This window comes from Chryseobacterium sp. CS3K3.1 (genome assembly GCF_059515165.1).
This window is the reverse complement of the sequence record NZ_JCAKRV010000031.1, coordinates 1-42,530: the sequence shown is the minus strand read 5'-3', so window position 1 is coordinate 42,530 and position 42,530 is coordinate 1. Positions and strand designations below refer to the sequence as shown.

Annotated in this window: 38 protein-coding genes; 30 read left to right on the top strand and 8 right to left on the bottom strand. The window is 37.3% G+C overall.

Annotated features, from left to right (window positions below; translation table 11 throughout):
• Window positions 1–465: 465 nt before the first annotated feature.
• The 23 genes from AC5YGI_RS21510 (at window position 466) to AC5YGI_RS21400 (ending at window position 27,516) form a co-directional block, all read left to right on the top strand.
• Window positions 466–1,086: a hypothetical protein gene (locus AC5YGI_RS21510; protein WP_330743515.1), complete on the top strand. Its 621-nt coding sequence runs from the start codon at window positions 466–468 to the stop codon at window positions 1,084–1,086.
• Between the two features lie 11 nt (window positions 1,087–1,097).
• Window positions 1,098–1,745, top strand: a complete 648-nt coding sequence (locus AC5YGI_RS21505; protein WP_137905186.1) for a hypothetical protein — start codon at window positions 1,098–1,100, stop codon at window positions 1,743–1,745.
• Between the two features lie 7 nt (window positions 1,746–1,752).
• Window positions 1,753–2,421 (top strand): hypothetical protein, encoded by a 669-nt coding sequence (locus AC5YGI_RS21500; RefSeq protein WP_330743512.1) that lies wholly within the window; start codon window positions 1,753–1,755, stop codon window positions 2,419–2,421.
• 270 nt (window positions 2,422–2,691) lie between these two features.
• Window positions 2,692–3,135 (top strand): 50S ribosomal protein L11, encoded by a 444-nt coding sequence (gene rplK / locus AC5YGI_RS21495; RefSeq protein WP_047435399.1) that lies wholly within the window; start codon window positions 2,692–2,694, stop codon window positions 3,133–3,135.
• Between the two features lie 11 nt (window positions 3,136–3,146).
• Window positions 3,147–3,839 (top strand): 50S ribosomal protein L1, encoded by a 693-nt coding sequence (gene rplA, locus AC5YGI_RS21490; protein WP_002976422.1) that lies wholly within the window; start codon window positions 3,147–3,149, stop codon window positions 3,837–3,839.
• A 17-nt stretch (window positions 3,840–3,856) separates the two neighbouring features.
• Complete coding sequence (gene rplJ / locus AC5YGI_RS21485; RefSeq protein ID WP_110008215.1) at window positions 3,857–4,444, top strand: 50S ribosomal protein L10; 588 nt, start codon at window positions 3,857–3,859, stop codon at window positions 4,442–4,444.
• Between the two features lie 46 nt (window positions 4,445–4,490).
• Window positions 4,491–4,859: a 50S ribosomal protein L7/L12 gene (rplL, locus tag AC5YGI_RS21480; protein ID WP_062675820.1), complete on the top strand. Its 369-nt coding sequence runs from the start codon at window positions 4,491–4,493 to the stop codon at window positions 4,857–4,859.
• Window positions 4,860–5,126: 267 nt separating this feature from the next.
• A complete protein-coding gene (locus tag AC5YGI_RS21475; protein ID WP_330743498.1) occupies window positions 5,127–5,540 on the top strand; it encodes a hypothetical protein in 414 nt (137 codons plus the stop codon).
• A gap of 641 nt (window positions 5,541–6,181) precedes the next feature.
• Window positions 6,182–10,003, top strand: a complete 3,822-nt coding sequence (rpoB, locus tag AC5YGI_RS21470; RefSeq protein ID WP_137905183.1) for a DNA-directed RNA polymerase subunit beta — start codon at window positions 6,182–6,184, stop codon at window positions 10,001–10,003.
• 122 nt (window positions 10,004–10,125) lie between these two features.
• On the top strand, window positions 10,126–14,391 hold the full coding sequence (gene rpoC / locus AC5YGI_RS21465) for a DNA-directed RNA polymerase subunit beta' (protein WP_110008212.1): 4,266 nt from the start codon (window positions 10,126–10,128) through the stop codon (window positions 14,389–14,391).
• An 87-nt stretch (window positions 14,392–14,478) separates the two neighbouring features.
• Complete coding sequence (locus AC5YGI_RS21460) at window positions 14,479–14,784, top strand: DUF3467 domain-containing protein (protein ID WP_002976436.1); 306 nt, start codon at window positions 14,479–14,481, stop codon at window positions 14,782–14,784.
• 207 nt (window positions 14,785–14,991) lie between these two features.
• The gene (locus AC5YGI_RS21455) at window positions 14,992–17,832 is read left to right on the top strand and encodes a T9SS type A sorting domain-containing protein (RefSeq protein WP_496169765.1); all 2,841 of its coding nucleotides are present in this window, start codon (window positions 14,992–14,994) and stop codon (window positions 17,830–17,832) included.
• Between the two features lie 3 nt (window positions 17,833–17,835).
• Complete coding sequence (locus AC5YGI_RS21450) at window positions 17,836–18,306, top strand: hypothetical protein (RefSeq protein WP_496169763.1); 471 nt, start codon at window positions 17,836–17,838, stop codon at window positions 18,304–18,306.
• 71 nt (window positions 18,307–18,377) lie between these two features.
• Window positions 18,378–18,881, top strand: a complete 504-nt coding sequence (locus AC5YGI_RS21445) for a hypothetical protein (protein ID WP_496169761.1) — start codon at window positions 18,378–18,380, stop codon at window positions 18,879–18,881.
• Window positions 18,882–18,914: 33 nt separating this feature from the next.
• On the top strand, window positions 18,915–21,098 hold the full coding sequence (locus AC5YGI_RS21440) for a TonB-dependent receptor (protein ID WP_496169759.1): 2,184 nt from the start codon (window positions 18,915–18,917) through the stop codon (window positions 21,096–21,098).
• A gap of 206 nt (window positions 21,099–21,304) precedes the next feature.
• Window positions 21,305–21,955, top strand: coding sequence for a Crp/Fnr family transcriptional regulator (locus AC5YGI_RS21435; protein WP_496169757.1), 651 nt, complete (start codon window positions 21,305–21,307; stop codon window positions 21,953–21,955).
• A 125-nt stretch (window positions 21,956–22,080) separates the two neighbouring features.
• A complete protein-coding gene (locus AC5YGI_RS21430) occupies window positions 22,081–22,923 on the top strand; it encodes a DUF5777 family beta-barrel protein (protein ID WP_330743455.1) in 843 nt (280 codons plus the stop codon).
• Between the two features lies 1 nt (window position 22,924).
• Complete coding sequence (locus AC5YGI_RS21425) at window positions 22,925–23,272, top strand: hypothetical protein (RefSeq protein WP_446104833.1); 348 nt, start codon at window positions 22,925–22,927, stop codon at window positions 23,270–23,272.
• 11 nt (window positions 23,273–23,283) lie between these two features.
• Entirely contained in the window at window positions 23,284–23,829 is a 546-nt protein-coding gene (locus AC5YGI_RS21420) for a YceI family protein (protein ID WP_110008322.1), read from the top strand.
• Complete coding sequence (locus AC5YGI_RS21415) at window positions 23,826–24,350, top strand: ankyrin repeat domain-containing protein (protein WP_446104834.1); 525 nt, start codon at window positions 23,826–23,828, stop codon at window positions 24,348–24,350. Before AC5YGI_RS21420 ends, AC5YGI_RS21415 begins: the two co-directional genes overlap by 4 nt.
• A gap of 1 nt (window position 24,351) precedes the next feature.
• Window positions 24,352–25,101 carry a DOMON domain-containing protein gene (locus AC5YGI_RS21410; RefSeq protein WP_496169754.1) on the top strand — a complete coding sequence of 250 codons (750 nt, stop codon included), beginning with the start codon at window positions 24,352–24,354 and terminating at the stop codon, window positions 25,099–25,101.
• A 175-nt stretch (window positions 25,102–25,276) separates the two neighbouring features.
• Window positions 25,277–26,122, top strand: a complete 846-nt coding sequence (locus AC5YGI_RS21405) for a GNAT family N-acetyltransferase (RefSeq protein ID WP_496169752.1) — start codon at window positions 25,277–25,279, stop codon at window positions 26,120–26,122.
• 110 nt (window positions 26,123–26,232) lie between these two features.
• Entirely contained in the window at window positions 26,233–27,516 is a 1,284-nt protein-coding gene (locus AC5YGI_RS21400; protein WP_496169750.1) for an alkaline phosphatase family protein, read from the top strand.
• A 299-nt stretch (window positions 27,517–27,815) separates the two neighbouring features.
• Here the strand turns inward: AC5YGI_RS21400 and AC5YGI_RS21395 are convergent, their stop codons facing one another.
• The gene (locus tag AC5YGI_RS21395; RefSeq protein WP_446104838.1) at window positions 27,816–28,694 is read right to left on the bottom strand and encodes an NAD(P)H-binding protein; all 879 of its coding nucleotides are present in this window, start codon (window positions 28,692–28,694) and stop codon (window positions 27,816–27,818) included.
• 82 nt (window positions 28,695–28,776) lie between these two features.
• Between AC5YGI_RS21395 and AC5YGI_RS21390 the strand changes: the two genes are divergently transcribed.
• A complete protein-coding gene (locus AC5YGI_RS21390) occupies window positions 28,777–29,205 on the top strand; it encodes a winged helix-turn-helix transcriptional regulator (protein ID WP_496169747.1) in 429 nt (142 codons plus the stop codon).
• A gap of 52 nt (window positions 29,206–29,257) precedes the next feature.
• Here the strand turns inward: AC5YGI_RS21390 and AC5YGI_RS21385 are convergent, their stop codons facing one another.
• Window positions 29,258–30,310: an NAD(P)-dependent alcohol dehydrogenase gene (locus AC5YGI_RS21385; protein WP_330743437.1), complete on the bottom strand. Its 1,053-nt coding sequence runs from the start codon at window positions 30,308–30,310 to the stop codon at window positions 29,258–29,260.
• 235 nt (window positions 30,311–30,545) lie between these two features.
• On the opposite strand from AC5YGI_RS21385, the gene AC5YGI_RS21380 reads away from it, so the two are divergent.
• The 3 genes from AC5YGI_RS21380 (at window position 30,546) to AC5YGI_RS21370 (ending at window position 33,337) form a co-directional block, all read left to right on the top strand.
• On the top strand, window positions 30,546–31,448 hold the full coding sequence (locus AC5YGI_RS21380) for a helix-turn-helix domain-containing protein (RefSeq protein ID WP_330743435.1): 903 nt from the start codon (window positions 30,546–30,548) through the stop codon (window positions 31,446–31,448).
• Window positions 31,449–31,582: 134 nt separating this feature from the next.
• Window positions 31,583–32,923, top strand: coding sequence for a carboxylesterase family protein (locus tag AC5YGI_RS21375; RefSeq protein WP_330743433.1), 1,341 nt, complete (start codon window positions 31,583–31,585; stop codon window positions 32,921–32,923).
• A 246-nt stretch (window positions 32,924–33,169) separates the two neighbouring features.
• On the top strand, window positions 33,170–33,337 hold the full coding sequence (locus AC5YGI_RS21370) for a hypothetical protein (protein WP_171006304.1): 168 nt from the start codon (window positions 33,170–33,172) through the stop codon (window positions 33,335–33,337).
• 58 nt (window positions 33,338–33,395) lie between these two features.
• On the opposite strand, the gene AC5YGI_RS21365 is transcribed toward AC5YGI_RS21370, so the two are convergent.
• From AC5YGI_RS21365 to lpxK, 6 genes are all read right to left on the bottom strand, one after another.
• Entirely contained in the window at window positions 33,396–34,868 is a 1,473-nt protein-coding gene (locus AC5YGI_RS21365; protein WP_330743428.1) for an alpha-amylase, read from the bottom strand.
• Window positions 34,869–34,912: 44 nt separating this feature from the next.
• The gene (gene dinB / locus AC5YGI_RS21360) at window positions 34,913–36,010 is read right to left on the bottom strand and encodes a DNA polymerase IV (RefSeq protein ID WP_227943201.1); all 1,098 of its coding nucleotides are present in this window, start codon (window positions 36,008–36,010) and stop codon (window positions 34,913–34,915) included.
• Window positions 36,011–36,181: 171 nt separating this feature from the next.
• Window positions 36,182–36,637 carry a GNAT family N-acetyltransferase gene (locus AC5YGI_RS21355; protein WP_330743426.1) on the bottom strand — a complete coding sequence of 152 codons (456 nt, stop codon included), beginning with the start codon at window positions 36,635–36,637 and terminating at the stop codon, window positions 36,182–36,184.
• Window positions 36,638–36,718: 81 nt separating this feature from the next.
• Window positions 36,719–37,234, bottom strand: coding sequence for a TlpA family protein disulfide reductase (locus tag AC5YGI_RS21350; RefSeq protein ID WP_110008320.1), 516 nt, complete (start codon window positions 37,232–37,234; stop codon window positions 36,719–36,721).
• A gap of 209 nt (window positions 37,235–37,443) precedes the next feature.
• A complete protein-coding gene (locus AC5YGI_RS21345; RefSeq protein WP_330743422.1) occupies window positions 37,444–38,259 on the bottom strand; it encodes a purine-nucleoside phosphorylase in 816 nt (271 codons plus the stop codon).
• Window positions 38,243–39,268, bottom strand: coding sequence for a tetraacyldisaccharide 4'-kinase (gene lpxK, locus AC5YGI_RS21340; RefSeq protein WP_110008196.1), 1,026 nt, complete (start codon window positions 39,266–39,268; stop codon window positions 38,243–38,245). Before lpxK ends, AC5YGI_RS21345 begins: the two co-directional genes overlap by 17 nt.
• 108 nt (window positions 39,269–39,376) lie before the next feature.
• Between lpxK and truA the strand changes: the two genes are divergently transcribed.
• The 3 genes from truA (at window position 39,377) to AC5YGI_RS21325 (ending at window position 42,450) form a co-directional block, all read left to right on the top strand.
• On the top strand, window positions 39,377–40,108 hold the full coding sequence (truA, locus tag AC5YGI_RS21335) for a tRNA pseudouridine(38-40) synthase TruA (RefSeq protein ID WP_330743420.1): 732 nt from the start codon (window positions 39,377–39,379) through the stop codon (window positions 40,106–40,108).
• Window positions 40,109–40,135: 27 nt separating this feature from the next.
• Window positions 40,136–40,477, top strand: coding sequence for a hypothetical protein (locus tag AC5YGI_RS21330; RefSeq protein ID WP_110008194.1), 342 nt, complete (start codon window positions 40,136–40,138; stop codon window positions 40,475–40,477).
• 215 nt (window positions 40,478–40,692) lie between these two features.
• Window positions 40,693–42,450 (top strand): ABC transporter ATP-binding protein, encoded by a 1,758-nt coding sequence (locus AC5YGI_RS21325; RefSeq protein WP_330743418.1) that lies wholly within the window; start codon window positions 40,693–40,695, stop codon window positions 42,448–42,450.
• Window positions 42,451–42,530: the final 80 nt, after the last annotated feature.

Genomic DNA, 42,530 nt, shown 5'->3' with positions numbered 1-42,530 from the left:
TTGCTGATTCCATTTCAATATATTTTAACAATAGTCTCTGGCGATGCTTCTCGGTTATTTTTTCGGTAAATAATAGTGCCGTTCTATTAATTCATAATGAAATATTGAATTTGAATCTTCATTTTTTTTTTCACTCTGGCTAGAGTTTTTTTAAGTTTGCTGAAACTATTGTGCTGATATTCAAATTTCATAACTCTGCTGACTACTTCTATAAAGTAGTTTACTTTAATTGAATTATCACCATTACGTGACCCTTTTTGCTTTTTTATGGATCAAGTTCCTTTTAGTTCCTTAATTCACTTTCATATGGCATACTTCTTGCAACCAAGCTGTTAGCTAATCCACAAAATTTTATTCTTTTTATTTCATACACTGGTTACAGAGGTATGGGCATTCTATGTTTTAAATAAGAATAGAATTAAGATCAGTCACCCAAGAGCATAAGCTTTATAAACACATAACTCAATGACAAAAATTATTTCGATGATCACTCTGGTGGGCACATCAGTGCTCATGAGTGCGCAGGTTGGTATCAATACTGCGACACCAGAAAAAGAGCTTACCGTAAACGGTACAATGAAGACATCAGGAATTGTTTTTAAACAACCCCTGGAAAAACTGAAAGCGGATGAGAATTACACTTTCATTATCAAATCTCCGGCGCCGGACAACAAAATTACAGCGTACAATGATTCTTTTGTACCTAATTCACCGGCTCCTATTAACCTTGTTCAATTCAAAATTACCTGCGATCCTAATGACAAAGATTGGGTAAATCAATTTGACACCAAGATCAATTCCAGCAAATTTTTGGTGGTTATCTCTTCTTTTGGTTTTACACAGCCTACAAGAACTTATTCCGGAGACTGGCTTACCCCAGTGCCACAGATCTTTGCTTACTCTTCAGGAGGGACATGGAAGCTTAAGGCAGATTACCATGGATTTGCCCCTGATAATTCTTTACCTACAGGAGTCTGGACACTCAACTTACTGGTGTTTGATAGGTCGTACGCGAAAGATTTTAATTCAACACAAAACCTTAATGGGTCAGCTACTGGTGCGGCGACAGCTCCATTAATTCAATAAAAACATAAATTATGAAAAAAATTATTGCGATACTCTTTACGGGTTTTGCTGCTTTAAGCATAAATGCACAAGTAGGAATAAATACTAAAACACCCAAAGGAACTCTTGATGTTGAAGGGGAAACATTAGTAGAATCTTATTTAATAGATACTGAAAATACAAAGGCAAGCGGAAACTATCTTCTTCTTACCCGGTCAAAAGATACTTCACCGGTAGGTAAGGTGAAGCTGCTGGATATATCGCTCCGTAATGTAGCCCCTGTAAATATGTATAATGTTGTATTGAAAAATGTAAGACAGGATGAAGTTGTGAATCTCAATACAGGATTAGATGCAAGTAAATATGTGGTGGCCATTACAGGTGCTGTTTTTACAGGAGCGGTTTCAGCAGCGAACACAAGTACGACCCCAAAATCGTATGGTTCTTACTCAACTGAAATTACACAGGTGACCAGCGGCGGTAAACAGTACCATGCTATTAATTTAGCTTTTAAAGGAGCAGGAACTGTTTCTTCCATCAATGGAACCTGGACACTTACCTTAAATGTCTTTGAAAAATCCTTAGTGAAAGATTGGGGAACTTTTAACGGTTCTGTTTCAGCATCTGCTTCACCGGGATATTCGGGAGTATCAACCAATACGCCACTGGGCCTTCAATAAAAAAACTATGGAAAGAAAAATTTATATCACAATAATCCTATGTCTTGGGATGTTTTTAAACGCCCAGAAAGGAAAAGTAGGGATCAACACTGCTAATCCCTCAGAAACACTTGATGTTAATGGAAAAACACATACGAATTCCTTATATTTAAGAAATCCGGGAGAACCTACGATGACAGGAGGAAGCTTTTTAGCCACTTCGCAGAATGCCTTACAACTGTATGATCCGGCTTTGGAAAGCAGCGGGCTGTTCAATTATCTTAAACTTACCCTTACCGGTGTACCTGGAACAGGAATTACAGATTATGATACTAAAATTGATGCCAACAACTTTTTAGTTATCCTCCACAATTATTCCTTCAAGCTGAACGATGGAAATACCAGTGTAATGCTTGATTATGGTGACAACGGTGTGAATGATAACAAACAGGGATCGCCGGATGTAGTGGCTTTCAAAAGTAACGGAACATGGCACGTCAGAGCTAGATTTACAGATAGCAGAATGATCGCCACCAACACAACTACACCATCAAGAACCTATAATAACTTTACGGTTGATCTTTATCTGATGGCTTACAAAAGATTAATTGAAAAGCAAAATATAAACGATATCAATGATGATCTTGGTGGAAACGACGGTTCTACGAAAACAATTAATAAACCTTCAGGCTTTTAATCAGTCTTTTCTTTTAAAATATTTTAAAAACGGTTATTTAATGCAGATAACCGTTTTTGTTTTTGGGGCTATATTTTCAAAGATACATTAATGGGGCTTGATTTATTTTTTTTCTAAAACTTTTAAAAATCAGCAATTTCCGTTTGCTATTTCAAAAATATTTTATACTTTTGCAGTCCAAAAAGTAGGTTTATTGTTATGTGAGTGCATAACCTACTGAATAATAAATGCTTCCAAACTCATTAATTATTCAAATTTAAAAAACAAACAATGGCTAAGAAAGTCTTTAAAATGGTAAAGCTTCAGGTGAAAGGTGGCGCAGCTAACCCTTCTCCACCAGTAGGTCCAGCATTGGGTTCTGCAGGTGTGAACATCATGGAGTTTTGTAAGCAATTTAACGGAAGAACCCAAGATAAGCCAGGGCAAGTTTTACCTGTAGTAATTACAGTATACGAAGACAAATCTTTTGAATTCGTTATTAAAACTCCACCTGCAGCAATCCAGCTAATGGATGCAGCTAAGATCAAGGGAGGTTCTGGTGAACCAAACAGAAACAAAGTAGGTTCTGTAACTTGGGAACAGGTAAAGAAAATCGCTGAAGATAAAATGGCGGATCTTAACTGTTTTACAATGGACTCTGCTCTTTCTATGGTTGCAGGTACTGCCAGATCTATGGGATTAAGAGTAACAGGAACTAAACCAACTAACGCTTAAAACTTAAAGAAATGGCAAAATTAACTAAAAAGCAAAAGGAAGCTTTAAGCAAAGTAGAAAAAGGAAGAATCTATAACCTTGAAGAAGGTTCAGCTCTTGTAAAAGAAGTGAACACTACAAAGTTTGATGCTTCTGTAGATATCGCTGTAAGATTAGGAGTAGACCCTAGAAAAGCAAACCAAATGGTAAGAGGTGTTGTATCTCTTCCTCACGGTACTGGTAAAGATGTTAAAGTATTAGCTCTTGTAACTCCAGATAAAGAAGCAGAAGCTAAAGCTGCTGGTGCTGACTATGTAGGTCTTGACGAATATTTACAAAAAATCAAAGAAGGTTGGACAGATGTTGACGTTATCGTTACAATGCCAGCTGTAATGGGTAAATTAGGTCCATTAGGTAGAGTATTAGGTCCAAGAGGTTTAATGCCAAACCCTAAATCAGGAACTGTAACAATGGAAATTGGTAAAGCAGTAACTGAAGTAAAAGCAGGTAAAATTGATTTCAAAGTAGACAAGTATGGTATTATCCATGCTGGTATTGGTAAAGTATCTTTCGATGCTGCCAAGATCAAAGAAAATGCTCAGGAATTAATCCAGACATTGATCAAAATGAAACCAACTGCTGCTAAAGGAACTTATGTGAAGAGTATCTATTTATCTTCTACAATGAGCCCAGGTATTGCAATTGATACTAAATCTGTTAACTAATAATAATCCTTAAGACAATGACAAAAGACCAAAAAGTTGTAGCAATACAAGAGATCAAAGATTTGCTTCAGGATGCAAAAGTAGTATACGTAGCAGATTTAGAAGGTTTGAACGCTGGTAAATCTTCAGATTTCAGAAGACAGGCTTTCAAACAAAATATCAAAGTGAAAGTAGTAAAAAATACACTTTTACAAAAAGCAATGGAGCAGATTGAAGGAGTTGATTACTCTGAAATGTTCCCATCTTTCAAAGGAAACTCAGCGTTAATGATTGCTGAAACAGCAAACGCTCCTGCGAAATTGATCCAAGGATTCAGAAAGAAAGAAGAAAAGCCAGCTTTAAAGTCTGCTTTTGTTCAAGAAACTTTCTACGTTGGTGACAACAACCTGGACATGTTGGCTAACATCAAGTCTAGAGAAGAAATGATCGGTGAAATCATTGGATTACTTCAGTCTCCAATCCAGAGAGTTGTTTCTGCTCTTCAAAACAAACCTGAAACTGTAGAAGCTAAAGCTGAAGAAGCTGCTCCTGCGGTAGAAGAAACTCCTGCTGAAGCTCCTGAAGCTGCTGCAGAAAGCACTGACGAAACGCCAGCTGCTGAATAATTACACTCAAAAAATTAAATAAATAATCAACAAAAACATTACAACAATGTCAGATTTAAAAAATTTAGCTGAAACGCTAGTAAACCTAACTGTAAAAGACGTAAACGAATTAGCTGCTATCCTTAAGGATGAGTACGGAATTGAGCCAGCTGCTGCTGCTGTAGTTGTTGCTGCAGGTGGTGCAGGTGATGCTGCTGAAGAAAAGACTGAATTCGATGTAATTCTTAAGTCTGCAGGTGCTTCTAAATTAGCTATCGTTAAATTAGTAAAAGATTTAACTGGTGCTGGTCTTAAAGAAGCTAAAGATATCGTAGACGGAGCTCCTGCTGCAATTAAGCAAGGTGTTTCTAAAGACGAAGCTGAAGCTCTTAAGAAGCAATTAGAAGAAGCTGGTGCTGAAGTAGAATTGAAATAATTTCAATTGTATATAAATAAAGAAGCCCGGGCAAATGCCCGGGCTTTTTTGTATGTAAGCTTTTGTAAATGTGTCTTTTAATTTTTAATAGTAATATAATATTGTTATTACTAATACTGATATAGTTTTTTATGATTACATATTTTGTGGTGATGTGTGATTTTTTTTACGTTCATTATTGTGTTTAATTATTTTATGTGAATTTTTATCAGTTAATTGTTGTTTTAATTGAAAAAATATTATATTTGTATTGAAAAAACACAATAATTGGATAGAAATAACTTTCTTTTCTTTGGTCATAAGATTACGCTTCTGAAGATTTTGACGGCTATAGGAAAACTAAACACGAAGATAATATCTGTAATAATGGCAAAGCTTGAGTTGTCATATGGTACAGTTATTACCAATCATTTGTGGTTTTGCTTTACTGATGTTTCCGTTGATCTGTATACTAAAGGTCATCATTGGACAGGTTTGTATAACGGTTCTGCCGGTCAAAAAGAAAGCTATTTGTTATGTAATAAAAGTTTCCGGGATAATTTTCCTTTTTTTAAAACAACAATTCTGAAATATACTTCCTCAGAAGTAGTAAATCGACTGCCCAATAGAATGGATGGCATTATTCGTAATCCTGTAACATCTTACAAGCGTAAGTGTCCTTACGGTGTCGTTTATGAATGAGATGAAAATGTATTGGAATTGTCCTTTCAAAAAGCATTTATATGAAAACATCAAATAGCATTAGAAATGAAAAATAAAATATTAACCATCGTTCTACTAATAACCTGTAAGTTTCCGGGAAATCGCTCAGGTAGGTATTTGTATTTGTTCAGTCACGGAAACCTCAAAAATAAAATCTTATAAGGTTATTGTGAAATAATCATAGGATTAGCTTGTGTTGTGGAGGGGGTGCTCATATTTGGGCAGCCTCTCTCGTTTTTAAGAGTCTCAAAATGAGATGATTTATTTGTTTTTGTGGATAACTTTTTGTATCTTTGCCCTTCTTTTGGCGCGAAAAATTGTATGTAAATTTATAAAATACTGAAAATCAACTCTTTCACTGTGTAAACGTGGAAGGGATTTCGTGTATATAAATACTGCGGTAATACAGCCTCAAAAGTAATAAAAATATTTTGCATTACGCTGTGAAAAGATATACCAGTGTTGCAGTTAGAAAGAACCAGGTAGGAAGTTTAAAAGAATCTAAGGTCCTTTGTGAGCGCCAAAAACACTTTTACCTTTTACTTTTATCTTGTTTCTTTGTTCTTTTCTGATATTTTTTAATGAATCAAAATATTTTTTAACCCTTTCTTAAAAGTTTTATGAGTAAAACAAAATCAACAACTCAAGGAAATCCGAGAATTAATTTCTCATCAGCGAAAGGAAAAATCATCACTCCGGACTTTTTGGATATCCAAATTGAATCTTTCAGAGAATTTTTCCAGCTTGATACACTTCCTGAAGCCAGAAAGACAGAAGCTCTTTACAAGACTTTCCAAGAGAATTTCCCAATTACGGATTCAAGAAACCAATTCGTATTAGAATTCTTAGACTATCTGGTAGATTCTCCACGTTATTCAATCGATGAGTGTGTGGAAAGAGGACTTACTTATTCAGTTCCTCTAAAAGCTAGACTTAAACTGTATTGTACTGACCCGGAACATGAAGATTTCCAGACTGTGGTTCAGGACGTATACTTAGGTCCGGTTCCTTATATGACGCCAAGTGGTTCTTTTATCATCAATGGTGCTGAAAGAGTTATCGTTACGCAGCTTCACCGTTCACCTGGTGTATTCTTCGGACAAACTTACCACGCAAACGGAACCAAACTTTACTATTCAAGAATTATCCCTTTCAAAGGATCTTGGATGGAATTTACAACGGATATCAACAGCGTAATGTACGCGTATATCGACCGTAAGAAAAAATTACCATTAACAACTTTATTAAGAGCGATCGGTTATGAATCTGATAAGGATATCCTTCAGATCTTCGACCTTGCTGAAGAAGTGAAAGTTTCTAAAGCGGCCCTTAAAAAAGTAGAAGGGAGAACATTGGCTGCGAGAGTATTGAACACCTGGTTCGAAGATTTCGTAGACGAAGATACAGGTGAGGTAGTTTCTATTGAAAGAAACGAAATCATCCTGGATAGAGAAACTATTCTTGAAAAAGAACACTTAGATCTTATTCTTGATGCGGGTGTGAAATCAATTCTTATTCACAAAGAAAACAGCAACGAATTCTCTATCATCCAGAATACATTACAAAAAGACCCTACTAACTCTGAAAAAGAAGCGGTAGAGTATATTTATCGTCAGTTAAGAAACGCAGATCCGCCAGATGAGGAAACGGCAAGAGGAATTATTGAAAAATTATTCTTCTCTGAGCAGAGATATTCATTAGGTGAAGTTGGACGTTACAGATTGAACAAAAAGCTAGGTCTTAACATTCCAACTACAACTGAGGTTCTTACAAAAGAAGATATCATTGCTATTGTAAGACACTTAATCGAGCTTGTCAACTCTAAAGCAGAGGTTGATGATATTGACCACTTATCAAACAGAAGAATTAAAACTGTTGGTGAGCAATTAGCTGGACAGTTCGGGGTAGGTCTTTCAAGAATTGCAAGAACAATCAAGGAAAGAATGAACGTTAGAGATAACGAAATCTTTACTCCGCTTGACCTTGTAAATGCGAAGACATTAACATCAGTAATCAACTCGTTCTTTGGTACCAACCAGCTTTCTCAGTTTATGGACCAAACCAACCCTCTATCAGAGATCACTCACAAGAGAAGATTATCTGCACTAGGGCCTGGTGGTTTATCAAGAGAAAGAGCAGGTTTCGAGGTTCGAGACGTTCACCATACTCACTACGGAAGAATTTGTCCGATTGAAACTCCGGAAGGACCAAACATCGGTTTGATTTCATCTTTAGGTATTTATGCTAAAATCAACAGATTAGGTTTCATCGAAACTCCATATAGAAAAGTAGAAGGCGGTAAGATTGAGCTTAACGCAGATCCTATCTACTTAAATGCGGAAGATGAAGAATCTAAAGTAATTGCTCAGGCAAACGTTGAATTGAGCGACAACGGTGAATTTGAAACAGACAGAATCATTGCAAGATTGGATGGTGACTATCCGGTAGTAGAACCTAGCCAGGTAGACCTTATCGACGTAGCACCAAACCAGATTTCCGGTATTTCCGCTTCATTAATTCCATTCCTGGAGCATGATGATGCGAACCGTGCATTGATGGGATCCAACATGATGCGTCAGGCCGTTCCTCTATTGAAGCCACAGGCTCCAATCGTTGGTACAGGGCTTGAGCAGCAGGTTGCAAGAGATTCAAGAATCTTAATTAACGCTGAAGGTACAGGTACAGTACAGTACGTAGATGCTGACAGAATCGTTATTAAATATGAAAGAAGCGAAGACGAAGATTTAGTACAATTCGAGTCTGCTACTAAAACATACAACCTTACTAAGTTCAGAAAAACGAACCAGAGTACAACCATTACCCTAAGACCAAACGTAAGAGTAGGTGATGTAGTGGAAAAAGGACAGGTACTTTGCGACGGGTATGCTACTGAAAAAGGAGAATTGGCTCTTGGTAGAAACTTAGTGGTAGCGTTCATGCCTTGGAAAGGGTACAACTTCGAGGATGCAATCGTAATCAACGAAAAAGTTGTACGTGAAGACTGGTTTACTTCAATCCACGTTGATGAATATTCTCTTGAAGTTCGTGATACTAAATTAGGTATGGAAGAGCTTACAGCAGATATTCCAAACGTATCTGAAGAAGCTACGAAAGATCTTGACGAGAACGGTATGATCAGAATCGGTGCTGAAGTGAAGCCTGGAGATATCATGATTGGTAAAATTACTCCAAAAGGTGAATCTGACCCGACTCCTGAAGAAAAACTTCTTAGAGCAATCTTCGGTGATAAAGCTGGTGATGTGAAGGATGCTTCATTGAAAGCTGACTCATCATTAAGAGGTGTTGTTATCAACAAGAAATTGTTCTCAAGAAACATCAAAGACAAAAAGAAAAGAACTGAAGAAAAACTTAAACTTGAAGAAATTGAAAACACTTACAAGGCTAAGTTTGACGAGTTGAGAAATACATTAATTGAAAAATTAAATACACTGGTAAGCGGTAAAACTTCTCAGGGGGTACAAAACGACCTTGACGAAGAAATCATCGGTAAAGGTGTGAAATTCACTCACAAGTTATTAACTTCAGTTGAAGATTATGTAAACGTTAGCGGTTCAGACTGGACAGTAGACGCTGACAAGAATGAATTGATCAAACAATTGATTCACAATTACAAAATCAAATATAACGACATTCAAGGAGTTAAAAACCGTGAGAAATTTGCTATTTCAATCGGAGATGAACTTCCTGCAGGTATCATGAAGCTGGCTAAAGTTTACATCGCTAAGAAACGTAAACTGAATGTAGGAGATAAAATGGCAGGACGTCACGGTAACAAAGGTATCGTTTCAAGAATCGTTCGTGAAGAAGATATGCCATTCCTGGAAGACGGAACACCGGTAGATATCGTATTGAATCCACTTGGGGTACCTTCCCGTATGAACATCGGTCAGATTTATGAAACAGTTCTTGGATGGGCTGGTCAGAAGCTGGGTATGAAGTTCGCTACACCAATCTTCGATGGAGCAACTCTTGATCAGATTACTGAATATACAGACAAAGCAGGTCTTCCTAAATTCGGTCACACTTACCTTTATGATGGTGGTACCGGAGAAAGATTTACTCAGGCTGCGACTGTAGGGGTTATTTACATGCTGAAATTAGGACACATGGTTGATGACAAAATGCACGCACGTTCTATCGGTCCTTACTCATTGATTACTCAGCAGCCATTAGGAGGTAAAGCTCAGTTCGGAGGTCAGAGATTCGGAGAGATGGAGGTTTGGGCACTTGAAGCATTCGGTGCATCTAACATCCTGAGAGAGATCCTTACTGTGAAGTCGGATGACGTGATTGGTAGAGCAAAAACTTATGAAGCAATTGCAAAAGGTGAATCTATGCCTGAACCAGGTATTCCGGAATCATTCAACGTATTACTTCACGAGTTACAAGGTCTTGGATTAGACGTAAGATTGGAGGAGTAAGATATCAGATGTCAGACACAGGATGTCAGACTACGACACTCTAAGAATTTTATAATCCTTGAATTTGGAATGATGATTTCGTCTGAAATCTGAAATCTGAAATCTAAAATCTAAAAAAAATTATGTCAAATAAAAATAAATCAAGTAGATTTAATAAAATAACCATCGGTTTAGCTTCACCGGAGTCTATTTTACAAGACTCAAGAGGGGAGGTTTTAAAACCGGAAACTATTAACTACAGAACTCACAAGCCTGAAAGAGACGGGCTATTTTGTGAGAAAATCTTTGGTCCTGTAAAGGATTACGAATGTGCTTGTGGTAAATACAAGAGAATTCGTTACAAAGGGATCGTTTGTGACCGTTGTGGAGTAGAAGTTACTGAGAAAAAAGTAAGAAGAGAGAGAATCGGGCACATCAACCTTGTAGTTCCAATTGCACACATCTGGTATTTCCGTTCATTACCAAACAAAATCGGATACCTTTTAGGAATTCCTTCTAAGAAATTAGATATGATCATCTACTACGAAAGATATGTGGTGATCCAGCAGGGTATTGCTAAAAAATTAGACGGTTCTGATTTTGAAAATATGGAATTCCTTACAGAAGAAGAGTACCTTGATATCATGGAAACTCTTCCTGTAGAAAACCAGTATCTTGATGATTCTGATCCAAACAAATTCATCGCCAGAATGGGGGCTGAAGCTGTGGAAGATCTTTTAAAAAGAATCGATCTTGATGCATTGTCTTTCGACTTGAGACACAAAGCTCACAACGAAGGTTCAAAACAAAGAAGAACTGAAGCTCTTAAGAGATTGAACGTTGTAGAAGCATTAAGAGGTGCTAATACAAGAATGATCAACAGACCAGAGTGGATGATCATGCGTGTACTTCCTGTTATCCCGCCAGAACTAAGACCATTGGTTCCATTAGATGGAGGACGTTTCGCAACTTCTGACCTGAATGACCTTTACAGAAGAGTTATCATCAGAAATAACCGTTTGAAGAGATTATTGGAGATCAAAGCTCCTGAAGTAATCCTGAGAAACGAGAAGCGTATGCTTCAGGAATCTGTAGATTCATTATTCGATAACACAAGAAAATCTTCTGCAGTAAAATCGGAATCAAACAGACCATTGAAATCACTTTCTGATTCATTGAAAGGTAAGCAAGGTCGTTTCCGTCAGAACTTACTAGGGAAAAGGGTTGACTATTCTGCGCGTTCGGTAATTGTTGTAGGTCCAAACTTACAGCTTCACGAATGTGGTATTCCTAAAGATATGGCAGCTGAACTTTACAAACCGTTCATCATCAGAAAACTGATTGAAAGAGGAATTGTAAAAACAGTAAAATCTGCAAAGAGAATTATCGACAGAAAAGAACCGGTAGTTTATGATATCCTTGAAAACGTGATGAAAGGTCACCCTGTTCTATTGAACAGAGCACCTACGCTTCACAGACTGGGTATTCAGGCTTTCCAACCTAAGATGATCGAAGGTAAGGCAATCCAGCTACACCCGTTAGTAACTACGGCCTTCAACGCCGATTTCGATGGTGACCAGATGGCGGTACACTTGCCACTAGGACCAGAAGCGATCCTTGAAGCTCAGTTATTGATGTTAGGTTCTCAGAACATCCTGAACCCTGCAAACGGTTCTCCAATTACAGTACCATCTCAGGACATGGTTCTTGGTCTTTATTTCATGACTAAAGAATTAAGCTCTACAGAGACGATGAAAGTAAAAGGAGAAGGTCTTGCATTCTATTCTCCTGAAGAAGCAGAAATTGCTTATGCTGAAGGAAGAGTATCTTTAAATGCTAAAGTAAGATGTAGACTACCTATCAAAGAAGATGGAGAAATCGTTACAAGATTGATCGAAACTTCTGTAGGTAGAATCCTGTTCAACCAGATTGTACCTAAGCAGGTAGGATATATCAATGAACTTCTGACTAAGAAATCATTGAGAAACGTTATCGGTAAGATCCTTGCTGATACGGATTTCCCTACAACTGTTAAGTTCCTTGATGCAATGAAAGACCTAGGGTATTCAAACGCATTCAAAGGAGGTCTTTCTTTCTCACTAGGGGATATTGTAGTTCCTGTTGAGAAAAAGCAGATGATTGCACAATCAATTGAAACTGTAGACGAAATTAGAGCTAACTATAACATGGGTCTAATTACCGATACAGAACGTTATAACCAGGTAATCGACGTTTGGACAAATACCAACGCAGGATTAACTGAAATGATCATGAGCAGAATGAAAACTGACCAAGGTGGTTTCAACTCTGTATACATGATGCTTGACTCTGGAGCGAGGGGTTCTAAAGAACAGATCCGTCAGTTATCAGGGATGAGAGGTTTGATGGCAAAACCGCAGAAAGCCGGTTCTACCGGAGCGGAGATCATCGAAAACCCGATCCTTGCCAACTTTAAGGAAGGTCTTTCGATTCTAGAGTACTTTATCTCTACCCACGGTGCTCGTAAGGGTCTTGCGGATACCGCTCTTAAGACAGCTGATGCCGGTTACTTAACGAGAAGATTGGTAGACGTTGCACAGGACGTTATCGTTACAGAAGACGACTGTGGAACTCTAAGAGGTACAGAAGTTACTGCACTTAAGAAAAATGACGAGATCGTTGAAAGAATCTCTGAAAGAATCTTAGGTAGAGTATCTCTTCATAATATTTACGATCCTGAAACTGACGAGCTTATCGCAAGTGCAGATCAGGTGATCATTGAATCTTTGGCAAAGAGAATCGAAGAAGCTGGATTAGAAGCAGTGGAGGTTCGTTCACCATTAACTTGTGAAGCTAAGAAAGGTATCTGTGCGAAATGTTACGGTAGAAACCTGGCAACAGGTAAAGTGATTCACATGGGTGAAGCGGTAGGTGTAATTGCAGCACAATCCATTGGGGAACCAGGTACTCAGCTTACGTTGAGAACCTTCCACCAGGGGGGTACTGCAGGTAACGTATCAGAAAACCCATCTATCGTTGCAAGAAGAGATGGTATCGTAGAAATGGATGAAGTAAGAACTATTACTTCAGAAGATGAAAACGGTAATACAGCTGAGGTTGTGGTTTCCCGTTCAACAGAATTCAGATTAGTTGCTGATAATGAGTCCAGAACTCCATTAATGGTAGCTAATGTACCTTACGGATCTATATTATCTGTAAAACCAGGTGATAAAGTGAAGAAAGGAGATACAATCTGTCGTTGGGATCCATATAACGCGGTTATCATTGCTGAAACTTCAGGTAAGGTAGAATACGAGGATATCATCCAGGGTATTTCATTCCAGCTTGAAATTGACGAACAAACAGGATTTGAAGAGAAAGTAATCTCTGAATCCAGAAATAAGAAAGCCGTACCTACCCTTAAGGTGGTAGACTCTAAAGGAGTTGAGCAAAAAGCTTACAACTTACCGGTAGGAGCCCACTTAATGGTTAACGATGGTGAAAAAATTAAGGCTGGTAAAGTCTTAATCAAGATCCCAAGAAAATCTGCAAAAGCAGGGGATATCACCGGAGGTCTTCCGAGAGTTACCGAATTATTCGAAGCAAGAAACCCATCAAACCCAGCGGTTGTTACTGAAATCGACGGGGTAGTTTCTTACGGAAAAATCAAGAGAGGTAACCGTGAACTTATTGTTGAGGCTAAAACTGGAGAAAGAAAAATTTACTTGGTAAAACTTTCCAACCAGATTCTTGTTCAGGAGAATGACTTCGTAAGAGCAGGTTCTCCACTTTCTGACGGTTCTATCACACCGGAAGATATCTTAAGAATTAAAGGTCCAACTGCCGTTCAGGAATACTTAGTAAACGAAATTCAGGAAGTTTACCGTCTACAGGGGGTAAAAATCGACGACAAGCACTTCGAAATTATCGTAAGACAGATGATGACGAAAGTATCTATCGTAGATGGAGGTGATACTCAATTCCTTGAAGGAGCTCTTGAACATAAGTATGACTTCCTTGAAGAAAACAACAGAGTATTCGGTCTTAAAGTAGTAGTAGATGCTGGTGATTCTAAAGAATTCAAGCCAGGTCAGATGATTACTGCAAGAGAATTAAGAGACGAGAACTCTAAGTTGAAGCGTGAAGATTTAGCATTGGTAGAAGTAAGAGAAGCTCTTCCTGCTACGGCAACTCCGGTACTGCAAGGTATTACAAGAGCTGCCCTTCAGACTAAATCATTCATGTCTGCAGCATCATTCCAGGAAACAACTAAAGTTCTTAACGAAGCAGCGGTTGCTGGTAAGATAGACGATCTTAACGGTCTTAAAGAAAATGTAATTGTAGGTCACAGAATCCCTGCAGGTACAGGTCTCAAAGAATATCAGAACGTTATTGTTGGTTCTAAGAAAGAATTCGAAGACCTTAACTAAAATTAATGATTTGAAATTTGGGATTTGAAATTATTTTTATATTTTCACAATCTCAAATTTCGAATTTTAAAAACATAATTTATAACAATGGACAACAATCAAAATCCACAAGACGGAAACATCAACATCGAATTAAACGAAATGGTAGCGGCTGGTATCTATGCTAACCTTGCATTGGTAAACCACTCTCCATCTGAATTTGTAGTAGACTTTATTCAGTTGATGCCAGGTGTTCAGCAGGCTAAAGTAAGATCAAGAGTAATTCTTGCTCCACTTCACGCTAAAAGAGTATTAAACGCTCTTCAACAGAACATCGCTAACTACGAGCAGCAGTTCGGAGAAATCAAAGAAGTTGAGCCTTTCGTATTAGGAGGAAACAACGTTCAAGCGTAAGATTTCTTTTGTAATCATATAATTGCCCCGGATTTATCCGGGGCTTTTTGTTTTTTAATTAAAAAAATAAGCATTTTAATTAAAAAATAAAAAACGCCCAAATAGGTATTTGACATGTTTATGGTAGTTTTTTATTTATATTCATAATGTATTTTTGTTTTTATTGAATATTTAATATTTATTTTTAATATATTTGAAAAAAAACAAATGAAACTGAAAATCTATCCTATCGTAGCGGTATTATTCTGCACTTTTACTAATGCACAGCAAAATACGCTTAATAATAATCAAAAACATTTACAGAAATTGTATGCCCAGTACGGCAAGAACCTTAAACAGCTGCATAAAACTGCCAGGGCTGCTGGAATACCTCCTAATGAATATTATGAGGAAGATTACAAAAGAACAATGGATCCGGTTACCGGAAGGACCTATTTTGAGAAACTGGTAAAAATAAATCATGATATATTGTCAGGTAAATATCGTTCTGAAAAGCCTATGTCATTTATTTCCAGTAATCATCATTCTTCCACCGGAAAAATTATTAATGAACCCTGGATTGAAAGAGGACCTTATGATGTAGGAGGACGAACAAGGGCTATTATGTATGACCCTAATGATACTACCGGCAAAAGAGTCTTTGCGGGCGGAATTTCCGGTGGACTTTGGGTTAATCAGGATCCTTCTGTAAGTACAAATGAATGGCAGCCACTCAGTACATTCTGGGCCAATACTTCGGTTTCAAGCATTACTTACGATCCAAACAATCCGAAGGTATTTTATGTTGGTACAGGGGAATGTGAAACGGGTGATGCTAAAGGATCCGGAATCTGGAAATCGACGGATGGAGGTGCTACCTGGACACAGATATTTACCATACCGGTAACCTATTCGAATGGAATAGTAAATGGAAACTTTTATATTAATGATATTAAAGTTAGAAATAATAATGGAATTTCGGAGGTATATGCAGGGGTAAGCGGAACTTATGTAGGGACCCCTACTTTTGTTGCGGGATGGAATGGAATATATCAGGCTGGGTTATATAAATCAACTGATGGAGGGGTTACATTTAACAAAAATACTAATTTACTGGCCTTAGATACAACAACAAATGCAGCCGGTACAACCGGATATTCTATACAACAGATAGAAATAGGAGCAGATAATGCTGTATGGGTTTCTACAAGAACTTCAAGGCTTTCCAATGTAGACTCAGGAGGAAGAATTTTTAAATCTGCAGACGGAAATACTTTTAATCAGGTATACAATGTAGGAAATGCAGGAGCAAGAGTTAATTTTTGCCTTTCCAAAACAAATGCTAATAAAGTGTATGCTTTTATGCAGGGAAGCTCTACTACTACAGAACCAATCAGAATTGCACGTTCTGTTGACGGAGGAGTAACATGGCAGGCTACCAATGATGCAGCACCTGTTTTGACATTACCTGCGCCTACAGATACAGCTATTCCTGCTAATGATTTCACCCGGAGACAATCTTTTTATGATCTTGTGATTGCAGCAGATCCTCAGGATGACAATACAGTGTATATCGGAGGTGTTGATCTGTATAAATCTACGAACGGAGGAGGTACATGGAGTCAGATTTCAAAATGGTCCAATAATAACAATATGGCCACTTTGCAGGTTTCTACAGTTCATGCGGACCAGCATGCAATCATATTCAATCCTTATAATAATTACGCAACCGGGCAAATGCTTTTTGGAAATGATGGAGGAATCTATTATGCTGCCAATAAAACCAATATTGGGACTGTAGATGGCTTTGTTGCAAGAAATACCAGGTATAATGTAACACAGTTCTACACAGCAATGCTTAATCCGACAAAAACTCCGGTAGATGAAGAATTATTGGCTGGGGCTCAGGATAATGGTTCATGGTGGCTTTATGGTGCGCCACAATCCAATAACTTTCTTTCCAAGTTTGCTGGTACAGGGGGAGATGGTATGTACACAGAGTACGATGATCTGGACACATATGAAATTTCGAGCTATACTTATAACAATCATTATTTATTGACTAACAATGTATCTAGTCTTATCGCCGGTACCAATGCAAATTTAGGACATTTCGCCAATGAAATAGCTTTGGATAGAAAAAATGATACCTTCTATTCTTACCGTTCCGGGCTTACGCTTTTCAGCACAAGCGGACTTTCCGGTACTGCTACATCATTCACTAATAATGTGGTTACTGTAGGAACAGCACAGTCCGGGGAGCAGATATCTTGGATGAAAGTATCTCCTTATACAACTGCTTCCACCACACTTTTTGTAGGAACCAATCTGGGGAGAATCTTTAAAATAGCAAATGCAAATACCACAGCATACACAGCAACTCTGTTAACATCACCAATAGCAGGAACTATTTCTGATATCGAGTTTGGAGCAAATGAAAATGAGATGATGGTGACACTTTTCAATTATAACCTCACCAGCGTTTTCTATTCTACAGATGGAGGGACAACCTGGCAGAACAAAGAAGGAAACCTTCCTGATATGCCGGTAAGAACTATACTCAGAAATCCAGACAATCCCAATGAAGTATTAGTAGGAACAGAAATGGGAGTTTGGGGAACTACTAATTTCCTGGATCTAACTCCTGAATGGTCTTCAGTAACTGGAAATATAGGGAATGTGAGAATTACTAATCTGGATTACAGACCTGCTACTAAAACAGTATTGGTTTCTACTTACGGAAGAGGAGCCTGGACAACGCAGAATACGCTGACTCAATTGTCAACCACAGAGACCCAATTTAAAAAGAATATGAATATTATATATCCGAATCCTTCAAAAGGGGTTTCCCATTTGAGATTTGATACAGCTAAATACAACAGCGTGGATATAAGCATTGTGGATGCATCAGGCAGGCTGGTGTATAGTAAGAAAAATGTAAAATCTGATGAAGAGTTCGGACAAAAAATGTTATCTGGAAATTATATACTGAAAGCCGAACATAAAGGTGAAGTTGTATATAGTGGTAACTTCCTGGTATTGGGACCTAAAGGAGGAGATAATGACTAAAAAATGAATAATCAATTATATTTAACTGTGTTTTGGATGCTGACTTCCTGCGGGATGCCGGTATCCTCTTTATATCAGGATGAAGTAATATCAGTCATCTCTGCTGAGAAAACAGAATGGGCAGGAGGAAGATCAGGAGTAAAGGGAATCATGTATACCGTTAAAGTAAAGAAAAATAATAACAGTATAGTTACGATAAAAACGCTGAGGGCAGAAGGAAATTCTATTTCATTTAGTCAAGATAATATTGGAAATACAATTATGGTAAGAGGCAATCTTCAGTATAAAAATGAAGATGAAACCAAAATGGCTGATCAGGTGCCGGCAGGAAAACCTGATGAAAATCCTGTTTCCCTAAAAATAAATCCAAAAGACAATTGGATAGAATACAATGTACAAGGTTCACAGACGCTGCACAGAATAAACATTTCAAAATTTACTGCAGTTAATTTTTCCGGTGAGCCTGCTCCTTAATACCTGATTCTTTGTACAAAAAACTATTTTCTATTGTATTGTGCCTTTCTGTTATCATATTTTTCAATAATATGATATATTCCGGTATTACTTTTCTGAAAAAAGAGTTGTATAAGAAGACACAATATAATATTACCAGGAGTAAATTCAAGGATTCGGAAACCGTGTGCTTTTCAGAAGCAGATATTGCAAATGTGGAGTGGAAAGAAAAGAAGGAGTTTATTCTTAACGGATATTCTTATGATATTATCCAAATACGGATTATTAATGGTGAAAAAAAATTCTTCTGTTATAGGGATAAAAAAGATATGATCATCAATTCCCTGGTAGATCTCTCAAAAAAGCTGGCTGTACAAAATATAGATTTACACAAGCATATCGACTTCCCTCTGCATCATAAAAGTGGATGTAAAACCTCTCTTTTTTTTGCGGTTATTTCTCATAAAGAAGATGATGTTTCTGATAATTCAGATTTCAGAATACTCCCGGACTATAATTTTCCATCAGCAAATACATCCTATATATCCATTATTCCTCCTCCTCCTGAAATGTGTAGCCCATCAAAACAGATATGAATCGTATATTAATGGTAACACAAATTTTGAATAATGAAAAAATATATATGCATGGCAGCGGTGTTAGGCTGCATTATAGTGCATGCTCAGCAAAATCAGGAGGGGACAATTGATGAAGTTAATATCCTGGGAAGAAAAAAAATAAAACAGGAACGTGCGGAATTTAAAAGACACGGACAGTCAGTAGAAACTCTTTCTGAGGAAGACCTTAACAGAAATAATCCGGCAGCAATAGATCAGACTTTATCCACCATGGCGGGACTGCAGGTCGATAAAAGAACCAATTTTGGAGGGCAGAGACTTGTTGTCCGGGGATATGGAAATGACCAGAAATTCAACAACTGGGGAGTGAAAGCATACTGGAATAATATACCGTTAACTACAGCAGAAGGAATCACTGTTCTGGATGATATGGATTTTGCTTATGTCAATAATGTAGAAGTTATTAAAGGTCCGGCAGCCACCATGTATGGAGGTGGAACAGGCGGAGCGGTCCGTTTTTATACAAGACCGGATTTTACAAAAGGAATTTCAGTTTCGGAAGATGTAATGTTGGGTGCTTTTAAAACCTTTCAATCCAGAACACAGCTGAATGCTGCAGATGAAAACTACTCTGTAAATGCTGCATATGGACATCTTGAAACGGATGGTTACAGACCCAATGGAGGTGGATTAAAAAACTTTTTCAATGTCAATGGTACAGTGAAATTAAGCAAAAAAGATCAGTTAAGTTTCCTTGCAAGTCAGGCTTATTCATACGAACACACTTCAGGACAGATTTCATATGACAATTACTATGCGGGGATTGATAATGGAAATGCAGCTTATATAAGTAAAAATGCCGGAACAAAAATAAAATCAACAAGAGTAGGATTAAGTAATACCGTAAGCCTCACTTCAAATTTAAGAAATTATACCACTCTGTTTTATTATAACGCAAACACGGAAAGTGTTTCCGCCGGAGCATATGGAGTGACAAGTTCCCCGAATGTAGGGCTGCGTTCTACTTTTACTTTGAAAAATGAATGTAAAGACTTTGAAAACCGGCTGGATTTTGGAGCAGAGATACAAAATTCTGCTTCTACAACTTCCAGCTATCGCTTTGACGGAACTAATCCATCACAACCATTACTGACCACAGGAATGTCCGGAGCATCTTATTTTAAGTATAATAATAATCAATCCACCTATTTTGTGATCGATTATCTGACGTATAAGCCCTGGGGACTTACATTATTAGCAGGAATAAGCGGTAACAGAACCAACTATGACAGGAAAGACCTTTTTGCTTTGCCAGGATTGGTAGTTGGGCGTAAGGACCAGTCTTTCAATAAGAAATATGACATGGCCTATACTCCTCACTTTGCCTTGCAAAAAGAATGGAAACACCAGATCTTTAATCTAAGCTATAGTGAAGGATATAATTCACCCACTGCAGCTTCTTCGTTTATAACTGCCACCAACACTGTAAATGATGATTTAAAACCTGAACGTGCAAGAATGCTGGACTTCAGTGTTCATGGCCTTTTACTGAATACAAAACTGGATTACCGTATTTCAGTATTCAGAATCGACTATTCCGATAAACTTACACAGCTGCTTTTACCAGGTAATACAAGTGGACAAACGTATTGGGCTAATACCGGAACTCAGAAAAATACAGGCCTTGAGTTTAGTATAGGATATCAGTACAGAACTGAAAACTCATTTATTGAGAGGATTGTTCCCTTTGTCAATCTTTCTTATTACGATACAAAATATAAAGATTTTTCAATCTATGATCCCAAATATCAAGACCCTGTTACAGGGAAGACTATAGGGAAACTAATGGTATATGACCATAAAACTGTAGTAGGAGTTCCCAGAAATAAATATGCTGTAGGATTGGATATCTTTACCAAACCGGGATTTTATCTGGTGAATACCTATAATTATCTCGGAAATGTTTATTCTGACTTTAACAATTCCAATCTGGTAAAAGGTTTCGGATTGCTTAATTCAAAATTAGGGTTTAAAAAGTCATTCAATAAACTGGATCTCGATCTGTATGTGATGGCTAATAATCTTACCAGTCAGATTAATTATACATTTTTATTCTTAGGAAATAGTATCAACGATTCAGATAAAGGAAGTAACTACACAGTTCCAACTGATCTCAATCCGGGACCTGGAAAAGCCTATTTCTTTTACGGATTCAATGTGAAATACAGATTTTAAATATACTTTTATATTCATAGATCTCTTTTTTACAGCAAAATAAAAATGCCACAGTTTATGACTGTGGTTTTTTATTGAATTATATACATCAATGAAATTCATATTGGATTTATCTAATTGTTAATTTTCTTTAATGAGATGAAAATATGTAGTAAGCATACATCAATTTTATATCTTTGTTTAAGAAAAAGCAGAAAATATAAGATATGATTGATAACTCGTTCGCTGTAAGTAAATTTGGCTTTTTAGGTGCCGAATTTTTATCTGAGCTTGAAAAACATGCTGTTGCTGTTGATATAAAAGCAAAAACAGAAATCATAAGAGAAGGGCAGAAGAATAAATTTGTCCCTTTCCTCATAAAAGGCTCTATCAAAGTCTTTACCCTTAATGACGGAAGAGAACTGATCTACTATTATATCAAACCGAAAGATAGCTGTCTCATGACCTTTTCATCCATTCTGACAGATTATATCAGCAGGGTATATGCCATTGCAGAAGAAGATTCGAAAGCGATTCTTATTCCTGTTTCTGTCATGCACGAATGGCTTATCAGGTTTCCGGAAATCAATAAGCTGTTTTACCATGAATATGACCGAAGATTTTCAGAAGTGATGAATATGGTGAATGATGCTGTTTTCCATAAACTGGATAAAAGGGTTCTCAATTATATCAAACAACAGATTTCGTCTAAGGGAAACAATCCTATTAAGATCACCCATCGTGAAATTGCCAACAGTTTGGGGACTTCCAGAGAAGTTGTGAGCAGAGTTCTGAAAAAAATTGAAAGCGAGGGTGAAATTGTTCAGACTAAAGAAGGAATAAAAGTTCCTATAAATGAAAATGTTAGGACGGTCTAATTTCAATTGTTTGAAAAGCTTATTTCTATTATTGATAAAAACAATTTGAGTGGTGACTTTTATCACCTGTTTTTGAATTGAGAACTCAATAAGTTTGTCATATCATAATTTAATTCAAATTGTATATGACAAAAACTCTCTTATTTTTGTCAATGTTTTCTTCAGGTCTTGCCTTTGCACAGGAAGATCTGCTGAAAGATATTGACACGGTTAAAACCAATACAGAAACCTCACAACCCGCCTTCAAGGCTCTTCAGATTGTAACAGGACAATCTACAAAACTGGCAGCCAAAAAAGAATGGTACATTATCGTTGCTCATAGATTTGGTGATATAAGCGCTGGATTTAAAGACTTTTTCGGTCTTGATCATGCTTCCACCAAACTAGGTGTTATCTATGGTATTTCAGACGCAGTATCTGTAAGCCTCTCCAGGGAAACCAATATGAAAACATTTGAAGGAGCCGTGAAATACAGACTGGTAAAACAAAGTGAAAACTTCCCGGTGGATATTGTGGGGTATAACGTAATGGGAGCCAATACTGAACTGGATAAGGACACTTATCCTCACCTTACCTTCAGTGACAGGCTTTCTTATCTTAGCCAGGCATTGATCTCAAGAAGATTCAGTGATAAGCTTTCCGTACAGCTTACGCCTTCCTTTGTTCATAAAAACCTTTACGAACCTACCATTGAAAACAAAAACCAGTTTCTGGCAGGGTTGGGAGGACGCTATAAAATTTCAAAACGGGTTTCTGTGAATGCAGAATACTTTGTGAATTTTGACGATCACAGTTTTTATAAAAACCCATTGTCATTAGGGGTAGATATAGAAACCGGAGGACACGTGTTCCAGCTTTTACTGACAAACTCCCAGATTAATTCTGATATCGGATATCTTACCAATGCCACAGGAGCATGGGGAAAGGGACATATTTTCTTTGGGTTTAATCTTTACAGAGTTTTTTAATATGAAAAAGCTAACATCCTTATTGATATTGTCGTCAGCAATGATAATGACGGCTTGTGACAGCAGAACTTACGAAGAGATTTCTGATAATACACCTATCACGGCACCTGTAAAATATACAGCAGATGTAAAACCCATTGTGGATAACAGCTGTATAGGCTGTCATTCTGCGGGAAGTTTTAAACCGCTGGTTACTTATGATCAGGTGAAAAATAATATTGACGGAATTTTAGACCGTATCCAAAGGCCTAATGGCGATCCCGGGAAAATGCCTCAGGGAGGTTCATTATCTGCCGCTCAGATTAATATTTTCATCAAATGGAAAGCTGACGGATTACATGAAAATTAAAATAAATGATTATGAAAAAATTAGCATTATTAAGCGTGTTACTACTCTCTGCGGGTTACGCTTCGGCACAGAAATATAGCTCTAAAACTGGAAAAGTAACTTTTGAAGCATCAGTACCTCTGTTTGACGATATCTTTGCCCAGGATGATAATAATATTGTGATTCTGAATGCAGATAACGGTGAAATGGCATCTGTTTCAACCGTTAAAAACTTTCATTTTAAAACAAAATTAATGGAAGAGCATTTCAATGAAAGCTATGCTGAATCTGCAAAATATCCGAAAACCACTTTCAAAGGGAAAATTGTCAACTTTGATAAAACAAAGCTTACCACAAGTCCTCAGAAATATACCGTTCAGGGAACGCTTAATTTTCATGGTGTGGACAAGGCTGTTACTTCTTCTGCCACATTATATGCAAAAGACGGCAAAATCTATATGCAGGGTGGGTTTGTAGCCAGACCGGTAGATTATAAGGTGACCATTCCGAAAATGGTAACCAAGAAAGTGGCTGAAAATGTCAACATCGAATATAACTATGTAATGGTAAAGCAATGAAAAATATAATCTTAGTATTGGGACTGTTCCTGGGTTCATTGTTATCTGCCCAGGAAAAAGCGAAATCAATATTTGATATTGCCAGAAGCGGAACGGTTGCTGAAGTACAGGAACTGATGAAACAAAACCCGGATGTGATCAATCAGACCAATGAACACGGATTTTCACCCCTTATTCTGGCCTGTTACAGAGGAAATACAGACGTTGCCGATTTTCTGATTGAAAATGTAAAAGATGTCAATTACAAAAGCCGTGAAGGAACGGCATTGGCAGGTCTGGCGATTAAATACAACAAAGACCTTGTAGAACATCTGCTTAAGAAAAAAGCAGATCCCAATATTGCAGATGAAACAGGATACACTCCTTTATTCTGGGCTGTAAAATCCGGAAATAAAGATCTGGTAGAACAGCTGCTGAAATATAAAGCAGATAAAACAAAGAAAGATTCAATGGGAATGACCCCTTTCGAATATGCATTACAAACCAATAACAAGGAAATTATTAATCTTTTAAAAAATTGATATGAAAAAAACTCTACTAACGCTAAGCGTGCTTCTTGCCAATTTTGCATTGGCACAGTTTTCGTCTGGAACGGTAAATTTACCGGCAACTTCCATGACGGTGAAATTAGATACGACTCCCTCTGGAGTAACGATTACGGTAACAGGTGACAGCAACTCTATGATGGGAATTGGTTTTGGAACTACAGGAATGGCAGTCGGTGCAGATGGTTTTATTTATAACGCTTCTGCCAACAGAGACTATTCTTTTAGCGGAGTTCCCAACACACCTTCAGCTGATGCATCTCAGGACTGGACAGAAACTTCGAACACCGTATCCGGATCTACAAGAACTGTAGTGGCAACAAGGTCACTTACAGGTGGAGCAGGAGATTTTGTCATTGCTAATGCTGCTGGAACCATCAATATTTTCTATTCCCGTAAAAGTGGAGGAACTTCTTTAGGATATCATGATGCAGGAAGAGGATATGCTACATTGACGATGACAGCTGCTACTTTATCTACCAGTGAAATTGCAGCCAATAGCAATAAGGTAAATCTATACCCTAATCCGGCAAAATCAACCGTTAATTTCAAAAATTCTGACAAAATAAAATCCGTTGATATCTACGAAGCAACAGGCAGAAAAGTGCTGTCAGTAAAACCGGATGGAGAAAGCATCAGTGTTGAAAATCTGAAATCAGGAAGTTATTATCTTGAAATTCAGCTTAAAGATGGAAGTACATCTTATGAAAAACTGATCAAAGAATAATTTTTCAGAAAAAACACACCTCAATATTTAATAATGAATACCTCTGATTTTTCAGGGGTGTCATTTTTTCTTAAAGTCCCGATTTCAGGGAGATTCCTTTAAAATTTATATATTTGTATATATCCTGATTCTTAATAAAGGAAAATTTTTTGACCTTATAATTTTTACGAGCCCTATGGAATTCAAAACCTTAGCAGATATCACAATAGATGAACTTTTATCCGTATTCAATTACTCATTTTCTGATTATGTTGTTCCTTTTCACTTGACAAAAGAAGTGCTTGTTTCAAAAATTGCAGCAGAAAAATTAGATCTGAGTTTGTCTGCCGGAGCATTTGAAGAGGGGAAATTGGTTGGCTTTATCCTTCAGTCCGAAAAAATTGAAAACGGGGAGAAAATTATTTACAATGGCGGTACAGGAGTAGTTCCGGAAAGCAGAGGCAAAGGATTGGTGAGAAAAATGTATGATTTTATTATTCCTGTTTTAAAGGATAGAAATGCCAATACCTTACTGCTTGAAGTTATCGAAGGGAATCAGCCTGCTATCAGGGCTTATGAAAATTTAGGTTTTACAATTGTCAGAAGACTGCTTTGCTTTAATGGAAATATTAAACAAGGAAAAGAAAATGCTGAGGTTTCTATTAAAGATTTGAAAGAATTTCAATGGGAGTTGCTATGTTCATTCTGGGATATTGAACCTTCATGGCAGGGATCTGTTTACGTATTGGAACCGATGCCTGAAAATTATGTGACTTTAGGGGCTTATGAAGGGGAAAAGCTCGTCGGATATATTGTTTATGGCCCTGCATCGAAAAAAATATATCAGTTTGCTGTAGATAAGAATTACAGAAATAGGGGAATTGGTACAAAGCTCTTTAATGCTATAAGAGAAAAAAATAACGGGCAGGCGATAGCGTTAAACAATGTGGATGATTCTTCAGAAAGTACGGGAAAGTTTCTTAGTGAAAAAATAGGACTGAACAACTGGCTGTCACAATTTGAAATGAAAAGGCCTATTTAAACAGCGATTAATTTTGATTCAAACAAAATAAGAGGTTTTAATATACTTTTAATCTCTTAAACTTTTCAGGGAGAAGGATAGGATGTAACTTTGCCGAAAATTTTAAATTAATGAAGCGAGGAATCCATTTTTTACTGCTGCTCATTTCCTTTACGGCTTTTGCCCAGCAAACCAGTCTTGATACTGCCCAGGTTGTGATACCGGGAAGGCAAAATAATACTGAAGCACAGTCGAAACCTTATGTGATCATGATATCAACGGATGGTTTCCGTTATGATTATGCTCAGAAATATAATGCTGAAAACCTTTTAAAACTGGCTAATGGCGGTGTAAAGGCTGAAGCAATGATTCCAAGCTATCCAAGCATTACTTTCCCCAACCACTGGAGTCTTATCACCGGGCTTTATCCTTCCCATCATGGTCTGATTGATAATTTTTTCTATGATTATAAGAGAAAAGAAGGATATGCGATGAGCAATAAGAAAAATGCTGAGGACGGAAGCTGGTATGGAGGAACTCCGCTTTGGGGGCTTGCTGAAAAACAGGGAATGGTGTCGGCTTCTTTAATGTGGGTAGGATCTGCCAGTGATGCAGGAGGGATGAGACCTACTTATTATTATCCATATCACGAAAAGTTCACGCCTTCCGAAAAGGTAGAAAAAGTGGTAAACTGGCTGAAACTGCCTGAAGATAAAAGACCTCATTTTATTTCATTGTACTTCCCGGAAGTAGATGGAAGCGGGCATCATTTTGGTCCTGATGCCAAAGAAACGGAAACAGCTGTTCATCTCATAGATCAGGCTATTGGTGATCTTGTTCAGAAAGTAAATGGCTTAGGATTAAAAAATGTCAACTTTGTTTTTGTTTCCGATCATGGGATGATTAAAGTAGACGGCGGTACACCTTTGGAAATTCCTGCTCTTCTTTTTGATAAAAACAGATTTGATTTTTATAATTCCCAGACTTTGTTGAGAGTTTATGTTAAAAATCCGGATGAGGTAAAAGCAGTTTACAAAGAACTGAAGGCTAATAAAACGAATGATTACGAAGTATATCTTGATAAAAAACTTCCCAGATACCTTCACTTTGCAACAAGAGACGACCAGTATAACAGAATAGGACAGATTCTTCTGATTCCTAAAGCCCCAAAAATATTTCTGGAAAAAGGTAAGAAAACATCTGTTGGAAAACACGGTTATAACCCTAAAGTGGTACCGGAAATGAAAGCGGTTTTCTTTGCCTGGGGACCGGAATTTAAAAACAATATGGTGATCAGCGAATTTGCGAACATCAATGTCTATCCATTGGTCGCTGAGGTTTTAGGATTAAAAATTGATCAGCCTATTGACGGGAAACTGAAAGTTTTAAAAGAGGCCCTGAAAGAGAAGAAATAATTTTTAAAGATTAAAATATAATAGTATAAAACAAGATTCGGCGCACCAAAGGTGCGCCGAATCTTGTTTTATAAATTGACTTAGGAATTAAAAGCGTTAAAAAAATAAGTTTTGTGAACGTTAAGAAAATTCTACTGTTTGAAGCGCGGGAATTAAATTCGATACTAAATTAATAGTGAATCCGCGCGAGTTTAGAATTTTTAGAGAGCAAAAATTATTTTTAGCATTTTAATTCCAGTCTTGAACTGTAATTTCTTTTGTTTGACTACGTCGAATCTTCGATTTCAAGACAAAAGAAATTACAATTGAGAAGCAAATTCTTTGGCAAAATCTTCCAATTTAACACTTCCTGTAACCGGGGAACCATGATCAATAAAATCTTTCTGCACAACACCGGTTCTTATTCCTCTTCCCATTTCAACATATAGCTTAGCCATATCTTCAGGTAATCCTGCCTGCAGCATTCCGTTTAAAGAATCTTCATCAGAGAACTCTACCCATGGAAGTTCCGGCTTATTAACAGCAGAACCCAAAACTTTAGCAAAATCAGAGGCTTTTCTTATATCGCTTACAATATATCTGATAGTATTGGTATTTCCGTCGTTTACCAGTTCTTCGGCAGCCGCTTTCGCAATATCAGTTGGATGTACAACTGGTACTTCAATACTTGCAGGATAATTTGCTCCAATGATTCCTGCATTTTGAATCAAAGGAATATCATTGAAAAAGTTATTGTAAAAGTATCCGGCTCTTAAAAAAGTAAAAGAAGTGTTCTCTGCTTCATTATATATTTTTTCAATATTGTGAAGACCGGCGATAGGGCCATTTTCTACCGGCGATTCTGCTCCTACACTGCTTAGCATTACTGCTCTTTTCACTTGGGCATTTTTCAAAGCTTCAGCATAATTTTTTCCTGCATTGGTTGTGTTTTCCACGATCTTATCCGGACTGATAGCCGGAGGGGTCATTACAAAAACAGCATCAGCCCCTTCAAAAGTCTGAGTTAAAAAGTTAACGTCTGTGATAGATCCTATGGCTGGCGTTGCACCCATCGATTCAATATCCTGTTTTCTAGCCTCGCTGCTGCTTACTACTGTAATATCGTGCCCTTCTGCAATTAACTGTTGGGCTAATGGCTTAGCTACATTTCCTAATGATCCTGTGATTATAATTTTCATATGTGAATATTTTTTTATTTCTGAGAACAAAGTTATATTTGTACTTACTTTTATACAAGTACTTACCCTAAAGTATGTAACTATGACAGCCATCAAAGAAAGTTCAACTATCCAGGAAAACAGAAAGACGGTACAGGATTGTCCTGTAATGTATGTTATGGAAAGAATCGGGGGATTCTGGAAACCTATTATCCTGTTCAATCTTTCCACAGGAGAAAAAAGATACAGTGAATTGAAAAAAGCAATTCCGGCCGTAACAGAAAAAATGCTCATCCAGCATTTGAAACAGCTGGAAGCAGACGGATTGATTATCAGAACGGCAAAACCGGTAATACCACCACATGTCACCTATAAACTGAGCGACGCAGGGAATGAACTGGCTCCTGTTATTGATGCGATGGCAGCCTGGGCATTTCAGGATATGGAAAGAAATGATAATAAATGTGCTGAAGGAAACAGATATATAACGACTCAGGATCAGAATGCTTTCAGCCAAAACCTGAAAAAATAAAAACAGGCTTTTCAATCCGAAGAGCCTGTTTTGTTACTATTCTATCAAAGAATTATAAAGACTGCATATCAATAACGAAACGGTATCTTACATCACTTTTCAGCATTCTTTCATACGCTTCGTTGATTTCCTGCATTTTGATCATTTCAATTTCCGAAACGATATTGTGCTCTCCACAGAAATCCAGCAATTCCTGAGTTTCCGCAATACCACCGATTACCGAACCAGCCACCGATTTTCTTCCCATAATCATAGGAACTGTATTCAGAATAGGCTCTAAACCTCCAAGATATCCTACTAGAACATGAGTTCCATTGATATTTAAAGTAGCCACATACGGATTAACGTCATGTACATAAGGAACTGTATCAATAATCACATCGAATTTTCCTTTTACAGAATCCATTTGTGCATCGTCTGTAGAAATCACAACATGATCAGCACCCAATTGTTTTGCATCTTCAGTTTTCCCCGGAGTTCTGGAGAATAAAGTAACTTCAGCTCCCAGTCCTTTTGCCAGTTTAATGGCCATGTGACCAAGACCTCCCAACCCTACAACTGCCACTTTAGAACCAGGACCTACATTCCAGTGTTTTAAAGGTGACCAGGTGGTAATACCTGCACAAAGAAGAGGAGCTACGGCTGCCAGATCAAGATTTTCAGGCACTTTTAAAACGTGGTGAGAATCCACTACCACTTTTTGAGAATATCCTCCAAAAGTATGACCTCCCAGATGTTTATCCTTTCCGTTGTAAGTTCCGGTGAAGCCATTCAGGCAATATTGTTCAAGATCATGCTGACAGCTGTCGCAGTGTCCACAAGAATCTACAATACATCCTACACCTGCCAGATCTCCAACTTTAAATTTGGAAACTTCACTTCCCACTTTTGTAATTCTTCCTACAATTTCATGCCCCGGAACTACAGGATATAAAGATCCGCCCCAGTCATTTCTTGCGGTATGAAGGTCAGAGTGGCATACTCCGCAGTATAGAATTTCAATTTCTACATCTTTTGAGGTGACTTCTCTTCTTTCAATATTCATTTCTTTCAGATCTGCCGTGGTAGACTCAGCGCCATAAGCTTTTACTGTGATTGTACTCATTTTTTTTATATTTTAGTTTATTTAGGATCATTTATATGTTATGGTACCCGTTGCATTATAATCTGTTGTCAATAAGTAAACCTGCCGTTCGGAGTAGAATCCATAACGGTACAAAAGTCGAAAGTTTCATTTAAACCCAACTTATACAGATTACCGAATTACTTACCAATTTTACAGGCACTATTTCAGTTACAAATGAAAGTGGTAATTTTGAATAGTAATAAAAATGTACTTCATGGAAAATCAGGAGGTTGAAATCTACAACAGTGTTTCGGAATACAATAAAATGGCCAATCATGAAACCCTGCATCCGCTGGTGAGTATTATTGATTTTTCCAAATCCGATCCTATCTGCCAGCACCAGAGAAAATTCGGGTTTTATACCGTTTTTCTGAAAGATGTAATGTGCGGAGACATGCAATATGGGAAACACAGCTATGATTATCAGGAAGGAACTTTAGTTTTTATTGCTCCCGGGCAGACGTACGGAATTTATAATAATGACAAATTTATCCAGCCTGCAGGTTTTGCCCTTATTTTTCATCCGGATTTAATTAAAGGAACCAACTTAGGGAAGAATATGAAAGACTATTCCTTCTTCTCTTATGATGTGCATGAAGCGCTTCATCTCTCAGAAAAAGAAAGGGAAGTAGTGCTGGATTGTTTTAAAAATATTAAACTGGAACTGGAGCAGTCTATTGATAAACACAGCAAATCTTTAATTGTTAATAATATTGAGCTTTTTCTGAACTACTGTATGCGTTTTTATGACCGCCAGTTTATTACAAGAGACCATATCAATCAGGGAGTCATCGGGAAATTTGAAAATCTGGTGGATGATTATTTAAAATCTGAAAATCCCAAAAATATAGGTTTTCCAATGGTCAATTATTTTGCAGAAAAGCTGAATTTATCTGCCAATTATTTCGGAGATCTGATCAAAAAAGAACTGGGAATCTCAGCTCAGGAGTTTATCCACAATAAACTGATTGATATAGCCAAAGAACAGATTCTGGATCAGACAAAAACAATAAGTGAAATTTCTTATGATTTAGGATTTAAATATCCCCAGCATTTTACAAGACTTTTTAAAACCAAAGTAGGAGTTTCTCCCAGCGAATATAAAATCCTGAACTAGTCTTTTTCAAAACGGATAACACTATTTTTTTTCACGAATAACACAATAATGGTTTGTGAATATTTGTACCTGCATTTGTGATATTTAGGTTTAAATAATTAAATTTAAAGAGAAAAGTTTTCACCATTGTAAAGATGACACCCAATCAGCAGAATACCACTATTTTCGAGACTCGTTTCGGAAAAATTTTAGCCTTAAAAGAAAATGGAATTATCAGAGCCAGAAGTATCCGTTATGCCCATTCTGAAAGATTTAAAAAACCAGTCGCTGTAGAATCCTCTCTATCATCAATCATTATATCTCCGGAAAAGACTCCGGTGTGCCCGCAGGCTTTAAGTCCGCTTGTTGAAAAAATGATCGGAGCGACACCTGTTGAAAGTTTTGAAGCAGATGAATCTACCCAATATCTTTCCATAACCTGTCCCGAAGTTATTTCTGAAAATGAAAATCTCCCTGTTGTCGTTTGGATTCATGGAGGTTCCCATGAAATAGGCTGTGGAGATCTGGCTACAGCCGATCCTGCCGAATGGGTAAAAGAACAGCATATTATCGTTGTGAGTGTTTCATATCGTCTGGGATTATTTGGTTTTTTAGGGGGAGATAAAAAAAGACCTGCCAATTTAGGACTGTTGGATATCATCGAAGCACTAAAGTGGATTAAAAACAATATAGCTGATCTGGGAGGCGATGAAAATAATATTACCCTTCTCGGACAGTCTTCAGGAGGCGATGCTATTGCCCATTTAATGATATCAGAAGGTGTGGAAGGCTTATTCCAGCGTGTGATTATTCAGAGTGCTCCCCTGGGATTACGCCATAAAAGACAAAAAATGTCGGCAGAATTTCTGAAAAAAACAGAATTTTTGAAAGATGAAACCGACGTTTTAAAAATGATGGACGAATATAAAATATTGGTACCCTCTGTAATAAAATATGGTTTGAAAGCAGCAATGCCTTTTGGTACTCAATACGGATATTTTCCTTTGTGTAAAGAAGAAGAATCCGTGAAAATGTGGAAAAAAAGCGCTCAGAAATATGATGTTCTGATTGGCTTAAATAATGATGAAACTGCTTTTTATCTTAAAACTTCAGAGGCTTTAAATAAATACTTTGGAAAAGGATTGGGTTTAAAACTCATGGATAAAACAGTTGAAAAAACGACTGCGCTTATCTACGGAAATCCGGCAAGACAGTTTGCGAGTAACTTGGCTGAAGCCGGTGGAAATGTCTATCTCTTCAGGATTCATTCAAAATTAAAAGATAATCACATTGGAGCACCACATTGTATAGATCTCCCATTGATTTTTGGCAACGAAGCTGCCTGGAAATCTTCCGAACTGCTGAAAGATATTCCCTGGAGCCGTATTCATGAGAATGGTGTAAAATTACGGGCACTTTGGGCAGAATTTGCCAGAACCGGAAAAATAGCTGATACCTCAGAAAGACCGGAAATCCTGGAACTGCGAAAGATGTAATAATAAATCCAACTTTAGGAAATCTCTAATCTTAACCGAAATCCAACTGAAGACGTAAACATTCCCATCCTTTGGAGGGGTGGCAAAAATTCGAAAAATTTTTGACGGGGTGGTTCATCATATTCTCAATATTTATCTTTAATAATGAAATTATATATGCTAAATCAAGTAGTTAGTGTTGAATGTTTATTCATAATTATAATTTTTAATGTATATTTATTATCTAAACCATAAAAAATAATAATTATGAAAACGAACAGAGACTTCAAAGTAAGAAAACTGAACCGTCAGGAATTAAAAAGTTTAAAAGCCGGAGATATCAACAGAGACAGGGTATGTTGTACTTCCAACGAAGAAGGGTATTGTTGTGAATGGGCTATAGATGTTTGGAATTGCAGATATATTTACTGCTAAATCTTAAAGACCCTTGTCAAGGTTCCAAACCTTGACAAGGGTTTCTGTTAAATTAATTTTACTCCGGAATCCAGACACTCACATTTCCAGCGGGAACAGAGAAATTTCCCCATCCGTTTTCATCAATAATTACTTTTTCTTCGAATCTTTTCAGCAGGTCTTTAAACTTCTTTCCGGCATAAAGTTTTCCTACTTCCATAGGTTTGTTATAAGCATCTTTATTACTTAAAACGACTGCGCATCCACTATGTTGCTCATCTCCTGTACGAACCCAGCCGAGACAGTTGGCATCTTCAAAATAATCATGCTGGTCACCATAGGCATGTTCTTTTCTGGCTTTTAATAGTTCTTCAATTCCATCAATTTTAGGCATGAATATTTCCTGATCGTTGCCCTCTCTGTCCTTATCCGTATAATGAGCACCATAAAGATCCGGATAGAAAACACATGGATAACCGTCTTTTCTCAATAAAATAAGAGCATAGGCAAGTGGCTTGAACCATGGCTCTACAGGAGCTTCAAGATCCTGTAAAGGCTGCGTATCATGATTGGCTACCAAACTTACCGAATGTAGGGGATCTGCCTGGGTAAGGGTTTCATCAAAAATTCTTCTGAGATCATACGAAGCGCCTTCCCGTGATGCTGTATGAAAGTTATTCTGTAATGAACTGTCAAAAAGGCTCATGCAGCCTTCTGTCACTTCAATATACTTTTGAAGTAAATGTAGATATCCCGGAGCCCAGTATTCGCCTACGGCAAAAATATTTTTCCCGGAATTGGAACGAAGCAGAGTGAGCCATTCTTTGTAGAAATCAAATGAAATGTGCTTTAAAGCATCCAGTCTCACGCCGTCAAAATCTGTCTGGTCAAAATACCACTTTGCCCAATGGTTGAGTTCTTCCCGTACAAAAGGATTCCGGTGTTCGATGTCATTATACATCAGGTAATCATAATTTCCTTTTTCATCATCAATCATTTCCTCCCAGTCATTTCCATATTCAGATTGGATTTTAAAGATATGAGAGTCCATACCCTCGGCATAATCTACACCGCTGAAGCAGGTGAAGTTCCATTCAAAATCAGAATATTTTTTTCCTCTTCCGGGAAAGGTAAATTTCGTATAAGATTCTATTTCGATGACATCAGAAATCACTTTTTCCCTGTTTTCCTCATCTACTTTTACAACTTTAAATTTTTCAAGCTCATCACCTCCGGCTTTATGTCCCAGAACAATATCTACAATGACTTGTATGTTTTGTTTCTTTAAGGCTTTAATAGCTTTTATATAATCGTTTTTAGTGCCGTATTTGGTAGGAATAGTTCCCTTCTGGTCAAATTCTCCGAGATCATACAGATCATAGGCATCATAACCAATCGAGTAGCCGCCGTTTGTTCCTTTATAGGCTGGAGGGAACCATACAGAAGTAATTCCAAGTTTTGCCAGATATTTTGCCTGTTTTTCGGCTTCTTTCCACAACTTTCCGTCTCCTTCAGAATACCAGTGAAAAAACTGAATCATGGTTGGGTTCATAAATTTGCTGATTTGATTGATACAAGATAGCAAAAAAATATGACCTATTCATTTTCAAATTCCTCAAACGGGATTTTTAGTTGAACGGAAACCTGTTTCTTTTCTTCCGTATTCAGGTGGGAAAGAGATAACCCAAGCAGCCGGACAGCTTTATCAAAAGGCCGGAGTTCCCATAGTTTTTTTCCGGTGTTATAGTACTGTTCCGGTGACGAGAAATAATCTTCTTTTGTAATGCTTCTTGTAAAAAGAGAGAAATCTTTATATTTTATTTTTAATGTTAAAGTTCTTCCGAGAATATTATTTTTCTGTAATCTCTGATGAATTTCTTCAGCCAGGCTTTCCAGCTTTTCGTTAATCTGCTGTTCATCAAGAAGATCCTCAAAAAAAGTCCTTTCTACGGCTACACTTTTCTGAATCCGGTGAGGTTTCACTTCGGATGTATGAATTCCGCGAACCACATTATAATAATGCTGGCCGGATTTTCCAAAAAGCCTTATCAGATCTTCAAGTGATCTCTTTTTTAAATCTTTTCCTTTATAAATTCCTAAACTAAACATTTTGTTAGCCGTAACCTTTCCAACCCCATAAAATTTTTCTACGGGCAATTCTTCAAGGAATTGTTCCATTTTATCAGGATGAATGGTTTTCTGGCCATTAGGTTTATTGATGTCAGAAGCAACTTTAGCCAGAAACTTATTCACTGAAATTCCCGCAGAAGCTGTTAATCCGGTCTGTTCAAAGATTTTCTGACGGATTTCTTTGGCGATGAGGTTGGCAGATTCCATTCCTTTTTTATTTTCGGTGACATCCAGATAGGCTTCATCCAGAGACAGCGGCTCTACCAGATCGGTATACTCGTAAAAAATTTCCCGGATCTTTTTCGAGATTTCTTTATATCGGGCAAAGCGGGGAGGAACAAAAATAAGCTGAGGGCATTTTTCTTTGGCTGTTTTACTGGGCATGGCAGATCGGACACCATATTTTCTGGCTTCATAGCTTGCGGCTGCCACTACACCACGGTGTTGTCCTCCTACGGCTATGGGCTTACCTTTCAACGTAGGATTATCATGCTGCTCCACAGAAGCATAGAATGCATCCATGTCCACATGAATAATTTTACGAAGAGGCAAAGAAAAATCCATATACAAAGATATGGATTCCTTTATTGACGGTAAATTTTTTTGTAGCAGGGAAGTTTGAGATTAATGTGGTAGATATGGGAAGTTATAACCTATTTGTTTAAAATTAATTAAAAAAAATCATAGATTATTCCTAGGACATAAACTACTTCCATCTTCCTGCTTCCATCCTTTTTAAGCCTTCAGTCTCATGGTGAGAAGATGAGGTTCAAATCCTGCTTTTTCATAAGCTTTTATGGCAGATTCATTCTGAGCATATACGTCCAGCCTTACCTCAGTCATTCCCCTTGATTTTGACCAGGAAATGAGTTCATCGGTAATCACTTTATTGATTCCTTTTCCCCTGTGCTCAGGTTTTACGTACATAAATCCCAGATAAGCATATTCTTTAAACTGATAATAATCTTTCTCTGCTTTTTTGATCAGGGCATATCCTGAAGCAATGATTTCATGATTCTCTTCAGCAACAATTACGGTTGCCAGCGGAGATTGTATTAAATGTTTTAAATCATAATAATGAATCTCTCCTTCAATCAATGTACTGTTGAAAGGTCTTTCGGCAGTAACAACTCCCTGTTCAAATTTTAAAAGGATTTCTAAATCCTGTTCTGTGGCTTCTCTTGTGATCATGGTGTTATATAAATAAAATTTTAAAACTCATTGAAAATTAAAATTTCCAATGAGTTTTTATGTTGTTAAAGTTAAGGATAACTATTGTAAAAGCTTGTCGATGGTTTGCTGAAGTTCAGGATCTTCGGGAGATATTGCGTAATATTTTGCAATGGAAGATTTCTGATCAATCACCATATATCTCGGGATCCAGTTAAGATCTACATAATTATTGAAATCATTTTTCCAGCCTGTGGAAAACCAATAATTTTCTTTATCTTTCATATCAAATCTTTCCATACTTTTTTCAAACCCTTCTTTTGAACGGTCTAATGACAGAAATACAAAATCAATATTCTTATTATGTTCTTCTAATTCCTTCGCTTTTGGCAGCGCATTTAAGCAGTCTCTGCACCATCCTGCCCAAAAATCAATGACTAAAACTTTTCCTTTATGCTGATCCAGAATCTGTTGTATGGTAACGGTTTTCCCTTCTTCATCTTCCAGCTTCTGCTGTAAAGCTTCTTTTGAAAATCCTGTTTTAAGGACAGCTGGTGCTTTTTGTGAATAACTTATTCCAAAAATACCCATCATAAAAATTAATATCAGCTTTTTCATTTCGTACAATTTCATGGGTACAAATCTAAACAATGAATTGGAATCTGAAACTGATTTCCGGTGAATTAGGAAAAATTTATAATATTGATGGATTCTATGGAATAGGAGAGTGAGAGTGTGAAAACCACCCCGACAAAAATTCTTTGAGTTTTTGCTACCCCTCAAGAGGATGGGAATATTACGTCTTCAGTTGCAGTATTAGGTTATTTTTACTGATAGTTTTTAATCAGGCCTTTGACAACGGCAATTACATTGGGCATTGCTTTATTGGCAGCATTCAGAACTTCTTCGTGGGAAACGGCAAAAGCTACATCCGGTCCGCCAAGGTCTGTGATCACGGAAATACAGAAAACATCCATTCCCATATGTCTGGCAACTATAACTTCGGGAACGGTGCTCATTCCTACCATATCCCCACCAATAGCTTTAATCATGCCATATTCGGCCGGGGTTTCAAAGGTTGGTCCTTGTAGTGCCACATAAACTCCCTGATGAATTTTAATATGATGATTTGCAGCTGCCTGTTCCGCTGTGGCAATCATTTTTTTGTTATAAGGTTCGCTCATATCTACAAAACGAGGTCCGAGCTCATCGATATTTTTTCCCCGTAAAGGATGTTCGGGCATCATGTTGATATGATCTTTCAGGATGACAATATCTGCAACGCTGTAAGCCGGGTTTACACCACCGCAGGCATTGGAAAGAATAAGATTTTGAATACCCAGCAGATTGAAAACTCTCACCGGGAATGTTACCGTTTCCATCGAATGTCCTTCATAATAATGGAAACGTCCGCTCATCATCAGTACTTTTTTTCCTTCCAGGATTCCGTAAATCAGTTTTCCGGTATGTCCGGGCACTGTAGTTTGCGGAAAATGAGGAATATCTTTGTACTCTAAAACATGGATCTGTTCTACTTCATTCTGTAATTTTCCCAGTCCGGATCCTAAAACCACTGCAAAATCAGGGGTTTCCTGAATCCTGTTTCTGATAAAATCTGCAGTTTCTTTAATTTTTTCTAACATAATCTAAGATGATTTGATTGAATTCTTCTTTCTTATCAATCAATACATTGATAGGCCAGTAGTAAACAATTTCTCTAAGATAGTCAAAAGTTTTCAGACGCACATAGTCTTTTTCTGTGGTTAATATCAGTTTATATTCCCCTAATTTTTTATACTCGGCAAGGATTTTTTTAATATCATCATCCGTGAAATTATGATGATCTCTGAATTTTAAATGTTTTACCCTTTTTGAGAATTTTGCCAGATGTTCCAGAAGCGGTTTAGGGTTCGCAATTCCGGTGATCAGCAAAATATCATAATAATTCAGGTTGTTATCCGGAAGCATTTTATCTTTTCCGTATACATTTTCGTCATAACCGATGGATGAAAAGAATACTTTCTGTCCGTAAGAAGGTCGTATTCTTGAAATGTAATACCTTTTTGTTTCCTCTGTCAGCTCATCAGGACATTTGCTGACCATGATGATGTCAGCCCTTTTATATCCTGCTCTTGATTCTCTCAGATCCCCCGCAGGAAGAAGATAATCCTTGAAAAAAGGATCACTGAAATCGGTCATCAGAATATTGAATCCCGCCTTGATAGCTCTGTGCTGCATGGCATCATCCAGTACAAGAACTTCAAGATCCATATCATCGATCACCTTTTTGGCACCGGGAACACGTTCTTCGGAAACGGCAATGACAAAACGGTTTTTAAAACGCTCAAAAAGCTGCATCGCTTCATCACCCACCATTTTGTAGTTGCTGTCGTAATTGGTTACTTCATAGCCTTTTGTAAGCCTTCCGTAACCCCGTGAAAGCACTCCGGTTCTGTAATGTTTGGACAGGAACTGAGCAAGATACATCACCATTGGTGACTTTCCGCTTCCGCCCACAGAAAGATTCCCGACATTGATTATCGGTGTTTTGAATTTCGTCGACTTAAAAACTCCCAGATCATACATTGTGTTCCGGATACCCGTTACCAAATGATAACCAAGGGAAAAAGGATAAAGGTACCATCTTTTCATACGATTGCAAAAATAGGAATTTTAATAAGCATTGATGTAATATTCTCGAAGACTTTTCAACAAATATTTCGTTAAATTAAAGTATTTTTGTGGAGTTATTACAATACATTGAGATACTTTATTGAATTTTCTTACAACGGAAAGAATTATTTCGGCTACCAGATACAGCCGGATGCTATTTCTGTACAGGAAGAGCTGGAAAAAGCGCTGTCTATCATTTTGCGCGAAGAGATAAAAACTACAGGAGCAGGAAGAACGGATACAGGAGTTCATGCTAAAAAAATATTTGCCCATTTTGACACGGAAAAAGAGTTGGATGATCAGCTTACAAGAAGGCTGAACAGTTTTCTTCCGCCCGATATTTCCATTAAAAGGATTTTTCCGGTAAAAGATGATTTTCACGCCCGTTTTGATGCGACGTACAGAACCTACGAATATTATATTTCCCTGGAAAAAAATCCATTCACACAGGAATCTGCATGGCAGCACTGGAAAAGATCACTGGATATTAATGCTATGAATGAAGCCTGTAAAATTCTTTTTGAATATGAAGATTTCACCAGTTTTGCCAAGTTAAAAACCGACAACAAAACCAATATCTGTAAAATCTACAAAGCAGTATGGGAGCAGAATGGTTCAGAGCTGAAGTTCACGGTTTCTGCCAATCGTTTTTTGAGAAATATGGTTCGCGCGATTGTCGGAACGATGGTAGAAATAGGAACCGGAAAACTGAAGCCTGAAGATCTCCGTAAAGTGATTGAAGACAAAAACCGTAACGCTGCGGGAACTTCAGCTCCGGGACACGGGTTGTATCTTGTAGATGTGGGATATGAATTTTAAATAAAACTTAAAAACAAAATAATAATCATGTTATCAATTTTTATTCTTATCGGCGCTTACCGGTATTATGCACAATTAGCAGAAAGGTTTGGAAAAACAAAGTGGCAATACGGTGTTTTGGCTATCGGTATTTATCTGGGAACCCAGCTTTTGTTAGGCTTCGGTTATGGTATGTATATGGGATTAACAGATCCTGAATCCGCAGAAAATGTCAATTATACAGGATTTTCAGCAGTGAATATCGTTGGCTGGCTCATCTCTATTGTTGCGGTTTGGGGAGTTTATAAATTCCTTGAAAATAAATTTATAAAAGAAAGACCTGCAAAGACCATCGAAATTGAAGAGATTGGGAAGACTATTGATCAGTAAGTGACATATCGTTTCTATTTCAGCAGTCAGAAACCAGGAAACAAAGCAGAATATGTAGCGGATTGGATACAAAATGATGCTTAATATATTCATATTGTAAATGGTAGGTATCTGATATTTTCTATGACGATTTGCAAAAGTTGTAAAGGCAGTCCGGTTATAATGTCTTATTTTTGCATAGAATTTTATTTTAATTCTTTCTTTCGATTCGTACAATGAAAAAACAAGATACCTGGGGAATTATAAAGAGGCTGTTCTTTATCGGAATGAAATTTCGTTCTTGGTTCATCCTTACCCTTATCATTTCCATATTCCTTTCCATCGTTTCCACCTACAGGCCTTATCTTACCATGCAGGTGGTGGATAATGATATTACAAAGCTGCATGACAAAGCTTTGATGATGAAGCATATCTATATTCTTGTAGGATTGGTATTTGCTGAAACGGTTTTAAACTTTTTCCTGGTTTATTTTTCAAATTTTATCTCACAGAATGTGATCAGGGATATCAGAGAGCGATTGTATGCTAAACTGATCTATTTTAAAACTTCATTTTTTGATAAAACACCCATCGGACAGCTGGTAACGCGGGCTGTAGGAGATGTGGAAACCATTGCGACCGTATATACAGATGGTTTCCTGATGGTATTCGGTGATATCCTGAGAATTCTGTTTGTGCTGGTGATGATGTTCAGCACCAATGTTCACCTGAGTTATATTACCCTGGCAATATTGCCTTTAATGGTGGTTATTACAAGATTCTTCCAGAAAAGGCTGAAAAAAGCTTTCGGGGATGAGAGAAACTGGACAGCCAATCAAAACTCTTTTGTTCAGGAAAGACTGGCAGGAATGTCTATTATTCAGGTATTCAACAGACAGGAATCTGAGTTTAAGAAATTTGATGATATCAATATTACGCTGAAGGGAGCATTGCTGAGAACTGTATTTATTTTCTCACTGTTCTTCCCTGTGGTGGAACTTATTTCTTCATTATTCATAGGATTTATTCTTTTCTATGGAGGCTATATTACCATCAGTGCGGGAGTCGTGATTGCATTTATCCAGTATATTTCAATGCTGATCCGTCCTTTGAGACAGATTGCAGACCGCTTTAATAATATTCAGCGAGGAATTGTAGGAGCGGAAAGAGTGCTGGGATTAATGGATGAAGAAAACTCAATGCCGAATAACGGAACCGTGAAGAAAGATCATTTTGCCGGAAAAATTGAATTCCGGAAAGTACACTTTGCATATGATGAAAAACAGGAAGTACTGAAAGGAATTGATTTTAAAGTAAATCCGGGAGAAACCGTAGCGATTGTAGGAGCAACAGGAGCAGGAAAATCTACCATTATCAGCCTGATTACAAGATTATATGATATCAACTCCGGAAATATTCTGATTGATGATGTGGATTTAAAAGATTACGAGCTTTATAATCTCAGAAGTCATATCGGCGTGGTGCTGCAGGATGTATTCCTTTTCCACGGAAGTATTTTTGAAAACCTTGCCTTCGGGGATGATAGTATAACACTGGATAAAATAAAAGCGGGTGCCAGAGAAATTGAAGTAGATCAGTTTATTGAACAGCTTCCTGGTGGATACGATTATGTAGTGAGTGAGAGAGGTTCTTCAATTTCTTTAGGTCAGAGACAATTACTGTCTTTCCTGAGAGCTTATTTATCAGATCCGAAAATTTTAATTCTGGATGAAGCTACCTCTTCCATTGATCATGAAAGTGAAAAGCTGATTCAGAGAGCTACAGAGAAAATTACGAAAAACAGGACCTCCATTATTATTGCCCACAGACTTTCCACCATTGAGAAAGCAGACAAGATTATTGTGATGGAGCATGGTAAAATTGTAGAAGAAGGGAAGCATCTTGAACTTCTGGATAAGAACGGATATTATGCCACGCTTTACAAAGCTCAGCTTCGACATGAAGTGGAAATGGAAGAAAAAAAAGAATCATAATCAGAGAGAAACCATTCCTTTGAAATGAGATAAACAAAAAAGAGAGCCAGAAATGACTCTCTTTTTTTATATTTAATTAA

Coding starts and splice junctions, on each gene's coding strand:
- AC5YGI_RS21510 (WP_330743515.1), top strand. CDS start 466: ATGACAAAAATTATTTCGATGATCACTCTGGTGGGCACATCAGTGCTC.
- AC5YGI_RS21505 (WP_137905186.1), top strand. CDS start 1,098: ATGAAAAAAATTATTGCGATACTCTTTACGGGTTTTGCTGCTTTAAGC.
- AC5YGI_RS21500 (WP_330743512.1), top strand. CDS start 1,753: ATGGAAAGAAAAATTTATATCACAATAATCCTATGTCTTGGGATGTTT.
- rplK (WP_047435399.1), top strand. CDS start 2,692: ATGGCTAAGAAAGTCTTTAAAATGGTAAAGCTTCAGGTGAAAGGTGGC.
- rplA (WP_002976422.1), top strand. CDS start 3,147: ATGGCAAAATTAACTAAAAAGCAAAAGGAAGCTTTAAGCAAAGTAGAA.
- rplJ (WP_110008215.1), top strand. CDS start 3,857: ATGACAAAAGACCAAAAAGTTGTAGCAATACAAGAGATCAAAGATTTG.
- rplL (WP_062675820.1), top strand. CDS start 4,491: ATGTCAGATTTAAAAAATTTAGCTGAAACGCTAGTAAACCTAACTGTA.
- rpoB (WP_137905183.1), top strand. CDS start 6,182: ATGAGTAAAACAAAATCAACAACTCAAGGAAATCCGAGAATTAATTTC.
- rpoC (WP_110008212.1), top strand. CDS start 10,126: ATGTCAAATAAAAATAAATCAAGTAGATTTAATAAAATAACCATCGGT.
- AC5YGI_RS21460 (WP_002976436.1), top strand. CDS start 14,479: ATGGACAACAATCAAAATCCACAAGACGGAAACATCAACATCGAATTA.
- AC5YGI_RS21455 (WP_496169765.1), top strand. CDS start 14,992: ATGAAACTGAAAATCTATCCTATCGTAGCGGTATTATTCTGCACTTTT.
- AC5YGI_RS21450 (WP_496169763.1), top strand. CDS start 17,836: ATGAATAATCAATTATATTTAACTGTGTTTTGGATGCTGACTTCCTGC.
- AC5YGI_RS21445 (WP_496169761.1), top strand. CDS start 18,378: ATGATATATTCCGGTATTACTTTTCTGAAAAAAGAGTTGTATAAGAAG.
- AC5YGI_RS21440 (WP_496169759.1), top strand. CDS start 18,915: ATGAAAAAATATATATGCATGGCAGCGGTGTTAGGCTGCATTATAGTG.
- AC5YGI_RS21435 (WP_496169757.1), top strand. CDS start 21,305: ATGATTGATAACTCGTTCGCTGTAAGTAAATTTGGCTTTTTAGGTGCC.
- AC5YGI_RS21430 (WP_330743455.1), top strand. CDS start 22,081: ATGACAAAAACTCTCTTATTTTTGTCAATGTTTTCTTCAGGTCTTGCC.
- AC5YGI_RS21425 (WP_446104833.1), top strand. CDS start 22,925: ATGAAAAAGCTAACATCCTTATTGATATTGTCGTCAGCAATGATAATG.
- AC5YGI_RS21420 (WP_110008322.1), top strand. CDS start 23,284: ATGAAAAAATTAGCATTATTAAGCGTGTTACTACTCTCTGCGGGTTAC.
- AC5YGI_RS21415 (WP_446104834.1), top strand. CDS start 23,826: ATGAAAAATATAATCTTAGTATTGGGACTGTTCCTGGGTTCATTGTTA.
- AC5YGI_RS21410 (WP_496169754.1), top strand. CDS start 24,352: ATGAAAAAAACTCTACTAACGCTAAGCGTGCTTCTTGCCAATTTTGCA.
- AC5YGI_RS21405 (WP_496169752.1), top strand. CDS start 25,277: ATGGAATTCAAAACCTTAGCAGATATCACAATAGATGAACTTTTATCC.
- AC5YGI_RS21400 (WP_496169750.1), top strand. CDS start 26,233: ATGAAGCGAGGAATCCATTTTTTACTGCTGCTCATTTCCTTTACGGCT.
- AC5YGI_RS21395 (WP_446104838.1), bottom strand. CDS start 28,694: ATGAAAATTATAATCACAGGATCATTAGGAAATGTAGCTAAGCCATTA.
- AC5YGI_RS21390 (WP_496169747.1), top strand. CDS start 28,777: ATGACAGCCATCAAAGAAAGTTCAACTATCCAGGAAAACAGAAAGACG.
- AC5YGI_RS21385 (WP_330743437.1), bottom strand. CDS start 30,310: ATGAGTACAATCACAGTAAAAGCTTATGGCGCTGAGTCTACCACGGCA.
- AC5YGI_RS21380 (WP_330743435.1), top strand. CDS start 30,546: ATGGAAAATCAGGAGGTTGAAATCTACAACAGTGTTTCGGAATACAAT.
- AC5YGI_RS21375 (WP_330743433.1), top strand. CDS start 31,583: ATGACACCCAATCAGCAGAATACCACTATTTTCGAGACTCGTTTCGGA.
- AC5YGI_RS21370 (WP_171006304.1), top strand. CDS start 33,170: ATGAAAACGAACAGAGACTTCAAAGTAAGAAAACTGAACCGTCAGGAA.
- AC5YGI_RS21365 (WP_330743428.1), bottom strand. CDS start 34,868: ATGAACCCAACCATGATTCAGTTTTTTCACTGGTATTCTGAAGGAGAC.
- dinB (WP_227943201.1), bottom strand. CDS start 36,010: ATGGATTTTTCTTTGCCTCTTCGTAAAATTATTCATGTGGACATGGAT.
- AC5YGI_RS21355 (WP_330743426.1), bottom strand. CDS start 36,637: ATGATCACAAGAGAAGCCACAGAACAGGATTTAGAAATCCTTTTAAAA.
- AC5YGI_RS21350 (WP_110008320.1), bottom strand. CDS start 37,234: ATGAAAAAGCTGATATTAATTTTTATGATGGGTATTTTTGGAATAAGT.
- AC5YGI_RS21345 (WP_330743422.1), bottom strand. CDS start 38,259: ATGTTAGAAAAAATTAAAGAAACTGCAGATTTTATCAGAAACAGGATT.
- lpxK (WP_110008196.1), bottom strand. CDS start 39,268: ATGAAAAGATGGTACCTTTATCCTTTTTCCCTTGGTTATCATTTGGTA.
- AC5YGI_RS21330 (WP_110008194.1), top strand. CDS start 40,136: ATGTTATCAATTTTTATTCTTATCGGCGCTTACCGGTATTATGCACAA.
- AC5YGI_RS21325 (WP_330743418.1), top strand. CDS start 40,693: ATGAAAAAACAAGATACCTGGGGAATTATAAAGAGGCTGTTCTTTATC.